We start from the raw sequence: 57,671 nt of genomic DNA on the forward strand, positions 1-57,671 counted from the left end.
CTCCTAACACTTAACAAGTGGGAGATCGTGTCCGGGGATTTAGGGGGCCACTACAAATTCGGAAGTGAAGAAGCTGGAGGATCGTGTCCGCGAGCTGGAGCGCATGCTCGGCCGCAAGACGATGGAGGTCGAAATACTCCGCGAAGCCTTATCCAAAGCAGACTCAAAAAAACGGACATCGCGGCCGATCTTGTTGCCGAAGGACGGTTCCCGATGAAGGCCGTCGCCGACACGCTGGGCGTATCCCGTTCCAACCTCGTCGAGCGGCTGAAAGGCAGATCAAAGCCGCGCGGAGCCTACCACAAGGCCGAGGATGCAGAACTTCTCCCCGCCATTCGCAGGCTGGTGGATCAAAGGCCAACCTATGGCTATCGGCGGATCGCCGCGCTCCTCAATCGCGAAAGGCGAGCCGCCGATCAGCCTGTCGTCAACGCCAAACGGGTCCATCGCATCATGGGTAACCACGCCATGCTACTGGAGAAGCACACAGCCGTTCGCAAGGGCCGCCTCCACGATGGCAAGGTCATGGTCATGCGCTCCAACCTGCGCTGGTGCTCGGACGGCCTGGAGTTCGCCTGCTGGAATGGCGAGGTCATTCGTCTCGCCTTCATCATCGACGCCTTCGACCGCGAGATCATCGCCTGGACGGCCGTTGCCAATGCAGGCATTTCCGGCTCAGACGTGCGCGACATGATGTTGGAGGCGGTCGAGAAACGCTTCCATGCAACCCGAGCCCCGCATGCTATCGAGCATCTCTCTGACAATGGCTCGGCTTATACCGCGCGGGACACGAGGCTGTTTGCGCAAGCACTCAATCTCACGCCCTGCTTCACGCCGGTCGCCAGCCCGCAGTCGAACGGCATGTCGGAAGCCTTCGTCAAAACGTTGAAGCGGGACTATATTCGGATATCAGCTCTACCGGACGCCCAAACAGCGCTCCGGCTCATCGACGGATGGATCGAGGACTACAACGAAATCCATCCCCATTCCGCGCTCAAGATGGCTTCCCCTCGGCAGTTCATCAGGGCTAAATCAAACTAGCCGACATGTCCGGTGAAACGGGGTGCACTCCACCCCGCAAACCGCTCCCGGTTGGCAACTCTAAATTTTCGAGATCAAAGTGAGTACTTTTCGCGAGTTGCCAGTGCGTTTACCAGGTGCCTCTTGTCAAGGATTGCATGTACGCCTTTGTTGATGTCAACAAGCTGAGTTACATGCAGATCAGCTACCAGTGAACATAGCATGTATGCTTGGTTCCGATCCAGATTCGTACGTTCGCATATCAGCCTTATCATCTCACGCACCGATTGCCGGGCTGCTTCATCAAGGTCGCTATTGAAACCCATCGAGATGAGTTTGTCTGGGGTCTCGGCGAATGGCTGAGCCAGTTTCATGTCCTTGCGCACGGTAAGGCGAAAGACTCCGTTGAGTGCTGTCTCCAGCGCTGTGATACAAACCTCACCGTGTCCCTGGCATCCATGTCCGTCACCGGCGCTGAACAATGCGCCTTCGTTGAAGACAGGGAAATAAACGGTGCTTCCTGGCCGGAGATCTTTATTGTCCATATTGCCGCCAAACGCCCGTGGTTCCGGGGTGCCGATTCGGCCCCATTCCTTTGGTGGCGCAACACCCATGATGCCGAAGAAGGGATCAAGGGCAATCTCCAGTCCCCACGGCAATTTCGCCATCTGCCGATCGCGATCGATCGAAACGTGCATGCGCTCGTAGTTGGTGAATTCCTCCGGCAATGTTCCCAGAAGGGGCAGGATGGCGCAGAAGCCCCAGTCTTGGCGGGGTGTGGCTTCCAGAATATCAACCTGTAAGACGTCCCCGGGCATTGCGCCTTCCACGAAAATCGGTCCTGTGAGCACGTGGGGACCGACAGGGCCAGCCACAACTTTTCCGTCGCCGCCGCCTGGTACCAGATTGTCCAGCGCAATCCGGTGATCCGGCGTAACCAGCGTGGAATTAGGGGGAACATCCTCTTCAAAGCAGGCAGGTAGCGTATGCAGCATCACTTCCGCTCCGGAAGGAACGGTCAACACTGGCTTGGTCTCCGCATCGAAATAGCCCCAGTAAAGGTTCTCAGGAGAGGCTTTTACTTCAAACATCATGTATCGCTTTCTATTTAGATTGAAAGATGTCGTTTCACAGCTTCATCGTTTATGTCCGATGCGGCGCCATGCAGCACAACTTCACCTCGGGAAAGGACCACGACTTGGTCCGAGATGGAGCGGGCGAAATCGAAATATTGTTCAACAAGCAAGATCGAGAGGCGACCGCGCAATTGCGCGATCACGTCTTCGATGCGGCTGACAATCGAGGGCTGAACACCCTCGGTTGGCTCATCGAGGATCAGCAGCTCGGGCCGCGTTACAAGCGCGCGTGCTATACTTAACTGCTGCTGTTGCCCCCCGGAGAGATCCCCGCCTCGGCGCTTCCACATCTCTCCGATGACAGGGAAGAGCGCGACGGCTTCCGCGATTACCCCCTCGGGTTCCTCGACCTTCGCCGCCGCCGCCGCGATTTCGAGATTTTGTCCCACGGTGAGATTTGCGAAAATCTCGCGCCCCTGGGGGACGTATCCGAATCCTTCTCTTACGCGACGAAATGGCGGCAAGATCGTAACATCTTGATCGTTCCAGGAAATTTTGCCCGAGGTCGCTGGGAGAACTCCCATCAGGCAACGCAGGAGCGTCGTTTTACCGGCGCCATTGCGTCCCATGACAGCGGTGCAGCCCTTCGTCGCAGTCTGAAATGAAATATTCTTCAGCGCATGGCTGCTGCCGTAGTGCAGATTTAGCTTCTCTATGGTCAGTCCCATGATCATCGCCCCAAGTAGACTTCAACGACACGTGGATCCGATTTGACCGCATCCATTCGCCCCTCGACCAGAAGCTGACCTCCATCCAGAACGATAACCCTGTCTGCAACTTTTTCGACGAACTCCATATCGTGCTCGATGACGACAATGGCGCGATCGGCGCTTTTCAGCTTTGCGATCAAGTCCGCCGTTCGCTCCGTTTCACTGTCGCTCATCCCCGCCACGGGTTCGTCCAGAAGAAGAACTCGCGGCTCCTGCATCAGCAGCATGCCGATCTCCAACCATTGTTTCTGGCCATGGCTGAGCGTGCCGGCGATTTGATCGTGCTGGTCCGCCATCCCGATCGTTTCAAACGTCTGTTCGATCAATGCTACTTGCTGCGCGGTTGGCAGAGAAAACAACTCCATAATCGATCTGCGCTTTGAGACGTTCAACGCCAGCATGAGGTTCTGCATCAAGGTCAACGCCTCGAAAATGCTCGGTTTCTGGAACTTCCGGCCAATGCCGGCAAGAACGATCTCGGGTTCTTGAAGTTTCGTCAGCTCAATCCGCCGATCCAGCGTGATGCAACCATTTGAAACGGAGCTTTTCCCCGTTATGGCATCGAGCAGTGTCGTTTTTCCTGCGCCGTTTGGGCCAATGATCGCGCAAACGGTTCCGTAATCGACATGAAATGTTAGATTGTTGATTGCCCGAAATGTCCCGAAGGTCACGGTAACGCCATCAACCTGAAGTGCCTCGGTCATCGCGCCATCTTTCTTACTTTCGTTGCAAACATCCCCGGCAGATCGCTCAGGCCATTCGAAAGCATCACCACAACAAAAAGCACGAGTGCGGAGAGAATGAACGGCCAGAGATCGGGTGCAACAGCCGTCAGAATGAACTTCAGAGTGCTGATGACGATCGCTCCCAACAGCGCGCCAGAAAGCGAACCACGCCCGCCGATCGCCACCCATACGGCGATTTCCAGCGAAAGATCGGGCGCCAAAACCCTCGGGTTAACGATCCCGACCTGAGGCACATAAAGAACTCCGGCAAGCGTTGCTACGATTGCCGACAGCGTCCAGATGCCGAGTTTGATCCAGAGCGTTTCGCGACCAAGAAATCGCAGGCGAGCCTCGTCGTCCCGGATGGCAACAAGCATTTGACCGAAACGGGACGTCACTAATCTTGCCATTGCGAATAGCAGCAAGGCCGTGCAAAGCACGGATATTGCAGCAAGAAATGCGACGGTACGGCGTTCAGCAAGAGGCCATGAAAGCAGAGTGCTAAATCCGGTCATGCCGTTGTTTCCACCGAAACCGGTATCGTTGCGAAACATCAGCAGCATGGCGATGTAAACGAAAGCCTGGGTGATGATGGAGAAATAGACCCCGACCACCCGCGCCCGAAAGGCACTGTAGCCAATTACAAAGGCCACGAGCGCACTGACGCAAATGGCGACAAGCAGCGCGTATGGCGCAAATTCGAAGCCTGCGTAATAGAATGGCAGGTCGCTCCATCCCATAAATACCATGAAGTCCGGCTGTGCGCCTGTTGAGAGATAACCGACTTTCACCATGTGCATGGCAACGACATAGCCGCCGATGGCAAAGAACAGTCCATGACCAAGACTGAGAATTCCCGCGTATCCCCAGATGATATCGAGCGATATGGCAAGCATGCCGAACGTCGCTATCTGGCCGACGAGATTGAGGACGTAGCTTGACGGTCCGGCGCCCGTGACGCCGCACGCCAATATAACCAGGCCGATACAAACCAGAAGCATTGCAATGACATCATTGGTTCGGCGTTCGGCTGCAATTTTTTGGCGATAGGAGAACAGGATGTCTCGCATATTAACGCCTCCCCTTCTGGGCAATCATGCCTTCTGGACGAAACTGAATAAAAACAACGATGATCAAAAGAGCGATGACCTTTGCTGCGACCGCTCCGTAAACGGGTTCTATGATTACGTTGATCATCCCTATGCTCAGGGCCGCAACCGCGGTGCCGACGAGACTGCCGACGCCGCCAAGGACCACGATCATGAAGGCATCCACGATAAACCCTGTGCCCATGCCGGGGTTAACGGTGTAGATTGGAGACAGCGCGAGACCCGCGAGACCGGCCAGCCCGGCACCCAGGCCAAAGGCGACCATATCCACGAACCGCACCGAAACGCCGATACAACTCGCCATGGTGCGATTTTCTGTAACCGCACGAATAAACATACCGAGCCGGGTAAAACGCAGGACGACGAGAGCGGCACACAATACGATGAACGCGAATGCTATTGCGAAAAGGCGGTTCCAGGTCACGAAAAAGTCAGCGAATATGTGAACGCCGCCGCTCAAAAAGACGGGGGTGACAAATTCCAGATTCTGCGTTCCAAACAGCACCCGCACAAGATTGATGAGCAGCAGGCTAATCGCCCAGGTGGCCAGCAACGTCGTCAACGGACGCTTATATAAATGGCGGATGACAGTTACTTCCATCGCGACGCCGACGCCGCCGGTAACCAGGAAAGCAAATGGTATTGCTATCAACAGATAATAGCCCACCAACCCCGGCGCCAGCAGCTTCAAGGCCTCCTGCACCAGAAATGTGACATAGGCCCCGATCATGATCAGTTCGCCTTGAGCGAGATTGATGACCCCCATCAACCCGAAAATGACAGCGAGACCCATCGCAGCCATGAAGAGGATGCTGGCATAGCTCAATCCGCTGAAAGCCAATTGGGAAATCTGGCCAATCTCGAGCCACAACCTTATCTGCGAGATTGCTGAAGCAAGGGCTTTTTGGATTTCGGCGTTTTCAGTCGTCAGATTTTTCTGCGCCTCTAAAAGCAAGCTCAAGTTGTGACTTGACGGAGAGGCCGCTAAAGTCGCTATGGCCGTCAGCTTTTTTGCCGGATCGCCGTCTTGCAGCGCTCCTGAAGCGACAAGATCTCTCAGCTTTTCCGCCAGCGCACTATTGGTCGCAAGATTTGCAGCGCGCTCAATGAGCGTGATTGGAACCATCTGGACCCGCTTGCCCAGTTCCTCGGCATCTCTCATCGCGCCAGGGCCGCCGGTATCGACAAGCAAGCGAAGCAGGGCTAAACCTGCGTCCACTTTTCCCCGCATTCTAAGGTTGACCAAGGCGCCCGTTTTTATTTCAGGCGCGTGCGATGCTGGCGCCAGTGAAATAGCCGAAAGCATCTCCTTCGACGTGATCACCACCGCTTCGGGCCCTTCGCAAATCAGGGCTCGTCGGCTGATCGCATCCAGAATTGTCAGACCCCAGGCGGGTTCGACATCGTTGGCCTCGACGGCGAGAAGGAGATCGGAAACACCATTTAGTTGTTCTGCTGCCGCTGATGAGCATAGCCGTGCGACTATATTCTGTTTCGTTGTTTCTTCTGCTTTGGCCGCCCCTAGGGCAATGACCAAAAACAGCATCGAGAGCAAGCCCCGCCACAAAGTGGCGGGACCGGTCGTCCAAAATGACATTTTAAGATTTCCCATGACGAGATCACATATACGGACTGAATGGCACGGGCTTCGGGGTGTCTTTTGACTGCCAAAGGATATCGAACCCTTGGGTTTCATTTACCGAACCGATGAACACGCCCCGCGAAACGTAGTTGTTTTCGGCGGTCATCTTGATGTCGTAACCCGAAGGGCAATTGAAGCTCAGCCCATCAAATGCGGCACGAACGGCATCAGGATCGGACTGGCCAGCCTTTTCCACGGCCTTTGCCCACAGGTGGACGCCGTCATAGGCGGAAACCATTGGATCGATAACCGTCGTTGGTGAATATGGAAGACTTCCGCTTTTAACGTAGTTCCCCCAGTTCGCCTTGAAAGCTGTATTGGCAGGCGCTTCGGCGTTTTGCAGATAGGCCCAGCAATTGAGGTGCCCGACAAGCGTCGTCGTATCAAGCCCCTCTAGATCCGCCTCAAGCATATCCAGGCCGAGAACGGGAATGTCCGTCGCCTTGATCCCCTGATTGATGATTTCCTTTAAAAAGTCAGGAATGGAAGAACCGACAACCGTCAGAATGATGATGGGCTGGCCGCCAGGCTGGTTGATAAATTGGCGGATGTCATTGACGATCGTCTGAAAATTCGAAAACCCGACAGGAACATAGGTTTCTTTCCACGAGCTTTCGTCGAAGCCCTTTGATGCCCAATAGCCCTTGCAAATCTTGTTGATCGTCCGCGGCCACACGTAGTCCGAACCGAGCATGAAGAACCGCTTTGCCTCGCCGCCCTCGGGACCCATGAGATATTCGAGTGCCGGCAAAACCGAACTCGCGGGAGGCGAGTTCAGGTAAACAACGTTCTTGGAATTTTCTTCACCCTCGAAATGCAATGGATAGAACAGCAAACCGTTGTTCTGCTCCACGACCGGGAGCACGGATTTGCGGGAAACGGAAGTCCAGCAACCGAACAACGCAGAGCATTGATCCTGTAGCAATAGTTGGCGACCCAGCTGCGCATAAAGTGGCCAGTCAGAAGCAGGATCGGTCGCCAGTACCTGTACCTGCTTGCCCAGAACGCCACCCTTCGCGTTCAATTCGTCCGCCGCCATTTTGACGACGGCATTCAGGCGACCTTCGATATTTGCCATCGTTCCAGACGAGGAAAACAAGCATCCGAGCTTTAGCGTTTCGGCGGCTCGAGCACGGTTGGCTATCAGGGCGGGGGTGGCAAGAGCGACGCCTGCAGCGGCAGTATTTATAAGGAAACTTCGACGATCCATCCTATTGCTCCGATTTTAACGGCGACCCACTCGCCCAACATCTCCATCGTTGCAAAGCCCATGCCAATTTATTTGCGCATCGCAAATAAATATCATGCGTATGAATTGATTGAATAATTTATTATCGACGTCGGTTTGGAAGGACCATCGGGCGAACGCCGAAAATCCCTCTGCCCACTAAACGAGCAGCGAGTGCACACATACGCAGCAGATAGAGATCTTGCTTATTTGTTGGTCCGTATTGAATTTTCGGCATGGATCAAGCAAACGTAGCCCGAATGTACTCTTAAAAGTCGCAACATGCTGGTCCCTGCCTCTCGACTTAAATTGTTAAAAAAGGCTGCTGTCCTGGCCGCAGTTCGCCATAAGCCGGGGGTGTCCCGGCGCGAACTTGCACGCCAGCTCGAAAGCACCGACTCCAACCTCTCGCGCATCACGCGTGAGTTGATCGCCGACGGCTTTCTTCTCGAACGTGCGACATCGCCGAAGGCAGTCCGCGGTCGGCCCAATGTCGGGCTGTATTTGAACGGCACCAACATTTTTCTTCTGTGCATCGTGCTTTCAAAATACGAACAAAAAATCTCGATCATTAATCTTTTGGGTCAACGCATCGTGGAGGACATCGTCTCCGGGGAATTGGATAACCTCGCCGTAAATCTCCTCAAGAAGTGCTCGGAGATTACAGATCGCCTAGCAAGCCAACCCAATCTTGGTTATCGGAAATTATGTGGCATTGAGCTCGTTTCATCCCCCGATCTGAACATCCCGGGAGAACTAGATATTGAAGCGTGGCTTAGTGTACTGGCGAGCGAGATCGAGACTCGTTTTTTCGCTCCCGTTAGCAGAGCAGCGATCGCGGACGCGCTGCATATTGCGGAAACCCGGCAAGAGGCGATCATCCCAAAATCGCCGAGCATCATGGTCCATGCTGGGTTTTCGATAGATGTCAGCTTGATTGTCGTTACCGAGAATTCATCACGCAGCACGTTCGAAGGACGGCTCGATAAGTTAAAAACGATCTACGATCCCGTTAGTAACTGCTGGCAACCATTGGATACGGTTGCTTCTGCTGGCGCTGTTCTAAAGCGGCTCGGGCACTTGGATCAAATGGACGGTAGCGGCCAGGATGGTCTGCGTCTTGGCGTTCCTCATGCAATCAGGCAGGCAAATGCCCGAGATCGGCGGGCAACTCTCATCTTCCGGGACGCAGGAGAAGCTGTTGGAGCGGCGATTGCAGGCCTACTGGCGATCCTTTCACCGGCGCATGTCATTCTGGCCGGCCCACTTTCTGCTGCGGCACCTTTCATTGAGGGGATAACCTCTGCCCTCTCGGAAAATGAAGGTGCCAGTCAGTGTTCTGTTACGATTGATATATCAAAGCTTAGCGATTTGCGTGCGGCTGAGCTGGCTGGCCTAGAAGCCTTGGTTTTTTCATCGCCTTGGCTTTGAGAAGCGGGCGCCCACCAGATCTTCTGTTAGTTTCCCGTATCGTACTGCGATGAGGCGAGAACTCTAGCTAAAATAAATTCCATTCTGTCGAATGGGTGCTGTTTCAGGACCGTGCGCCTCACGTAACCGCCCCAATCTGCCACGGGACAAATTCGTTGTCTCCGTAATCATAGTCCTCGCTCGCCGTATGTTCCCCAGAAGCGACGGCTATGATGCGTTCAAAAATCCGCTCGCCGGCTTCGTGAATGCTGTCTGTACCGTCGATGATGCCGCCGCAATTGATATCCATGTCTTCGCTCATGCGATGATACATTTCGCTGTTGGTCGCGACCTTGATGCAGGGAGCCGGTTTGAAGCCCGATACGGATCCCCGCCCGGTCGTAAAAACAATCAGGTTGCAGCCGCCGGCGACTTGTCCTGTTACGGCAACGGGATCGTAGCCGGGAGTATCCATGAACACGAAGCCCGGTTCGGTGATCAGTTCACCGTACTCGTAGACTTCCTGCAATGGCATGGAGCCTCCCTTAGCAACTGCACCGAGCGATTTTTCCAGAATGGTCGTCAGTCCGCCTTCTTTGTTGCCGTGAGAAGGGTTGTTATTGAGTTCCGCGCCGTTCTTTTCCGTATAGTCCCGCCACCAGTCAATACGCTTCATCAGCTTCTCCGCGACAGCTGGGGTTGCGGCGCGGCGCGTAAGGAGGTGTTCCGCGCCATAAATTTCGGGAGTCTCGCTAAGGACAGCCGTTCCTCCATGCTTCACAAGGAGGTCCGCTGCATATCCCAGAGCTGGGTTGGCGGTTATGCCGGAGTAGCCATCGGATCCGCCGCATTGGAGGGCGAGTTTTAGTCCCGAGAGAGGGACGGAGGTACGCTCGACATCGTTTATGTCAGGTGCCATTTCATCGATGATGCGGATGGCCTCCTCAATGGTTTTGCGCGTTCCGCCCATTTGCTGGATCGTCATGGTGCGGAGCCGGGTCCCCTCGTCCAGCTCGAAAGCCTCGACGAGATGACTGATCTGGTTCGTCTCGCATCCCAGCCCGATGATCAGTATCGCACCAAAATTGGGATTACGCGCATAGCCGTTCATGACGCGGCGCAGATAAACGAAACCTTCCGTATCCATGGGAATGGCGCAGCCCGTTCCGTGGGTCAGCGCTACGACACCGTCGATATTCGGATAACCGCCAAAACCCTTTGTTTTGTAGTGCTCCGCGATGGCCCTGGCGACCGTGGCCGAACAATTCACCGAGGTGATGATGCCGATGTAATTGCGTGTGCCGACGAGACCGTTGGGTCTGACATAGCCGCGAAACGTGCGCCGCTCTTCCGAAGGCAGAAGTGGTGTAGGGCCGCCGTCCCTGGCGAATTCGTGCGAAACGTGGCTCTCCAGCATGGCGAGATTCTTGAGATGAACGTGTTCGCCCGCCCGGATGTCGGTTTTCGCCGTGCCGATGACCTGACCGTATTTCAGGACCGGTTCGCCGTCGGGAATTTCACGTACCGCAATTTTGTGTCCGCTCGGGATGGCATCCAGCGTCGTCAGACCCGCCAACGTCTCTCCAGCCTCGATCAGCCTGGTCGCGACGATCACGTTGTCGGCTTCGTTGAGACGGATGGTCGACAGGCCTGAATTGTGATCACGCCTAAATTCCGATTTGGTTGTTACGGCCATTTGTATCTCCAGAGAGAGGCTGGTGTCAGCGTCAGCCTTCAGGCGTTAGCGTTCTTGGCCCCAGTGAGAAACCAGGCCGCGTCGTATTGGTGAGAAGACGCTCACAATCCCATGAAATCGGCCATGAGTTGAAGCTGGCAACTCAACATATGCTTTCCGAAATGGATGGTGCAGCCTGCGTTTCCCGCGGCTTTCAGGAGCGGCGTTATCTCGGGCTCCATAATCACCTCCGCGACTGTCATGCCGGATGTCAGTGTGCTCACATCCAGAGGAAGGGGATCGTCGGATTTCATGCCGAGCGTGGTTCCGTTTATCACGATATCGTGGCTGGAAGCGTCCGGCGTTCCCAGCGCGACCACGACATCGGGATACATGGACAGAAGCCTCTCACGCAGGTCGACGATCTTCTCGGTGCTGCGGTTCGACAGCGTAATACGTGACGCCCTCGCTTCCGCCATGGCAAAGGCAACGGCACTTGCAGCACCACCCGCGCCGACGAGATAGACCGACTTGCCCCGTATATCCTTTCCCTGGCTGCGAAGCCCTTCAACGAAACCGACCCCATCGAGCTGACCACCGACAAGCCGCCCGTCCGACTCCCGGCGCAGGATGTTGGCGGCGCCCACAGCCCGTGCGTGGGGTGTCAGCTCATCGCAAAGCGCCAGAATCGCCTGCTTATGAGGCACCGTCACGATCGCCCCATCAAAGCTGCGCAGTTTCCGCAGTGACCGAACCAGTTCCGGCAGATCGTCAGGAGTGACGTTCATGGGAACCATGACCGCATCCTTACGGCGTTCCCGCGCGATCCGGTTGATACCGGGCGGTGCTTTGACGTGCTCGATCGGGTGAGCCAAAATGCCCAGAACCCGCGTCCTTCCAGTTATTTCACTTGCATCCGCCGCCTCAAGCGACACAGCAACGACATTCGTTGACATATCGATACCTCTCAGCGTCCCCAGCGTAACGCGACGGGATTGACGGCACGCGCCAGCTCGAGAAGACCTTCACGGCTCGCCGGATGCAGCGGCTTCAGGGGGTGACGAACATGATCCGACGCGATCACGCCGCCCTCCATCATCACGGCTTTCGCCGCCCGCAGGCCGCACTGCCTGTTCTCGTAATTGATCAGGGGCAATATCTTCTCATAGCCGGCCATTGCCGCATACCGATTACCTTTCGCATGGCTTTCGATGATCGGCTTTATAAGGTCCGGAATCATCGCACTCGCCATGACGCCGGTTGCCCCGGCATCGAGGTCGGCCATCAGGGTGATGGCTTCCTCACCATCGAAAGGCCCCTCGATCGCATCACCGCCGACTTCGATGAGCTTGCGCAGCTTGGCTGCCGTGCCGGGCACCTCGATCTTGAAGTATCGCACAAGCGGATGAGCCCGGGCGATGCGGACCAGCAGATCGACCGAAAGATCAACGCCGCTCAACGGCGCGTCCTGGATCATGACGGGAATTCCGCCCGCATCTGCCACACGGGTGAAATGCTCGTAAATGGCGCTTTCATCTACCTTGATGGCACCCGCACCATGATAAGGCGGCATCATCATCAGAAGTTTCGCCCCATGGCTGGATGCATGGGCTGCCCGCCCGGCGGCGATGCGCGTGCTGAAATGGCTGCAGGTCACCATGACGGGAACCCTGTCGCCGACATGCTCCAGACACACTTCCGTCAGTTGCGTCCGCTCTTCGTCGGAAAGTAGGAACTGTTCAGAGTAATTTGCCAGGATGCATATTCCGTCGACCCCCTGATCGATCATGCAGTCCAGGACACGCCGCTGGCCATCTAGGTCCATATCCCCATTGGCATGGAAAGGCGTCGGCGCGACGGGAAACAAGCCTGAATAGGGCTGAACAGTTGTCATAAGAATACTCCCGGTATCGAGACGGGCAGAACCTACCCAGGTCTCGGTTCAGATGGCCCCACCGGTTCGGTGGGGCCGAATTTCGACTGATCCGGACACAGAGTTTCCAAAAGGAAATAGAACGGTTCCAGATAGAGATCGTGGCAAGGTACCGCCACATGGTTGACGGCACAGGCGGGCGCTTCGCCGGAACGCATGTTCCGGCGCTCAAAGTCAGCCAGTTTCGTTGTGTTTCCTAGCCAATCAAACCGATCGCGCGCCCCATGCCGCCCGTGGCGCCCTTGAACTTGTGGGGCAGAAAAATGAACACGGCGCCGCGGGTCGGCAGTTTACCCAGATTCGTCAGATTTTCCGTTGCGTACATGCCACGTCCGAGCGCGGCCCAATGCGGCGTGTTGTCGTCCTGCATCGCGCCAATGCCGCGCCCGTCGACGCCGATATGGCGAACGCCGCGATCAAAGAGAAACTCGATTGCTTCAGCCGAGGGTGCCGGATGAGAACGGTCATATTCGAAGCCTTCCGGCAGCGGCTTATAGTATTTGTCGGACCAGTCTGCGCGGAAAAGAACGATCTCGCCGGGCTGGAAACCACCGTGCCGCTCTTCCCATTCCTCCAAGAATTCACGGGAGATCCAGGGGCTCTCCGCCAGATGCGTATGGGTTCCCTTCGGGGCTGCCTCAACCAATGAGCGGACATCGACGACGACGGCGGGACCAATGAGCTGCTTGAGGTCGAGCTGCTCAATCGTGACCGTGCCGAATTCGGTGGCGTGTGGCAGGCCGCTTTCAAGAGACGGCGTAAAATGCGAGGGGGCGTCGATATGCGTTCCCGTATGGTCGTCATGAATCTGGACATATTCCAGAAAGACACCGCGCGGATCGGTATAGGTGTTGAAAAGATACTGATTCATCCGCTGCCCTTCGGGCGGGGAACAGGGCATGTCCGGACCCGTCGTAACCGACAGATCGACGATGGTGGCACCCTGGAGAAGCTGCCACAGCTTGTTTGTCGAATTCGTGCTCATCATTGTTTCCTAGATCGCCCGTTGTGCAGATGACGAAACAATGCGGCCGATAAAAAAAGTTGTCAACGGTTTCACAGAAGAAAATCTGAAAAACTTTCCACCATGAAACAAATCACGCGGACTTCGCCGTCAACCTCTGCTTCAGCAACTCGCGAAGCGTCTGAGCGAGGTTCGGCGTGGCACTTGAGCACATTACGAGCAACTGGGCGGGCTTCCCCTTCGCGGCGATATAGGCATGCCCCATGGTGCTGTCGAAATAGACGCTGTCACCGGCATCCAGCGATATTTCTTCGTAAAGCGACGTATAGAGCGTGATTGTCCCATCGAGAACATAGAGAAATTCTTCTCCCACATGGGTCCAGAGACCGTCCACGCGCTGGAGGGAATCGGCCTTCACGTCGATTACCATCGGCACGATGCGCTTGTGCGCTATGTCCGTGCAAAGATAGACATATTTGTAATTGTCGTCCTCCATCACCACACCGTCGTGCTGACGGCTTACGCTGCGGCGCCCCATCAGTTGCCGCGGCTCCTCGCCGGAAGAACCAGGTGCGAGAAGGTCGCCGATCTCGATATCCAGGCCGTCACAGAGTTGTATTATCGTCTGATAAGACGGAGAGATAAGGTCGTTTTCGATTTTCGAAAGCGTGGACTTGGAGAGCCCCGTCTTGTCCGCAACATCCGCAAGCGTCCAGCCGTGATGACCTCTCCTTTCGCGGAGAACCTGCCCGATCATCGCAGGCGGCTTGCGGGTGCTGCTGTTCATTTCCATCATCGATCGTCCGTGTTGGTTGCTTGCCCTGCGCTGAAGCGCGTCAATCTACAATTGCGATCCGTTACCATGACTCAAATATTTCATAAAGGAAATTGGAAAAACTCCACAAACCCGCGATGCCACGCGCATCAGGGCACAAAACGCTGTTCGCTGGCGTTTGTGACGCGTACCAAATGTGCGTCCTACCAAGTCACCGCGGAAAGTTCTTCCGCCATAAGCGGCTGGGAAAATTCAGCTTTTCAGATAAAGTCCGTCAAAAACCATCGTCGAGCAGTTTGCGCGGTTTTCTCGCCTTGACTAAATGTTTCCTTTATGAAACTGTATGAAAAAATGAAAGCCGCAGGGCAAGGGTGAACACAGGTAGCGACGCTTGCGCGGAAACGCGGGAAGTGGACGAAAGCCGAAGACAGCGCTGGGAGTTTTCCGAAAGGAAACCTGTACGACGACGGTCCTCTTTAAAAAGGGGAGCGACGCGCGGTCGTGCTCGCCTTCAGAAGGACGATCCGGATACAAGGGACTATACGGATGCCGCACGAATTAGAAAAACCGGAAAAGCCGATGGCAATCCCGCTGCTTCGGATGCGCGGCATAAAGAAGCAGTTCGGCCCTGCCTTCGCCCTGAACGGGGTCGATCTCGATATTTATCCGGGTGAGGTTCACGCTCTCATGGGCGAGAATGGTGCCGGCAAATCGACCTTGATGAAAATTCTTTCCGGTGCACATTCCTGCACGGCGGGGACAATCGAGGTCAACGGCGGCCCTGCCCTCATTTCCGGCCCCACCGACGCCAAGAGGCTCGGCATATCCATCATCTATCAGGAGCTGGCGCTAGCACCCAATCTGACGGTCGCGCAGAACATGGTGCTTGGGCAGGAAAAAGCCCGGTTCGGGTTTGTCGATCGCAATGCGACAATAACGGCCTGCCGTAAGGCTCTTGACGAGCTGGACGTAGACTTTTCACCAACCGACAAGGTCGCCTCCCTCTCGCTAGCCCAGCGTCAGCAGGTGGAAATCGCACGCGCGCTGCTGTCAGACTGTCGTATCCTTGTCATGGACGAGCCGACGACGTCCCTTTCCTCCCGAGAATGCGAGCGTCTTTTTGCCATCGTCCGGAAGCTGCGGGCGCAGGGTCTGGCGATCATCTACATCAGTCATCGAATGGACGAAGTCTACGACCTCGCCGACCGCGTGACGGTTTTGCGCGACGGACGATACGTCGGCTCCGTCACGCGCGCTGACCTGTCAGAGGAACGGCTGGTCCAGATGATGGTCGGCCGGGACCTCTCGAGTTTCTATCAGAAGGACAGGAATGCCGGCTATGCGCCCGGCGCCACGCTTCTGTCGGTGCGCAACCTGCGGGACGGCGCGAAGGTCAAGGACGTCAGCTTCGATCTACGGCGCGGCGAAGTTCTCGGTCTCGCCGGCATTGTCGGCGCGGGGAGAACGGAGTTCGCCCGCCTTGTCTACGGTGCATCACGTGTGACCGGTGGAACGATGTTGCTCGATGGGGAGCCAATCGAAATTCGAAGCCCGCTCGACGCGCTTCAGGCGGGCATCGCCTATCTCACGGAAGACCGAAAGCATGACGGCCTGTTTCTCGATATGAGCGTCTCCGCGAATGTCAATATCGCAGCCATCGGAGACGACAGCAAAGCCTGCGCGTTTCTGGACAGAACCAAGGAGAAAAGCCGCACCGCTGGCGCGATAAGGGAGATGAAAATTGCCCTGTCCGGCCCTCAGATCAATGTCGGCGCGCTGTCGGGAGGCAACCAGCAGAAAGTGCTTTTGGCGCGACTGCTGCAAACCCGGCCGAAACTGATCATTCTCGACGAGCCGACGCGAGGCGTCGATATCGGCGCCAAATCGGAAATCTACCGGATCATCGAGACACTCGCCCACAACGGAACCGGTGTGCTGGTCATTTCGAGCGACCTGCCGGAACTCGTCGGCATCACCGATCGCGTCGTCGTCATGCGTGACGGCCGCATCGAAGGCGAAGTCGGAGGCTCTACCGGCACGCCCATCACCTCGGAAAAAATCATCGCCATCGCAACCGGCACCGCGGGACGCGACGGCCATCCCCTTCGGGAGGCAAGACCATGACCACCACACTTTCCACCGAACAACCGCTGGTTCGGCGCAAACGTGCAATTCGCACGTCCTTCCATGCGCTTGGCATGTTCCCGATCCTCGTCCTGATCAGCCTGGCTTTCCAGTTCATGAGCGGTTACACCGAAACCGGAAGCCTGCTCGATGCCTGGACATCGGGGCGCTTTCTCACGATGCAGAACCTGTCCATCGTGATGCAGCAGGCCTCCATCAACACCGTCCTTGCAGCCGGCATGACATTCGTCATCCTGACCGGCGGCATCGATTTGTCGGTGGGCTCGATCCTCGCGGCATCCGCCATGGTTGCCGTCATGGTTTCGCTCGTGCCGGGATGGGGAATGTTCGGCATAGCGGCGGGCATTCTGCTCGGCTTGTTTTTGGGCGCCGTGAACGGCGGGCTGGTTGCTTTCGGAAAACTGCCGCCGTTCATCGTGACGCTCGGCTCCCTGACTGCCGTGCGCGGCCTTGCCCGCGTGCTCGGTGATGACAAGACGGTCTTCAATGCCGACCTTCCGTTCGCGGCCATCAGCGGCAACGCCTTCCTGGGCATTTCGTGGCTGACGGTGATGGCGTTCGCCGTAATCGTGATCTCCTGGATCATCCTCCGCTTCACCACGCTCGGCGTGCGGATCTATGCGGTGGGTGGCAACGAAGCCGCGGCGAAGCTTGCGGGAATCAAGGTCTGGCAAATCCTGATGTTCGTCTACTGCGCTTCCGGCCTTCTGGCGGGTCTAGGCGGGGTCATGTCGTCCACGCGCCTTCTCGCTGCAAACGGTCTGCAACTCGGACAATCCTACGAACTGGATGCGATCGCGGCCGTCATCCTGGGCGGAACCAGCTTCGTGGGCGGCGTCGGAACGATCTGGGGCACGCTGATCGGTGCGCTGATTATCGCCGTCCTTTCCAACGGGCTCATCCTGACCGGCGTCTCGGACGTCTGGCAGTTTATCATCAAAGGGCTCGTCATCATCTGCGCAGTTGCGCTCGACCGTTATCGCCTAATGAGTTCGGGAAGAACCTGACAGACGGAGGAAGCTTCCGGCTGGGGCTTACCAACAATCAATCCAATCGTAAAAACAGGAGACTAACGATGAAAAGTGCATGGTTTGCCGCTCTATCGATGCTCGCAGTCACGGCTTCCACGGCCTCCGCCAAGGACCTGAATGCTATCGGCATCTCGCTTGCCTCCCTTGGAAATCCCTTCTTCGTGGCCCTTGCAAAGGGCGCAGAAAGCGAAGCGAAGAAGATCAATCCCAATGTCAAAGTCACGACCCTCGGCTTTGAACAGGATCTCAACAAGCAGATCGACCAGATCGACAATTTCATTGCATCCGGCGTCGACATGATCCTCCTCAATCCGGGCGACCCCAAGGCTCTCGCGCCCGCCATCAAGAAGGCTCGTGACGCCGGCATCATCGTCGTTGCCGTCGATACCGCAGCTGACGGCGCCGATCTGACTGTCACGACGAACAACGTGCAGGCTGGCGAAATCGCATGTCAGTTCATCGTCGACAAGCTCAGCGGCAAGGGCGACGTCATCATCCAGAACGGCCCTCAGAACTCGGCCATCATGGACCGTGTCGTCGGCTGCAAGAAGGTGTTCGCGGCCAATCCCGATATCAAAATCCTCTCCGATGACCAGAACGGAAAGAGTTCCCGCGATGGTGGGCTGGAAGTCATGCAGTCGCAACTGACGCGTTTTCCCAAGATCGATGCTGTCTTTGCCGTGGCGGATCCGCAGGCGATCGGCAGCAACCTTGCTATGAAACAGCTTAACCGCTCCGGCATCATCATCACCTCCGTGGACGGTGCGCCGGATCTTGAAGCCGAACTCAAGAATGATGCAAGCCAGGGCATCCAGGCCACGTCCGCGCAGGACCCCTACAAGATGGCTGCTACTGCCGTCGAACTCGGGAACAAGGTGCTCAATGGCGAAACGCCGGAGAACGCGGTCGTCCTTCTCAATGCGGAACTTGTGACCCGTGACAATGTGGCCGAGCACAAGGGCTGGGAAGCCGTGCGCGATTAGTCGACCCATACCCAAGCCGGGCGTCATAACGGCGCCCGGCCGTATCTGCTGAGGCACGATCTGGAGACGCGCAGACAAGCACGAGTTCTCCAAGCAGGGCCGCCTTTATCATACCGAGCCGCATTTACAGTGGCTGGTGCATGGATCGGGCCTGGGCCCGACGACCTACCTAAAAGCCGTCAACATTAACATCAAGGGGAATGACTATGTCCAAATACCACGCGGCATTGTTTGCCATGACCGTATCTATGTTGGCGCTCAGCCCAGCGCATGCCGATACGTCATCCAAGAAAATCGCATTCTCGAACAATTACGCCGGCAACACCTGGCGTCAGGCCATGCTGGCCAGTTGGAACGACGTCACGCCCAAGGCCGTTGCCGACGGTATCGTTGCGGCCGCTGACGTCTTCACAACGGCTGAAAACCAGGCAACTGAACAAGCGGCACAGATCCAGAACCTCGTCCTACAAGGATATGACGCCATCGTCATCAATGCGGCCTCGCCGACAGCTCTTAACGGAGCGATAAAGGAAGCCTGCGACGCAGGCGTCGTCGTCGTGACATTCGATGGTATCGCCACGGAACCGTGCGCATGGCGTGTAACGGTCGATTTCAAGGAAATCGGCTACCGCCAGGTCAAGTTCCTGAACGACGTCCACCCGGAGGGCGGAAACCTGCTCGAAGTCCGCGGCCTTCCGGGCACCTCGATCGACAGCCAGTACCATGAGGGCATCCTTGCCGGCGTCAAGGATTTCCCCAAGTTCAAGGTCGTCAGAGAAGTTCAGGGCGATTGGTCTCCAACTGTCGCACAGAAGGCAGTGGCTAGCGTGCTGCCGAGCCTGCCTGAGATTGTAGGCGTCGTGACGCAGGGAGAGGTCGGCTTCGGGACAGCGGAAGCCTTCAAGGCGGCAGGCCGGCCAATTCCGACCGTATTCTTCGGCAACAGCCAGGCGGAACTGGCCTGGTGGAAGGAAAATATCGACAAGAATGGTTACAAATCCCTGTCGGGCTCCATTCCGCCGGGCATGAGCAGCATGGCTTTCTGGGTGGCCCAGCAGATTCTCGACGGCAAGAAAGATATTCCGAAGGACCTGACCGTACCCTTCCTTGGGATCGACGCTGCAGGGCTGGACACCGCCCTCGCATCCACGCCGGAAGGCGGCGTGGCGAACATCAACTACACGCAGGACATTGCGATCGAGGCAATCGCTGCAGCATCCAACCAGTAATGGCAGACGGCCGGCCCTTTCAACGGGGCCGGCTGTCCCGAACGCGGAGGATTCAAAGTTGACCTTAACGGCAGAAGCGCCCTTCGTTCGACTCGAAAACATCACCAAGAACTACGGCGCGGTCCGCGCCCTTGGCGGCGTGGATCTGACTTTCAATTCAGGCGAATGCGTCGGCCTGGTGGGCCATAACGGGGCCGGAAAATCGACGCTCATGCAGATCCTTGCCGGCAATGTTCGACCCGATGGCGGAGAGCTTTCGGTTCTGGGCCAGAACGAGATCATATCCTACGGGGTCCAGCGCGCGCTCGCGCTCGGCGTCCGTTGCGTTTTTCAGGAATTATCGCTCTGCCCGAACCTGACGGTAGTCGAAAATACCCGTATCCGTCACCCGTCGATCACCGGTTTCGGATGGCGCAAACGTGCGTCACGCCTGATTAGAACCTTTCTCGACGACATCTTTCCGGGCAATAGGATAGCCGTGGACGATCTTGTGGCCGACCTGACACTGGGACAGCGTCAGATGGTCGAAATCGCGACGGTCTTTGCGAAAACGCCGTCTCCTCTTCGTCTCGTTATTCTGGACGAGCCGACCTCTTCGCTCGACCAGGCCATTGCGGGCCAGCTCCTCGATTATGTGCGCCGTTTCGTCGCCGAGGGCGGGTGCGTCATCCTCATCTCACACATTCTCGGGGAAATTCTTACGACCTGCGACCGGATCGTGGTCATGGGCGATGGGCGCGTCATGGAGGAGCGGCCAGCCGCCCGATTCAGCAAGCATTCGCTGGTCGAGGCCATGGGGCATGTGAACCATGAACCACAGGCTCACGGACCGGAAACCGTTGTTAAAGCAAGAACGGCCCCGGTCGTCGCCGAGATACAGCCTTCCAGACGCGGTAGCATGAAGCTCGAGGCGCGCAAGGGCGAAATCATCGGGCTCGGCGGCCTCGCCGGTCAAGGTCAGACGACATTGCTCGTTCTGCTTCAACGATCTGCCGGAAGACATTTCGTTTTTGCCCGGTGCAGCGGGCCGGTCGCCTTCGTTGCCGGTGATCGGCAGACGGACGGCGTCTTTCCCCTGTGGTCGATCGGCCAGAACGTCACGATCCGCTCGCTTGGCACCATGCGACGCTTCGGCCTGATAGACCCGAAGAAGGAGCGGGAGATGGAACGGCGCTGGAAAGAAAGGATGGCGATCAGGACGCCGGACATGGCCAACAACATCTATACGCTTTCTGGCGGCAACCAGCAGAAAGCACTGTTTGCACGCGCACTGGCATCCGATGCCGAAATCATCTTGATGGATGACCCGATGCGGGGCGTCGATATCGGCACCAAACAGGAGGTGTACGACATCATGCGTAGCGAGGCAGCGAAGGGACGCACCTTTGTCTGGTACACGACGGAGTTCGAGGAACTGACCAGCTGCGACTACGTCTATGTTCTGCGTGACGGCGCGATCGTTTCCGAAATGCCTCGTTCGGAGATGACGGAGGCCAAGGTGCTTCAATCTTCATTCGCGGAGGTGGCGCAATGATGCCCAATCTAATGACGCCCCGTGCTCTGCGTTCGCTTCTGCCGGCGATATCATTCACTGTCCTTCTTATCGGGATCTTTTATGTTCAGCCCCGGACGATGAGCTTCCTCGGCCTGAACCTGATGCTCAATCTCGCTCTTCCCATCGCACTGGCGACAATCGCGCAGATGTTCATCATCACCGTGAACGACATCGATCTGTCTCTCGGTGGTTTCGTTTCTTTCACGGCCTCTATCGGGGCAACCCTTCTCGGTGAAAATCCCGTCTTGGGTGTGCTCGCCCTTCTGGCATGCATCGGCGTCTATGCTCTGCTCGGCGCTATTATCCACATCCGGAATCTGCCTTCTATCGTCGTGACGCTGGGAATGAGCTTCGTGTGGCTGGGGGCAGCCATTCTCGTACTGCCGACGCCGGGCGGCCAGGCACCGGGTTGGCTGCGTGCGATCGTCTCCGTCAAGACGACTTTCATCCCCTTCGTAATCGTCGCAAGCGCCGTCATTGCTGTAGGTGTCCATTTCTTCCTCATGCGCTCATCAACCGGCGTGATCCTGCGCGGCGCTGGAGGAAATCCACAGGCCGTGGCACGCGCCGGCTGGTCGCTTTTGCGTGCCAAGGTCACGCTCTACGCCCTGGCCGGCGTCTTTGGCGTTCTTTCCGGCCTGACACTCGTTGGGCTTACGACATCGGCCGACGCCAATATCGCTCTGCGCTACACGCTTCTCTCCATTGCCGGCGTGATCCTCGGCGGCGGCGAATTCGCCGGCGGGCGTGTTTCGCCCGTGGGCGCCGTTTTGGGCGCCCTCACGCTCACACTCGCCAGTTCGCTGCTGTCATTCCTCAGAATTTCCGGGGACTGGCAGATCGGCGCTCAGGGTGCAATCCTGATCCTCGTCCTTGCGCTGCGTGCCCTTGTCAACCGAATGGAGAGACGCGCATGATCTCGACCGTCTCAAGACTGGGAAAATTCGCCGGAAAAGCGCCGTGGGGATTCTCTTTTCTTGGAGCCGCCGCCGTTTTCCTGGCAACGATTATTTTCACCGAAGGAGCCGGGGCCGGACAGATCGTCACAACCGCCCTCACCTTCGGCACCATGTACGTCATCGTGGCGCTGGGGCAGATGTACGTCATCACCGCCGGACCTGGTAACGTGGACCTGTCGATACCATCGACCATCGCCTTGGCCGGGGCCGTTTCCATGAAGATCATGGACGGAAACGACGCTCTTATTCTGTGGGGCCTGATGGCCGCTGTCGGGGTCGGCATAGCGGTTGGATGTTTCAATTTCGCGCTGATAAGGCTGTTGTCGATCCCGCCCATCATCGCCACGTTGTCCGCGAGCTTTCTCGTGCAATCCGCGTCGATTGCCTACGGGCGAGGTCTTCGCATCCGGCCCCCTGGTGCATTTGCCGAATTCACCACAGGACGGATCTGGGGTATCCCGACGCTGGCGATCGTCGTTATTTTTTTAACCATCATTGGCGCCGCCGTCCTCCACAGAACGGTTTACGGCCGATCGGTCACTGCCATCGGCCAGAACCAGAGGGCTGCGGAATTGGCCGGCATCAGGGTGGATCGTGTTCGGTGGAGGACCTATGTCATCTGTGCGTCCCTTGCTGCGCTGTGCGGCGCTGTCCTTGCCGGCTTCTCCGGCGGCACTTCGCTCAACATGGGCGAGGAATACCTTCTCGCCTCCATAGCTGTCGTCGTTATCGGCGGATCGTCCGTTGCCGGCGGGCAGTCGAACGTCGCAGGATTGTGGGGTGCGTCTCTCTTCATGTATCTGCTTGTGACCATGCTCAACACGTTCGGCGCCGGAGCGGGGATACGCATGATCATGACCGGCCTCATAATTATCACTATCATCACCATCGCGGGCGGCTCCAAACCCTCCCGAACCTGAGTGTTGATCATGAGCGGCCTTGAGGGAATAATTCTATGAAACGAAAAGAATATCTGAACTTTGCTTAGATTCGCGGCGTAAACAAAACGAGCGGCAACTTCGAGTGAATAGCCCCTAGATTTGTAGACGCCTTCTTTCCTTATTTTGAGGTAGGAACAGTATCATGAGCAGATCGAATTTCAGCGAAGATTTTAAGCGCGACGCCGTGCGTCAGATCACGGAGCGAGGCTACCCGGTTGCGGAGTTTTTTCACCGAGAAGTGAGCCACCCCTAAGTATGGTTTCTGATCAGGCTTTGGTCAAGTGATTGGCCTTTTCTCCTCTCTTCTGTGCTGCTGCGGCCGAGCTTGCCTTGGGCGGAAGCTGTCGTTTCCCGTTTCCAGGATGTGGCAACGATGGGTCAGGCGGTCCTGCAAAGCGGTGGTCATCTTGGCATCGCCGAAGACGGTAGCCCATTCGCTGAAGCTGAGGTTGGTGGTGATGACGACGCTGGTGCGCTCGTAAAGCTTGCTCAGCAAGTGGAAGAGCAGCGCTCCACCCGAGGCACTGAACGGAAGGTATCCGAGTTCATCGAGGATCAGCAGATCGAGACGGACCAGCGCCTCGGCGATCTGGCCTGCCTTGCCTCTTGCTTTCTCCTGCTCGAGCGCATTGACCAATTTGATGGTCGAGAAGAAGCGGACCTTTCGGAGTGATGCTCGATAGCCTGGACGCCGAGGGCGGTCGCGACGCGTGTTTTGCCGGTGCCCGGCCCCCCGACGAGGACAATGTTCTGCGCTCCGTCGATGAACTCGCATCGATGCAGTTGGCGCACTGTTGCCTCGTTGATCTCGCTGGCAGCGAAGTCGTAGCCGGAGATGTCCTTGTGGGCAGGGAAGTGCGCAGCCTTCATATGATAGGCAATCGAGCGAACCTCGCGCTCGGCCATCTCGGCTTTCAGCAACTGGAACAGGATCGGCACGGCCGCATCGAAGGCTGGTGCTCCTTGCTCGATCAGGTCGGTGACCGCTTGGGCCATGCCATACATCTTCAGGCTACGCAGCATGATGACGACGGCGGCGCTGGCAGGATCATGACGCATGCCGACCTCCCACGATCCGGACACGCAGGCCATCGTAACGTTCGACGTTTGCCTTGGGTTCTCGAGCCAAGGTCAGCGCCTGCGGCGTGTCGATGTCGGGGCCGTCGGTCGTTTTGCCATCGATCAGACGATGCAGCAGGTTCAGCACATGCGTTTTGGTTGGCACGCCTTGATCCAAAGCCAGCTCCACAGCCCTGACGACAACCTGTTCGTCGTGATGAAGCACCAGAGCGAGGATATCGGCCATCTCACGATCGCCACCGGGACGGCGAAGCATCTGGTCCTGCAACTGTCGAAAGGCCAGCGGCAATTCCATGAAGGGAGCACCATTGCGCAGGGCACCAGGCTTGCGTTGGATAACGGCAAGGCAATGCCCGCCAGTCCCTACGTCAACTCGAAAGAGACGACCTGGTCACGCGCTACGATCTCGTGGAGATGCAACCGCGGCAGAATACGAGTTGACAGAATTGGGGATGGGTCTTCTCATTCGTATGATACCGCTGTGGACGGGAGTCGTCGAGAATTCGGAGCAGTTTCAATAATCCCGTGAGGACTTTGATTCCCATCCACCAGAGAAACCGTCCTGGGCAGACGGGTTGGTAGCCCTGACACAGACGCCCTCCGTCAGTAATGGCCATTGTCAAAGAGCAGCCTCTGCTGAAGTTGGCGATTGCGACGTAGCGTGACGGAGGAGAGCAAGCCATCGCACTCCCCGCCGCACCTTAACCTCTTTAATTAGACGTCAGGTTCGTGTTGATCCAATCGGAAACATCCGTGACCTTGATGCCTTCTCGTACGTTGAACGTGCCGGCCTTGTCCCATGCCATGCCTCGCCCGATACCGAAGGCAGCTCGGTATTTGCGCATCATGTTCTGCGGATCGTTTGCCAGTTCTGCCATAAGGACCGGAACCGTCCATTCGGACCGGCTGAAGGGCCTTTTCAAACCCGCTTCCAGCTTGTCAGCGAGCTGACCATAGGTGACCGTGTCCCCCGCTAGGAATACGATTTCGTTGGCGATAGTCGGCTCATAGAACACGATTTCAGCGGTGAGCACGCCGATATCGTCAGGCGTGGTTACCGTAACAGCGTTGTTGTAGCTGCCAAGAGCTCTGACCGTGCTCTTTTCGAGATCGACGACACCAAATTCTGGCTCGAACAGATAGCTCATGAACATGCCGGTGGAGATGATCACCCATTCGGTCTTGTTTTGCGAGCGCAGCAGTTCACGCACATCAAGCTGCGCATCGAAGATGTCCTGCGGACCACCTCGACCGATTGCTTCGAAATCAACACCGAACTGCCACGGGAAATAGCGCGGGATCCCTGACTGCAAAGCAGCCTTTGCCAGTTTCATCGGCGTGTCGATGCCAGCCGCATAGCCTGTGCAGCCAATGACGGTGTCATAAAGCGAGAACAGAGAAGCCAATTCGTCAATTGAACTTTTGACCAGATCCCCTACGACGATCTCGATCCCCAAGTCCCGGATTTCAGCAATATCGCGCTGCTTGGCGGGCGAAGCAGAATCTACGGCGCTAGCCCGCAACAGAACGCTGATCTTGGCGTCGTCGATGTCCTTTGCGCGACGCGCCAGATTGCGCAAGACCGGCATCCCGAGTTCTCCAGCACCCAGCACAAGGATATTCCGTGACTTCACGTTCGAAACTGTCTGATTCATCGTTTTTTCCTTCAAGAATTTAGTGTCGCCACTACTTGGCAAGAGCGGAGCATGAAGAAAAGAAGGTACACGGATGATACTGCGGTAAAACTGAGGGCGGGCAGAGAGGACCCTGATCCGCGGAGGGAATCAATTCCTCTCGCGGGATAACGCGCTCGCTGCGCTGGACTGTCGATGAGATAACTCGACAACCTCTGACGTGCCCATCGCGGATACGTGTCGCGCTGACAATTGCGCCCAGTTGTGGAATAATGTTCGCAGGCTGCATATTTTGGCGTATAGGCGGCGCCGGCTGTTGCGGTAGCGGAGGTCCCTTTTTGAATACTACACCCTTGATCAGTCAATTGGCGGCAAAAATCGTCGAATATGTGAGGACACAGGATGATCCTCACGGTATGCGCCTGATTGAGCGCAAGTTAGCGGAACACCTGAAGGTCTCCCGTTCGCCAGTCCGTAGCGCGCTAAAGGTCCTTGAGGATCAGGGGTTCGTACAGACCGCACCCACAGGCGGGTTTCTCGTATCATGGAAGGGCGGCGAAATTCGTCTACCTCAGCTTGATGATCCTGTGCAGGAAGATGGGGAGGTTTACTCTAAAATCGCAGTTGATCGTTTAGAGGGGAGACTTCCTGACAGAGTGACGGAGAAGGAACTGTGTCGTCTATACGACCTCACCAAGGGGCAACTCGCCAAGATCCTTCGGAAAATCCATAGCGAGGGTTGGATCGAACGCCTCCCCGGTCACGGCTGGGAGTTCCTCCCAATGCTGACATCGATGCAGGCATACAAGGATAGCTACCGCTTTCGTCTCACAATCGAGCCTGCAGCCATACTGGAGCCTACCTTCAAGTTGAACCGTGCCGCCCTTGAAGCGTGCCGAGCTCAGCAGCAGCAATTAATCGACGGCGACATCTGGAACGTATCTAATCCCGACCTTTTCGACCTAAACAGCCAGTTGCACGAAGCAATCATTGAGTGCAGTGGAAACCTTTTCTTTATCGAGTCCCTCCGCCGCATTGATCGAATTCGAAGGCTTATCGAATACAAGAGGTCACTAGATAGAAAATACGCGATCGTGCGCAGCCAAGAACATGTGCAGCTTGTCGATCTACTTCTGGAAGACAAGCGGCAGCTTGCCGCCGCCTACATGTCACAGCATCTCTCATCAGTGAGCATGATGAAGGTCGCAACACGACCGCACGATGAATTCTGACGACTTTACCGATGGCAGATCTGCGATCTGGCTATTACATTTATGTCCGATTGTAGGTCGCGGCCTACCGCTTTTGCTCTTACACCATTGAAAGAGCGACTTTGGTATGCCTTCCAGCGAAACAGGTCCGCCGGTAGCGGAAACCATTTGCCCACCAAAGCGCTGAAGTCTGTTGGATGCCTCAGATATCCGGTTTCAGACCCGTGCAGAGAGGATTGAGTTGTCGACCGCGCGGGAATCCGTATCCCGCGCGGTAGAAAGGCGCCTATCTGGGCTACCAAAGAGCGGTCATGAGTATGAGCGTCAAGGCAACCGTTATCCCTCCGCCAATGCGCGTTGCAATCTGTGCAAAGGGCATGAGCATCATGCGATTTGATGCCGACAGGATAGCAATGTCTCCTGCGCCGCCCATTCCGCTATGGGTACTGCTGACGATTGCCGACTCAATCGGGTATAGATTGACGAACCGGGCTGTGACAAATCCTGATGCCGTCATTGCGACAACTGTCGACACGATAGTTATCAGATTGGCCGGTGCAAAGCCTTCAACCAGCTTCTCCCACGGCGTTAAGACAATGCCGAACGCAAAGAGCATAGGATACGCGATGGCGGTCAGGCAGAACTTGTAGACAGTATACGAGCCGGTCTGCAGCCGCGGAGTGATGCCATGGAAAAGCTTGAGCGCAACGGCAAGGGCTAGCATCACGACTGGCGCGGGAAACGAGAAAAGCTGTTGGGCAAGTACGCCGGTAAGATACAGTGTTACTGCGATCATCCCGGCGGCGGCAATGTTCTGAACATTCCCATCAGGTTTAACGGTCTCTACAGCGAGTTCTTCGTCATCTGTGGGCTGAAGTTTGCCATTGCCGGTCAAAGCCGGAAATCTCCGGCCGAGCGAGCTCAAGGCCCCGGCGCAAATGATGGCTGTGAGATTGCCGACGAGGATTGCCGGCATTACACGCGCGAGAACTTCGCCCTGCTCCATACCGGTTATTCCGTGATAGCCGACGGCGAGAGGGATTGCTCCCTCGCCCACTCCGCCTGCCATAATCGGGGCAACGATAAAGAAGAAAGTGTCCCAAGTGCCAAGGCCCAAAAGCGTGCCGACGGTGACACCGACGAGCGCCGCCACATTCGACCCGACGAAAAGAGGGACGAAAATCTTCATGAAGCCCTTGATGAGTGTGGAGCGGTCCATACTTAGTATCGAGCCAACTATGACCGCCGCAATGAACACGTACAGGATCCCCGTCGACTTGAAGAAGCTCTCAACGACAGTGCTCATTTGTGGGGGAATCCAGCCGCGATAGGCGAGATACGATGGCACGAATGTGACGACAACCGCCGCGCCACCGATATTTTTGATAATCGGCAAGCGCTTGCCCAGTTCGCCAAGTGTGAATGCGAAGGCGGCCATGATGCCGATGACGGTAGCAATGTCGCTCTTGATCGTTCCTAGCCAAGTAAAGGCTGCAAGCAGCGCGATCAGCAAGACGTAGATCGGCAAAGGAATGATCCCTAGGTCGAAATCCATCCATTTCTGCCAGACGTTCGTTGAGGCTTTCGGTGCTCGTGTCACGCTGGATTGCGCGTCGGAATGCGATGCAATGTGGGTCATGGCTCTCCTCCCAGGAGGCTGGGTTATGGTCAGGGGTGATTGAAGAAGTCGAAGATCTCGGTAGGGTTCTCGGACAGAATGCGCGCAAGGCGCGTCTCGTCTCCGATCCAACTGCGCAATCGACGAAAGTCAGCATCGTCGTTGACTTGTCTAAACGGCTCGATTTCGGAAGCGCTGCGCTTGGCGCGGTCTGCTCCTCCACCAGTATGCGGCCAGTCCGAAGCCCAGAGCATACGCTCGGGCGCGGCGTTGATCATCGCTTGTGCTGCGGGCCTGAGGTCCTCGTAGTCGACCAATTGACTGCCGGTCCGGCAAGGCGCTGACAGTTTAATCCAGACCCGCCCTCTTCCAAGAGCACTCAGCAGCTTCTTGAAGGCCTCGTCATTGCGATCCATTCCGCATTTGAACCCTGCGAAGTGATCGAGGATAAGCGGTACGTTTTCCCCCTCAAGCCGCTCGATGGCAGCAACCGCGGTATGGGTATCCACATATAGCTGAACTGCCATTCCAACTTCCTTGGCCCGCTTCGCGGTTTCGGCTATGACGAGAAGCTTGTCGCGTGGAGCTGCTGTTTTTGCGGCTTCGAAATTAACTCTGATCGCTCGCACGCCGACATTCCAAAGATCAGCCAGTTGATCCAGGGTCACGGTTTCGTAGTCGACGACCGCCACCCCGCGGGCCCTGTCTGGTCCAAAGTGTCGAAGCGCCGAGACGAGGCAACGGTTGTCGCTGCCATAGACACTCGGCTGAACCAGAACACACCGGTCCATTCCCATCCGCCGCATCAACTGCTCGAGTTGTCCGCAATTCGCCTCACCAGGAGTGTAGGAACGTCCAGGATGGTAAGGGTGGTTTTTCGGATCGAAAACATGGACATGTGCGTCGCAGGCACCCGCAAAAAGACCTGTCCCGAGAGAGCGGGGCGAAGTTTGAGCATTCATGGCTATTCTCCTGTCTCAGTCCGCGCTTTTGCAAACCTGCGCGCGATAGTCGGCGCACCAAGGATGACGAAGACAATTCGGACGAGGTGATGGGCGACGACGAAACCGAGATCGGCGCCGGCGATAATTGTCAGCATTGACATTTCGGCCTGCCCTCCCGGCGCAAAGGCCAAAAACGCCTCAACCGGGGGCGCAAGCCCCATGAGCGTGACGAATTCGGTGACTATTGCTGCAAGCAGAGCAAGGATGAAGACGAAAACAACAGCACCTGAAACAGTGCTGCGGAGTTCTTGAAGGGTAATGCCGACGTAACTGACCCCGATGCCTGTACCGATCAAAAACTGGGCTGCCAGCAGAGCTTCTTTGGGCGGGCGAGCGTGCAACAAACCGGTCAGAGAAAGAAGTGCCGCGACAAGCAAAGGGCCGATAATAGCGGCGCCGAACAGCTTGATGGCTTCTCCGCCCTTCCAACCGACGACCGCTGCGATCGCCATCAGAACCATCTCGATGACAGGGAGTTCCCTCGCCGGCGCGCCGACGGGATTATCGAGGGACACTCCATAGGCCTGGACCAGGAGTATCGGCGCGATCACCATAATCACCAGCAACCGTGTAACGTGTACGAGAGACAACTGGCGGACGTTGGCGCCAGCTTCCATGCCGAATACGGTCATGTCGGCGGCACCACCGGGCATTGCCGAATAAAATGCAGTAATCGGATCGAACCTGCAGTACCGTTGGAAAAACGGCATGCCAACTGCTGCAATGGCGATCACATAAACAGGCACAATCGCAATCGACAGCGCCATGTCTGGCAGCCGACCGACCAAGGCCGGTGTAATTGACGCGCCGACCGCCAAGCCGATTACCGATCGAGCTCCGACGGAAACTTGCCCAAAGGAACGCAGCCTGGCTCCCGCCAGAGCCGCAATCAGGCACGCTGCCATGGGCCCGAACAAAAACGGCAGCGGAAGACCCACTGTGCAAAAGACGCAAACACCGCCGGCAGAAGCCAGCAACGTCAATGACTGATGTTCGAAGTTGGAGCCCATTGTCCCGCGATCGGTCAGCCGAGGTCAACTGCAGCAGAGTGCGTCACGACCGGAGGCGAGGCAAAGAACGGCGAAGCCAATTCTCGCCAGCGCTGGAAACCCTCCGACTTGCGGAAGGTCACCATGTGGTCGTCCACCGAGCGCCAGGACACCAGCAAGCGGTAAACGTCCGGCGTTTCAATAACGCGGTGAAGCTTCAGATCCAGGCAACCATCAGCAGCGAGGAAATGAGGTTTGGCTTGCGCCACGGCGGCTTCGAAGCCAGCCGGGTCGGTCACAGTGATCTCGGCGACCTCTATAACGTGTGGTGATGTCATTGTATTCTCCCTGGGCGTTTGGCCGGGCTCGCTGCCCGGCCAGCCTCGACTACTGCTTCGCGTGGCCGTGTTCGGCGTCGATGGTTTTCGTTTCGCCGCTGGCGATCATCGTGCGGGTGGCGTCAACCGTTGCGTAGGTCCAGAAAATCCGCATGGGTTTGTCCGACGCATTGATGAAGCGATGCGGGACGTTGGCCGGGATCCAGGTCGTATCATTGGTGTTGAGGTGGTGCTGGACGCCATCGATCTCGGCGATTGCTTCACCCTCGATTACCATGACGCTCTCCTCGCAATTGTGCATGTGGAGGCCAATCGCAGCACCCGGATCAAAGGCGGTGATGCCGTTGATCATGCTGGTCGATCCGCATCGCCGCGTCACGAGGGGAGTGGTGCGAGCACCACCGCCACGATCATTGGTTTTTAGTTCTGTAGGACGAAGAATTGCTGGTTCTGACATGACAGACCTCACTTTGCGGGACCGATCCAGACGGTCTTGATGTTGACGAATTCGCGGATGCCGTAGACACCAAGCTCGCGTCCGTACCCGGACCGCTTGATCCCGCCGAATGGGTAGCGGGGATCGGATGCCGTCATGCCGTTGATGAAGACTGCACCTGCTTCGATTTGCCGCGACATTTCTTTTGCCTTGGCGATGTCAGAGGTCCACAGCGCTGCACCGAGACCGAATTCGGTGTCATTTGCGACGGCGACGGCTTCCTCAGCGTCTTTAACGCGGATGATTGCAGCGACAGGACCGAAGGTTTCCTCGCAGAACGCCACCATTCCCGGTTTCACGTGGTCGAGAACGGTCGGCGGGTAATAGAAGCCGTCACCTTCGACAGGCTCGCCACCAAGCTTCAGGACAGCACCTTCTGCCAGCGACCGCTTGACCTGAGAGTGGAGCGTGTCGCGGAGGTTCGCTCGTGCCATGGGGCCGATCTTTGTATCGCGCTCCATTGGATCGCCAATCTTGAGCGCCGTGGCCTTTTCAACGAAAAGCTCCACGAAGCGGTCGGCAATCGATGCTTCCACGATGAAACGCTTTGCGTTGACGCAGGACTGACCAACATTGATGTAACGCGCCTTCACGGCCGTCTCTGCAGCGGCATCGATGTCGGCGTCGGCAAGAACGATGAAAGGGTCGGAACCGCCCAATTCAAGAACCTGCTTTTTCAGAGCCTTGCCGGCCTGAGACGCGACAATCGCCCCGACTTCGGTCGATCCGGTCAGCGTGACGGCCGCAATACGATCATCGGCGATGAGACCGGCGACTTTGGAAACGTCGATCAACAGGCTGGCCGTAAGGCCGGCCGGTACACCGGCCTTCTCCATGACCTCCTGGACTGCCATCGCTGACTCGGGAACATTGTTGGCATGCTTGAGGATAGCGCCATTGCCGGCTGCCAGTGCTGGTGCCGCGAAACGGAAATACTGCCAGAACGGATAGTTCCACGGCATGATCGCGAGGACGACACCGAGGGGATCGAAAGCGACGACACTTTCGGTCGCATTCGATGGGACCAGCTCGTCGCTCAAATACGATGCAGCATGTTCAGCATAGAAGTCGCAGTTGTAAGCGCACTTTTCGACTTCGCCTTCCGCCTCGACGAGCGGCTTGCCCATCTCCCGGACAATCATCTCGGCGTATCTGCTTTTGCCTTCGCGCAATACCGCGGCGACCTTTGTCAGAACTTTCGCGCGTTCAGCGACCGGCTTGCGGGCCCACTCTTTCTGTGCCTTGACGGCGGCCGTCAGTGCCGCATCGACACTCGCGTCATCCTGTAGCGAGAAGCTTTTGATTTCCTTGCCGTCAGCAGGGTTGATGGATGTGATTGTCGTCATGAATTCGCTCCTGAGTGATGAGTGGCAAAGTGATTTGATGCGACGAGGTGCTTCCACGACGACAAGAAACGCAGGCTTTGCTCGGTAGATTCGGTAGGCACATATTCGAAGCCGACAGCACCGCCGTATCCAGCGCCCTCGAGGGCGCGAAGAACGGCCACGAAGTCGATCGTCCCGGATCCCGGCTGGTTTCTCCCGGGATAGTCGGCGATGTGGACATGGCCGACGCGGGTTGCATTTTCCTCGACCCAACGCGCCGGATCTTCGCCCAATTTCATTGCGTGATACGTGTCGAACAAAAGCGCTGGGCGTCCCTGGAAGCAGTCTTGCAAGGCGATCGCTTCGTTCAACGTCGCGACGTAGTAGCCGGGTGCAGTAATCGCTTCGATCAGCACCCTCGCAGCGGTCCCGCCACAAGCTTCAAGCGCCCAACCCAGGTTCGCTTGGTACGTTTCTCCAGCGTCGAGCCCGCCGCCTGTTGGAACACCAGCCATTGGATGCACGAACCGGGCTTTGATCGCCTCTGCATAGTCCAAAGCTCTGAGGAAGCCCTGCCTGAACTCTGCCTCGCGCCCGCGAAGAGCCGCCAAGCCTTTTTCGCTTCGCGAAGGGTCACCCAACCCGCTGGATAACTGGCAGAATTCAAGGCCGAGATCATCGAGGCGTTCCCGCATTTCCTTCGCAGGAATTGCAAACGGCTCGGGATGCTCGATCGCCGTGAATCCGTCTCGTGCTGCGGCGGCGATGCGGTCAACCAGCGGCAGTTCGGTATAAAGATACCCGATATGTGCAGAGAAACGGTTCACGTGCTTGTCCTCCAAGCCTCTCCCGGGGGGAGGCAAGCCGGCCAACGAGCTGACCGGATTGCCGCCTTGGAGGGACTTTAAATGCTAGGCTGCGGGCTTGCGAACCAGCTGTTGCAGAACCTCGCATACGCGGCTTGTGAACGCGTTGGTTCCGAGTGGACCGCCGAGGTCTCGCGTGCGGCTGCCCGGATCGTCCAACGTCTTTTCGATTGCGTCCTCGATCGAACGTGCAGCGGCAGCGAACTCCGGCCGATCGTGCCTGGTTGCGAGCCAGTCGAGGAGCATTGCTGCTGAAAGGATCAGCGAGGTCGGGTTAGCCTTGTCCTGACCTTGGATATCGGGTGCGGAGCCGTGCTGTGCCTGGGCAACACAGATGCCTTCGCCCTGGTTGATGGAGCCACCAAGACCGAGGCTACCGCAAAGCTCGGAGGCTTCGTCGGAGAGAATGTCGCCGAACATGTTGGTGGTGACGATGACATCGAAACGGTCGGGCTGACGTATTAGCAGCGCTGCGGTCGCGTCGACGATCAGCTCTTCGAGTTCCACATCGGGAAACTCTTGGGCGACCTTGCGCACTTCACGAAGGAACAGGCCATCTGACAGCTTGACGACATTTGCCTTGTGCACGGCCGTCACCTTCTTGCGGCGCCCTTTGGCGAGCTCAAAGGCGGCGCGAGCGACCCGGTTGGACGCGCGTGCCGTGATCTTGCGCACCGACAGGGCCATGTCCGGGTCTGGCATGAATTCGCCGGAGCCTGCAAACATGTTTCGGTCGCTGTAGAAACCTTCCGTATTTTCGCGCACGATGATCAGGTCCATCGGCTTGCGCAGAACGGTCAGTTCTGGACGAGAACGGCAAGGGCGGACATTGGCGAAAAGCTCGAACTTGACGCGCAGCTCGCCCGACGGATTGATGCCACCCTTGTCGCGCGTGGGATAGTCATAGTGGGAAACCGGGCCAAGTATGACGCCGTCGACTTCAGGGATTCGCTGCATCACCGCTTCCGGCAATGTCGTGCCCTGCTCTTTAAGAGACTTGAGGCCGATATCTGCCTCCTCAATTGCGAGCCCGAGACCAAACCGTTCGTCCGCTTCGCGCAAAACGCGCAGCGTCGCATCAGTGATTTCGGGGCCGATACCGTCACCGGGAAGTACAAGAAGGCGCACGTGGATTCCTCGCTATTCGAGGAGGCTGTTGGGTGCAAGGTGATGAAGCCTTGGATCCCAAACCAAACCTCCTCCGTTTGGTATTTTGGATGCCTGAAATGCCAATAACGGAAACACAGGTATTATGCAAACCCAAAATACCACAATCTCAGAAATTGGGCCTCAAGCGGTGAAGTTGATTTTCCTTGCGAATGATCTCGACTGGCGAGTTCTTTGAGCCAAATCTCAAGCAGCGGTGGTCGAACCGGACGGAAACTTGGTCCCTGATCGATCGCCTTCAGCGGTCAAATCTGAGATCACGTTGTCGGTGATCGGGATGCCGTTCCGCAGACGTTCTGCTTCTCTTCGAGCCTCGGGTTCTCCCGGCATCAGTACCTCATCGACACCGACTGCTCGGGGCATCGTTTTCACGCGGTCATAGTATCGGTCCATGCGTGCATCATAGTCGCTGAGGCTCATGAAGAGGTCTGGTTTGATCGCAAAGAAAAGGTGACCGACATTCTGCGGCTCAGAATGATCGAAGTATAGGCTCTTGACGTCGCCAGCGAAGTTGGCGCCGGTTAGCACGCCCGACATCAGATCCATGAGTGTCGCAAGTACCGAACCCTTGACGCCGCCGAACGGCAGGCAGACGCCCTCAAAGGCCTTGGCTGCGTCCGTAGTTGGATTGCCGTCAACGTCGAGTGCCAAGCCTTCCGCGATCGGTTCCCCACGCATCGCTGCAAGTCGGATCTTTCCGCGCGCTATGACCGTCATGGCCATATCCATGACATAGGGCGGATGCTTCCCGGCAGGCACGCCAGCTGCAACCGGGCTTGCGCCTAAAAACGCGCTGCGACCGCCCCACATGGCGATTGCCGGAGAAGAGTTCGTAAAAATCATCGAGATGTAGCCGGCCTCGATGGCCTGCAGCGCATAAAGTGCGCCCATACCGAAGTGGGTGCTGCGATGGACGCCGACGAGACCTATCCCCGAATTCTTCGCCAGCCGGATCGCTTCTGTCATGGCAATATGTGACGGGATAAAACCCATGGCGTTGTCGCCATCGACGTGCGAGACGGCGCCGGCGACCTCATCAATCTTGATGTTCGGGCGCGCATTGACGAGGCCTGCCCTCAGACGTTCCATATACATCGGGATTCGCGACACCCCGTGGGAGTCGATGCCCCGAAGGTTCGCATGCACGAGGTCGGTGGCAATCGTTTTTGCATGGGCGTCAGACATGCCGGTGCTTCTGAAAACATCCGCCGCGAAGGTCGTTAGTTCGTCTACACGATAGTATTTCAATTCAGACATGCGATCGCTCCATGACGCGTCAGACGTTCTCTGCTGCGGCCTGATTGCGGTTGGCCTTCAAGCGCATAAGTGCCGGTACGACGACGAGAACAAGGGCAATGACGAGAAGTGCCAGTGAAATGGGTTGGGTAAAGAAGACGCTGACGTCGCCCTGGCTGATCGTGAGAGCTCGTCGGAATTGCTGCTCGGCCAAGGGACCAAGGATCAGGCCGACGACACAGGGTGCAACGGGTACATCGTAAACGCGCATACCGAATCCGATGATGCCAATTACCCACAGGATCCCGACATCGACGATGTTGTTATTCAAGGTATATGCGCCCATCGTCGCAAACAGCAGGATGCCCGAATAAAGCCAGGGCTTGGGAATGCGTAGGAGTTTCACCCACACACCGACAAGCGGTAGATTGAGAAGCAACAGCATGACGTTGCCGATATAGAGACTTGCGATCAGTCCCCACACCAGTTCTGGATTGTTGTCGAACAGCAGCGGACCGGGTTGAATGCCATACTGCTGGAATGCGGCAAGCATGATTGCGGCGGTTGCCGATGTCGGCAATCCGAGAGCGAGAAGTGGAGCAAGCACCCCGGCTGCAGAAGCGTTGTTTGCAGCTTCGGGTCCAGCGACGGCTTCAATTGCGCCATGGCCGAACTCCTCAGGGTTTTTCGACAGACGCTTTTCCGTCAAATAGGATAGGAACGTCGGAATTTCACTGCCGCCAGCAGGAAGTGCGCCTATCGGAAAGCCGAGCGCTGTACCACGAAGCCATGGCTTCCAGGACCGGCGCCAATCTTCCTTGCTATAGATTTCCTCGGTCTCGAAACGATGCCTCGCAACGGTGAACAAGGTCTCGCCCACAGCAAAAAGTCCGACGGCTACAACGACAACATCGATGCCGTCGAGGAGCTCGGGAATTCCGAGCGTGAAGCGTGCCTGGCCGGTCTGCAAGTCAATCCCGACGAGGCCCAGCGCCAGTCCGAACAACAAGCTTGCAAGCCCTCGCGAAAGAGACGAGCCAAGAACTGCGGTTACGGTCGTCAGGGCGAGCACCATCAACGCAAAATACTCGGCTGGCCCGAACAGCAGCGCAATCTTTACCATCAAGGGAGCGACGAACGTGAGCGCAATCGTCGCGATCGTACCTGCCACGAATGAGCCGATCGCAGCGGTCGCGAGAGCCTGGGCTCCCCTACCCTTCCTAGCCATCGCGTGACCATCAAGCGCGGTAACGATCGACGCTGACTCACCAGGTGTATTCAGAAGGATAGACGTCGTCGACCCACCGTACATTGCACCGTAGTAGATCCCGGCGAACATGATAAAAGCGCTAGTCGGTTCGAGACTGTAGGTAACAGGTAGGAGCAAAGCGACTGTGAGCGCTGGCCCGATGCCAGGCAACACGCCAATCGCAGTGCCAAGGGTCACACCGATAAGGGACCACATAAGATTGTAGGGTGTCAGTGCTACGGAAAAACCGTGCATCAGCGCAGCAATGGTGTCCATGTCGATTCGCCTTGAAAACTGATTGGCCCGAACAGGCGGGTTTGGCGACTACAGGTCGTCGCCCTCTGAAGCGATCAGCTCGTTGGCGTGATCAGGTCCTCGATCACTGACCCGGTCGGTAGATCGAGATCCAATGCATAGTCGAAGACAAGGTAGGTTACGGTTGTGAGAGCGAACCCGAAGAGAATGTTCCGAATGTGCGCGCGGCTTCCGAAGGACATGGCGCAAACCGTAAACATCAACGTCCCGGAAACGATCCAGCCAAGTCGCTCAAGAGTTAGACATTGGGCCGCAAAAGCCGCAGCAACAACGGCGCAGGGTTTCCAATCTAACTGTATTACCTCATCCTCTATTAGCCGACGAATGTAGGCTTCGTAGAGAAGACGCAGCCCGACCAGCATCAATCCCGCCGCTATAAGGGCGGGAAAGAGGGCCGGACCGACGACCGACTGTGCAGCGATGGGAGGCGTCATCCACGTTTGGACGCTTATAAACAAACCCAACGCGAGCGTAAAAGCGCCGATGACAGCTTCGCCCACGCGTAAACGACCAGAAATCAGCATGGTGCTGCCTCCCCTTTACCAGCTATTCAGAGGAGACCGACTTCCTTTAGAGCGGTCTCGACGCGCTTCTGTTCTTCGCCAAGAAACTCGCCGAAATCCTTTGCTGGAAGATAAGCATCTGTCCAGCCGCGCTTAGCCAGAGCATCCTTCCATTCAGGGGTCTTGGAGAGTTCGGCGACGGCAGCTTCCAAGGCCTTGCGGTCGTCGTCCTTCATCTTGGGATGTGCCATCAGGCCACGCCAGTTTGTTACCGCAAGATCAATACCCGATTCCTTCAGCGTCGGAACGTTAACGCCTGCGATGCGCTCTTCACCTGTGACGGCGAGGGCGCGAAGCGCCCCAGCATCCACCTGGGCGCGGAATTCCTCGTATCCACTGATACCGACCGTGGCGTGCCCGCCTAGAGTGGACGCAAGAACTTCACCCCCGCCCGCATGGACGACGAAGTTCATTTTCTTGGGATCAGCACCAACGGCCTTGACGATCAGGCCTGCCGCAACGTGATCGATGCCGCCGATGGAGCCGCCGGCCCATGCAACCTTGCTGGGATCCGCCTTGAGGCGCTCAACTAGATCTGCCATGGTCTTGATTTCGGAATTGGTCGGCACAACAATCGCGTCAACGTCTCCCATCAAACGCGCGACGGGAACAGCCTGATCGAGAGTGACAGCGGACTTGGTTGTAAGGACGCCCCCCACAAGTGCGAAGCCAACAACCAGCGCGCTGGGGTGTCTGGGCCGTGTAGTGACGAATTGCGAAAGTCCGACGGTTCCGCCGCCGCCTGCAACGTTCTGAACCTCAACCGGCCCAGAAAGCTTCTTCTCCTGAAGAACCTGCTGAATTGTCCGAGCCAGCTGGTCATAACCGCTACCGGGACTGCTTGGGGCGAGAATGTGCAGAGATTTCAGCTCTTGCGCCCGGGCGCCAGGCGCCACAGCCGCCAGCGCGAGCGAGCTTATCGCGGTCGCCGCCATAAAATTAAAACTACGTCTGGAAAATTCGTTCACGTAAACTCCTCCGCTACGTCTGTCGTTATCGTTCGAAAATCCGCCTCCCTCCTCAGGAATGCGCACCTTCGCTAACCGCTATCCGGTCGGCGCAAGAGCCGTCCCAAGAGGCACTGGTTAAAAGTGAAGATCACGGTCGGATGTTGGTGTGCTCTGGCTCATGGGTTGAATTCGGCAGCCCATGTCCAGCGCCCCGATAAATCAGGACACATCTCGCGAAAAACTTGACTCCTCCAAATGCCGTAAGTTGGTCTTTTGGCCTCCGAAATACCAAATACCTTGCAGGATGGTTTTTTGCAATAGTTAAAAACCACGCGTCTCGATTTTATGGATAAACAGGGTATGAGTTCACCTGCCAGCGGTCGGAGGGTTCGCCTTGAGGCGCCGATGGAAGACTTCGACCAAGAGAGGATAAATGGATATGAAAAACAGACTCCCCGCCGTCTTCATGAGGGGTGGCACCAGCAAGGCGCTGATGTTCCATTTGAGAGACCTTCCTGCCGATCGTAATGAGTGGAAAGACCTTTTCCTTAGAGCGATGGGCAGCCCGGACCCCTACGGCCGACAACTGAACGGCATGGGAGGAGGCATTTCTTCCCTATCCAAAGTCTGCGTGATTGCGCCCTCAGCGAGAGCCGATGCCGACATTGATTACACCTTCGTGCAAGTGGCGGTACGCGACGCTCAGATCGACATGTCCGGGAACTGTGGAAACATGCTGTCTGCGATCGGCCCGTTCGCTGTCGACGAGTATCTGGTAGTGCCCGAGATGGGCCACACAACGGTCCGAATTTTCAATACCAATACCTCCAAGCTCGTCCACGCACGCTTTCCCACCGATGCCGAAGGTACGGTCTATGGCGGCAACTGCATAATCCCAGGTGTCGCCGGAAGCGGAGCGCCGATTCGGCTCGATTTTCTGGACCCCGGCGGTGCGACAACTGGCAAACTGTTACCCACAGGAATTCCGAGCGAACAACTCAAGGTCGATGGCGTCGAGCTTGAAGTTTCGATGATCGATGCCGGAAATGCCTGCGTGTTCGTGCGCGCAGAAGATCTTGGAGTGCTGGGGACAGCACTGCCCGCGCAAATATCGGAGCAGCCCGATCTCCTCCGCTTGCTCGAGAGTATTCGCATAGCTGCATCTATGCGAATGAGGATTTCTAAGGATCGCGATAACGCGATGCTCATCCGCCACGTCCCTTTCATCGTCATTGTTTCCGGTCCGCAGGACGCTCTGACGACATCTGGAGAATGGATAAGGGCGGCTGATATGAACCTGACTGCAAGGGTGATTTCGAATGGGCAACCACATCAGGCGTTGCCGTTGACTGCGACACTATGCACAACGATAGCTGCACGTATCCATGGTTCCATTGTCAATAGAGTTGCGAGCACAACCGACCATGGGCCGTTTAATGTTGGCATGCCATCCGGTATTCTTTCGGCTGATGCTGAAATTACTTTGGATGATAGAGGCCCTGTCGCAAAGCGTGGATCTTTTTTCCGCACTGCTCGCCGACTATTCAAAGGCGGGCTCTACATCGAAGACTGACTTGCTGCAAAAAATCGATCGCAGCGATACGTCAAAGTCGAAGAAGATTTTTAGGAGCTGCGGCCAGCTTGCGAAAATGAGGCGGACCTAAAGCTCAAATGATGACATAAGCAATCGAAGTGGGAGCGCAAAGCCACGTCTAGGATAATTGCATCTAACTTTGACCACATGATCCCCTCACATTCATCACCTTGAAAGGACGTGAACGGCCGACTGCGTCGATCGGACAATACGTTCGCGCCGAGTCTCCTCATATAGGCGACAACCTGCCGTGTGCGGCCGATAAGAGGCCGATTGCGGATGGTCGGCTGGTTCATAGCTGCCTTTTGACGTCATGGAGGAGCCTAATTCGTATCCCTCCGGCGTGCACCGCCTTGCGAGTTTTTGGCGATACCGTGATTTTGCGCTCTTGAGAGTGGACTTAAGAGCGCGATGAGGAACTATGGCACAGGCCATTTTGCTGACGGGTCAAGAACGGCGTCGTCGTTGGTCACCGGACCAACGGCTGGAAATTCTGGAGGCAGCATTTGCTCCTGGGGCAAATGTCTCGGAGGTAGCGCGTCGTTTTGATGTTTCGACGGGGCTGCTCTACACGTGGCGGCGCCAAGCGCTGACTGTGAAAGATGGGCCTGCTTTTGTGCCGGCAACAGTTCTGGATGTTTCTGGCGGCGGCGATGGTGGTGCGGCAACCATCGTTGTGGACTTTGCGAACGGTATCAAGGTGAGGATTGCCTCCGGGGTGCCTTGTGATCTTGCCGCTGCAGTGATGCGAGCGCTGAAATGATCCCGATCAGTTCGAGCGTGCGGGTTTGGATTGCGAGCGGCCATTGCGATATGCGCAAGGGAATGCAGAGCCTTGCTCTGATCGTGCAGGAAGGTCTTGGTCGTGATCCGTTCAAGGGGGACGTTTTTGTTTTCCGCGGGAAAAGCGGCCGGCTGATCAAGGCTCTTTGGCATGACGGAATTGGGCTTTCGCTATACGCAAAGCGGCTCGAGCGTGGCCGTTTTATTTGGCCGGTGACTGAGGGCGGAGCGATTGCGCTGACGGCTGGCCAGATGTCCTACTTGCTTGAGGGAATTGACTGGCGAAACCCGCAGCAGACATGGCGTCCGACGAGCGCTGGATAGCGAATTTTGGCGAGGATTTGCCGCCATTGCCATCAAGAAAAGCTATGCAAATCAGGGGTTTTGTGATTCACTTCGAGCATGGAACCGGGCTTCGAAAATCACCGCGATCATGCTGCTGCTCTTGAAGCAGAATTGGCGGTGGCGCGGGCCGATCGGGCCGCCGCTTTGGCTGAATTGGCTGTTGCCAAGGCCAGGGAGGCCGACGATCAGGCCCTCATTCTTCGCCAGAAAGTCTATATCGAAAAGCTGCAACGGGAACTGCGCGGTCAGAAGTCGGAACGGACGGCACGGCTGGTTGCGCAGATGGAACTGATGCTTGAGGACGCCGAAGCGACGGCGACCGAAGATGAGCTTGCCGCTGAAATGGCCGTTGCTGCAGCATCTGCGATTGCGGTCACCGGCTTTACGCGCAAGCGGCCGGTCAAGAAGCCCTTTCCGGAGCATCTGCCGCGTGAGCGTGTCGTGGTGCCAGGCCCTCTTGCCTGCAGTTGCTGTGGCGGTGAACGGCTTCGCAAGCTCGGCGAAGACATCACCGAAACGATGGAGAGCGTACCGCGGAGCTGGAAGGTCATTCAGACGGTGCGGGAAAAGTTCACCTGCCGTGACTGCGAGAAGATCAGCCAGGCACCTGCACCCTTCCATGTCATACCGAGAGGGTGGGCTGGTCCGGGGCTTTTGGCGATGATGCTCTGCGACAAGTTCGGCCAGCACATTCCCCTCAATCGCCAGGTCGAACGTTTTGCCCTGGAAGGTGTGCCGATCAGTCTGTCGACTGCAGCAGACGCGATTGGCGCGTGCTGCCAGATCCTTGACCCGCTGGTGCGGCGGATTGAAAGCCATACGTTCGCGTCTGAACGGATCCACGGTGATGGCACGACCGTGCCGGTTCTAGCTCTCGGCAAGACCGCAACCGGCCGGATATGGAGCTATGTCAGGGACGATGCTCCGTTCGGCGGAACGGCCCCACCGTCGGTGATGTTCTATTATTCCCGGGACCGGGCCGGCGAACATCCACAGGCACATCTGGCCAATTATAGCGGTATCCTTCAGGCGGATGCCTATACCGGCTATGGCCAGCTCTATCTTCCTGATCGAAGTCCGGCCCCGATTTACGAAGCGGCGTGCTGGGCGCATGCCAGGCGGCCATTCTTTGCGCAAGCCGATCTGGAGGCCAATGCGCGCCGAAAAGCGCAGGGTAAAAGTGCCGCCGTTATCTCACCAATCGCCTTGAACATGGTGCAGCGGATCGACGCGCTGTTCGAGATCGAACGCCAGATCAATGGCCGCACTGCCGATGAGAGAAAAGCAATCCGCCAGCAATTATCAAAGCCGTTGATCGACGACATGGAAATATGGATACGCGACCACCGCGCCAGGTTGCCGCGCGACAACGACCTGGCAAAGGCATTTGACTATATGCTGAACCGCTGGGAATCCTTCACCCGCTTCCTCGACGACGGCCGGATTTGCCTGTCGAACAATTGCGCGGAGCGATCTCTGCGTGGTGTGGCCCTTGGACGAAAAGCCTGGCTATTTGCCGGTTCCGATCGAGGGGGACAGCGGGCGGCAGCCATGTACAGCCTGATCGTCACCGCGAAAATGAGCCGCATTGACCCACAGGCCTGGCTTGCTGATGTTCTCGCCCGCATCGCCGACCATCCTGTCAGCCGGCTCGATGAGCTTCTCCCCTGGAATTGGCGGAACCCCGCAACAAAATCTCTGCAGCAGGCGGCCTGATGGCTGGTCCTCTCGTTCGCCTGAAGATCACGCTCGATGACGTTGATCCCTTGGTGATGCGGCGCGTTGTCGTGCCGTTCCGCATTCGGCTCGACCGGCTTCATGATGTTCTCCAGGAGGCTTTCGGCTGGACCAACAGTCATCTCTATGAGTTCAGGATCCGTGACATCGGATTCGGCGTGCCTGATGGCGGCTTTGATGACCCCATCGATGCTCGCAAGGAAACGCTTCTTGCCGCCATCGAAGATATCGGCGCGAAGTCATTCAAGTATCTCTATGACTTCGGCGACGGCTGGACGCACACAGTGAAAATCGAAAAGACCTTTCCGGCTACCCCCGGCTTTGATGATCCTTTCCTTCTCGAGGCTGTCGGAAGGTGCCCGCCAGAGGATGTTGGCGGCCCTTGGGGCTATGAAGAGTTCCGTGAGGCTATTGCCGACGTCAACCATGAGCGACATCAAGAACTGCTCGAATGGTGGGGAAGTTCAGACTACGACCCCAGCCAAGTCGATGCAAGAAATCTCGGCAAAAACGTCGAGGCTCTGGCTGCGAAATGGAAGCGCAGATCGCGCAAAAAAACCTGACACTGCGGGTCCTCGGCGAATGCTTACCTGCATTCCACGTTCCGTCAAGGAATAAGGCGAGCTTCTTGCTCGATGCTAAGGGCAGACCCGATAGTGCCACTACTTCCACCTTTCCAAAAAATACGCACGTCAACTTCGGGGGTCGCTTGCTTCACTACCGGTCAAACGCGGACCCGTCTCTTGTGGGTGTACGCCCAGTTTTTCATTACAAAAGCTGTGCGGCCAGAGCAGCTTCGAACACTTTTTTGTAAGCAGTTTGAGTGCGTTTCCACACTCTCGACTAACGTTTCATTTGCCGTTGCGAACGCGATCTGAATTGGTCAGTGCTTCGCCTAAGCGGCCTAACGTTTCCTTCATCGCTTGCTCAGCAGATTGAGTGAGCGATTTTGCACCACCTTCACAAGCAAAGCCGGCATCGCCTTGCGCGTTGCCGTCACCAGAGACAGTAGTGCCAAGCAGACGCCCCGATTGCCCGTCAACAGTAATGGATGCCGCGACCTCAACTTCCGTTTCCATGCCGGCAACCCAGAAGCCTGGCACAACGCGCAGGCGAGCGTTCACGTCTTCGCCCTTAACGATAATCATACCACGGGCACCACGCGCCTTGAGCTCATCGCGGCCGACAGGCGCTTGAACAGGCTCCAATTCGGTCACCAGGTTTGCAAAGGTCTGTCTTACCGAGCCAGAAAAGCTGGATGAGAGATTAAGCGGGAATGTGTGCGCTGCGCAGTTCATGTCCGATGGCTTGATTGGCTTATCCAACTTCGACCCATCAACGAAGAGCAGGTACTTGCCGGGAAGCTTGCCTTCATAAGACGAATAGACATTGTAGGTTGCGACTGTGAGCGGCTCCGCCTTATATTGGCAAGCCGTCAGCATAGCGCAAGACAGTAGCGCTGCAGCGAATTTGGTGTTCATGATGCCCCCGAAAAAATCCCCGAAAGGAAATAAGCACGGCGACAATCTAGAGTCGAGTGAGAATAGATTAGAATAGACTTTTATGACCCTGCACCAGCTAGGTGGAGTACCGTTCGGCCAGACACGGCGGCCTTTTTGGACTAGCGCACAAAAATCGCGCTTTTCGCGAAAACCTTTCCACGGCGTTCAATTAGTGGTTTCGTAGTTTGCCGAACCTGATAACGTGAGATCGTCCTAATGGAACGCGGGCGGGGGCCGGCACGAAATGTTATCACTAAAGCTGCGATCTCTTGTCCGATGGTTCGGCTTGTCCGCTGCCCTTGGCGTGGTCGTCTTGCACCCTCCTTCTGAGGCGGTAGCTCAAGTCGTTGCTGGGCACTCGATCGGAGAGGATCGTAATAAGCTGGATGGCATTGCCTGGCAGAACAGTTTTGGCGGTTATGTCGACGGGAAATTCAAGGCTGCAAATGGGATCGAAGTCTCAGCGACCTCCGAGCAATCGACCGGGAAATTAGTTCGCTTGGAGGCCAAATGGGATGGAAAAGGCTTGCGCCAGCTCGCTTACTTTTCCGACTTCAGGTTCGGCCAAACAACTCTCGCAGATATCAAGAAGCGCTTTGGCAATCTTGGTCTGTTGCCTGCAGGCGGCTCATCTGTCTTGAGTACTCCGGATGGTGGCGTCACAATCTCGAACTTTTATGAAATCTCCGGTTCGACGACGATAGCTACTTTCGTGACAAAGATAGGGCGAGCTGCGCTCCTTGACCTGAAACGCCGCCATGGCGCGGATACATATGCTCATATGGAGACGGTTGCCACGCTTAATTCGATGGCGATATCCGATGCAGTTTATTTCAAGAATCTTCGCGGGACGACATCAATCGCCGATGTTGGATATAGTCCCATCGCATGGACACCGATGAGCAGTTCCGCTGACAAATCCAAAAGACAAATATTGCTGTCGAGAATAAAATCCACGCAATTACCTGTGGCCCGTGTCTATTCAGGACCGAGAAATCTCCCCGATTTGAGCGGCCAAAATTCTACGGTACGCGCTTATCAAGATCGGATCGCACAGCGGATGGCTGAAGGCCCTGCTTTCGCCGGTGAATACGCGGTCATCCAAATTGATTGCGGCACTCGCTGTTCAAACGCCTATGTCGGAAATGTGCGCACTGGTGAGGTTTTCAAGTTGCCTGTAGGGGGCCGAACGAACCTCGATCTCGCCCTGAAGTACGAACTATCCAGCCGCCTGATGACCGCGCAATGGTCAGGCGCTGGCTCGGGAGAATGCGCAATCCAGTTTTTCAGCTTCGACGACGGAGAATGGATCGAGCTTCTGAAACACGAAATTGGCGACAGTCGAGGCTGTTCAATGTCCCTCTCATATAACCTGCGGTAGTCTTTTCTCTATTGCAGCTCTCAACGTGTGATAGGCTGCTTTTCCTGAACGATAGGCGTTTAATGAATGGTTTTGAAATGGAAAATCTACCCAGTAGTTCGCAACTGGTCATCGACGAGCTGCTTATAAGATGGCTCCCGGACGCCTCGGTGCGGTTTCAGTATCTATATCCGGAGCTCGAGCTTTGCGTCGATGGAAACATTGTTCGCTTCACCGGCACAAATGCAGGTGATCCACGCGTGAAGCAGGAATTTCAGTTTTGTCTCTATCGTCAGAAGATTTTCGAACAGACGTTGCCAATGCGCAAGATGCTGATTGAGGGAGTGACAGGCATTGCTGGTCGCACCTCTTAAGTTTCGCGCAGCCGACGACGGTAATGTCTTTTTTGCAGATGACGCCGGTGGCTTTTTCAAAGCAGGCGAAGCATTTCTGCACCGCTATGCCCGCGACGAGCTGCTGGCGTCAGATCTCGCCTTCTTAAATGCGATTGGTAGTGCCTTCAGCGAGGTGGGCGACCTTACTTATCTTGGCTTTGAGCAGCGTTTCGCCAGCCGTCTCTACCTTCCGGCTGAGATCGACTACGTTATTCTGGTGCCGACGCTGAGATGCAACCTGGCCTGTGGTTATTGTCAGGTATCGCGCGTCAACGAGGGTACACGAGGTTTCGACTGGGATGCTGAAACTTTGGCCGGTGTCGTCAGCTTCCTTGACGGCCTGTCGACCACCACCATCAAGATCGAGTTTCAGGGGGGCGAGCCGCTCCTGCGCCTCGACGTCATCAAGGATGTGATGGAATTCTGTCGAGGCAAATTCGATCACTGTGAGTTTGTCATCTGTACAAACCTGCAAGAAGTTTCAGAGGAAGCTTGGGCGGTCTTGGAAGAGCCCGACGTGTTTACCAGCACGTCACTCGATGCGACGAGAGCAATCCATCAGGCACAGAGAACTGTGAGTGACGAGAAAACGACCGCGTTTTTCACTAATCTCGACACCGCAATCGAAAGGTTGGGCGCCGATAAAGTCTCCGCTCTCCCCACCATTGACCCACGCAAAGCGCCGCCATCGAGCGCCTTAATCGAGTCTTTCGTTCACTACGGTTTCCGCTCCATTTATTTGCGGCCTGTGAACCACCAGGGCTTTGCCCGCAAAAAGTTCGACGCTCGCGAGAGCGCAGCGGTGTGGAATCAATACCACTCGGAGTTCATCGACGAATTGGTTGCGTTCAACTGGGATGCTGACCAACCCGTTGAAGAGTATTATTTCACGCACTGCCTTAGACGGGTTCTGCGGTCCGGCCATAACCACCACGCAGATCTTCGTAACCCAAACATCATCGGTGAAAGCTACGTCGTCATCGACTATGACGGGAAATTTTATCCCACTGATGAAGCGCGCATGGTGACCCGCGTGGGGCAGTTGGACCTATCCATGGGCGATGTCTTCAGCGGCATGAACCGAGATAAGATTGAGGTTTTAAACAGCGAAGCGATCAACAACTTCCACCCGGATTGCGTCCATTGTCCCTATCAGGCCTTTTGTGGTGTTGATCTGGTGGACGACCTATCGAGATACGGTCGAATAGACCATCCGAAACATCTCACCGACTTTTGCCAGCGCCATACCTACCTGTTCGATAAGATTTTTTCCCTGATCTATTCAGACGATCCGAGGGTTCAAAAATCCCTTGCCATATGGTCAGGATCGGCTCGTTTCGATCGATCGCTTGCGAAGTCTCACCGATGATAGAGTTGCGCCTCAAGGTCGATCCTCTACCAATCGTCGTTCCCATGGTCATCAGGCTCAACGACGGTCCTTCCGACGCCAACGGCCAGCACGATGCTTTTTTAGTCGAGGTTACGGGAGAGCGACGGGAGTACGATTTTAACGGGTTCTCTTTGGGCGTCTACGCAGGCATCGACGAGGACATGGATGGAGATGTGCTTCTCCTCCTGCCGGGACAAGGAAGCGCTCATCGTCTGATACGAGCTCAGTCAGAGCACAACACGTTTCTCGTCACTGAGCAATGCGACCAGCTTTGCGTCATGTGTTCGCAGCCGCCCAAGAAGTATCATCATGACATGTTCGAGCATTTTGCCCTCGCGGCTTTGCTCGCCCCGATCGGCGTTACGATTGGGATTTCCGGTGGTGAGCCTCTTTTACATAAGCATCGACTGTTTGAAATGCTTTCGCACGTCACGAAAGCGCGGCCGGATATTCGCTTCCACGTCCTGACCAACGCCCAACACTTCGATGCCGGAGATATCGAAACGCTTTCCGACCTCGGATGGGATCGCGTTCTATGGGGTGTCCCAATCTACTCAGCCGCAGCCGACGTCCATGATCGAATAGTTGGGAAAGAGGGTGCTTTCAAATCTCTTGAACGTGGCCTCGCTACCCTGCTTCGCGCAGGTGCTTCAGTAGAACTTCGCACAGTCGTTCTTAAGCAAAATTGGGATGACCTGCCTGCTCTCGCCTATTTCGTTTCGACGAGATTGAGTGCTGTGTCCTTCTGGGCTGTGATGCAACTTGAACGGATCGGTTACGGCCGGATGAATTGGATGACGTCATTCAAAGACACCTCGACTGATTTCGACGCTCTTGCCAGAGCACTTGATATTGCCGGAGCACGGGGAATACAGACTTGGCTCTATAATTTCCCCGCCTGTTCTGTTCCAAACGACTATCGCCTTCACGCGCCATCAACGATTTCCGATTGGAAGCGGAAATATCTCGATTTCTGCGACAGTTGTAATGCTCGCGGAACTTGTGGTGGGTTTTTTCAGTGGTATGATCATCGGCAGGGGTTTGCTGCACTGGGGCCATTATGAAATCGCGGATATTCTTGATCCCGTCGCTTTTAGCGGCCGGATTTCTTCCGTCCAAAACTACAGCGATGCCAATTGGTGAATTTGTCGAGAAGAAGAACTCCGTTCCAACCATTCTCGAACGGCTGAAACTTAAGCATGTCTTCACGCTTGCGGGCCACCGGTCGCATCGATCTCATTCCAGTCATCGCTCCCACTCCAGTCACAGATCAAGTAGCGGCGGTGGATATAGCTATGGTGGTTCATCGACATACTCGTCGCCATCCCCTTCCTACAGCCCACCCGCCCGCTCGATTTATCCGGCTGCGCCTAGCGCGCCTGTAGCACCCCCGGTACCAGCTACGCCTGCGCCGCTTTACAGTGCACCTGTCACCCCGAGCCCTGCGCCGCTGAAGCCTCTTGCCGGCAACACAGATAAGTTCAAAAGGATCGTGATGCAGGTTCAGACAGCGTTGACTGCCTATGGCTACTATTCGGGTCTGATAGACGGTCAGGTCGGACCGGGATGCAAAACAGCGCTGATCGCGATGCAGACTGATTACAATCTTAAAGTCACCGGAACCATTACGCCCGATGTGCTCGATGCCTTCGGGATCGCTGCAAACTGATCGTCATGGATATCAGCCATATAATAGAAACGATAAAGTCGGTCCCTGCACCGCCCTCACCTCCAGAGCTGGAAGCCGCGTTACCGCCGCCTCCAGCCCTCCAGTTATCCGAGGTGGGGCGTGCTGCCAGATCTGAGAGGAAATTGACAGTTTTTGCAGGAGCCGCTGCACTGACGGTCGGTGGCTACCTTGCACTATTCGTACACGGTTTCTGGGGGACAGCGCTGTGCGTCGGAGCACTCGTGATGACTGCCCTCTCGGTAAGCCTGAAGCGGAAATTTGAGGTCGAATACCGGTGTGCCAAGGCTAACTGGGATGAGCAACGACAGACTTGGCTTGCCCAAGCGGGTCCGGCGACATTTGAGGATAAGCGAAAACTCTTTTTGTCACTTGCCGACACATATTCAGGCTTGCCAGCGAAAGAGCGCGAGTTGCTTGTCGAGCTCGAAAAGACCAAGCGCGAACGACAGTTCACCAACTACATGAAATCGCAATTAATCGAGCGGGCTAAAATACCAGGGGTTGGTCAAAGTCGCAAAGCAACGCTCGCCTCTTATGGTTTTGCCAATGCCCTTGATGTGAAAAATCGGCGTGTCCCGAAGCTTCCAGGATTTGGACCGTCTCTCGTCGGGGAAGTGGAAGCATGGGCGAGCTCGGTAAGCCAAAAATTTACCTTCAATCCGACAGCTCCAACAGAGCCTCATCTGGTTCAACAGGTCAAAAGCACGATCACCATGGAACGCGTTGGGCTCGAACAAAAACTCGCAAATGCTCATGATGAGTTGAAAAGCGTTTGCGAATCTGCAGAACGCCTTCGAAACGCACCGCCACAGGCCATGTACGATGCACTTGTCCGACTGAAGCAAATCGAAGTAGACAGGGGATAATTGCCAATGTCTGCACCGTACCGGAATTTCTGGATCATCGTCGCTATGACGGTCGGCGCGACGGTGTTGGCAAATATATCATCCAAGCCAGAGGTTGCTTCTGGTAAAATTCCACCAGGCTCATCTCATGCAGGTGGTAGTGGATCATCTGGTCAAAACCAGACTCCAACCCCGCAGACGTCTCCAGGCATTCGGACGCCATCTACAACGACCGATCAGAAGTCCCCGGCGCTTCCACCAGGGACGAAGGTGGCAGAACAAGATCAGCCTGTGAGGCAATATCGAAGTATTGATAACGACATCAAACAGGCATTTGATACCGCGATCGAGGCTGCGTTGGCGCAGAAAATTGGTGGCTCTGGCTCCGCGGTTGAGGCTGGCAATGCAGCTTTGCCTCTCCCGTCATTGACCACGACGGAAGTGAAATCGACCCCTAAGGTAGCGGACGCTCTATCAGATGCGAAAACAAGCGCGAGGGTATCGCGAACTACAACCAACCTCAATATGCGGACACGACCAGATCCCAGTTCGCCCTTGATCGAGGTACTGACTACCGGGCTCGTTGTCACCATTGTCGATGAGCAGGCTGGTTGGGTCCAGGTCCTGGTCAAAGAAACCGGCCAAAATGGATGGGTGAATGCAAAATTCCTAAAGAGCGAGTAGCATGAACAACATCTAGTTGCGCTAACATGATCTTCGATTAATATCATCTCCAGTAGGGGATCGGGGATATTTTCGTGCGTAGAGTTGCAATACTAAGTTGCTGTGTTTTCGTTTTGCATGGCTTGATCGGAGGAACCGCAAGTGCCGCACCTGAGGCCAGAGCCGGCATCAAGGTCACCGCGGGTCTGACGAGCGTCCAGACGGCAGCCTTGCCCACTCCCAACCCAACGATGATCTGGCTGGTAGTTTCTAGTCGGCCGACGTTTGACCAAGCCGCTGCCGTAGCCCAGACTTTTGCCGCAACTCTTGGCCCGGCGCTTATAACGCGTTCGCGTAACGGCTCATTTGCCATCGTAACGGGGACCCTGTTCAAGGACAAAGCCAAGCCCAATCTTCAGACATTGAAAGATCTTAGACTTGTTCCGCAGGATGCGTTTTTAAGTGCTGGCGAGGGCTTTGGATCGATCTTGTTTCACAGCTATACAGCGGGAACGTCTACTGACGTGATGACGCAGACCACTCTGGTTTCTTCCGTGAGACGTCTGCAAATCGCCTTGACGCGATTGAAGTTCTATACTGGTTCGACCGATGGTCTGGTCGGACCTGGGACGGTCAAGGCATTTGCAGCTTATACCGCTGCATTCGGAGCGCCCACTGGGGACTATCTCGATGACTACGCACTTAACCTGATCGAACAAAGTGCGCAGGACGGGTTTCGCTCAGTGACAGAACGTCAAGTGGCCCAGAGTATGGGTTTTGAAGACGGCGAAACATATGCTCAAGCGGTTAAGGGAGGGTTCAAATCTCCACAGGTTATGCTCGTTGCGAAGCAGCGCGGGTTCCAGACGAACGTCGATTTCGAGGCGGCGTCACGATCTGGATTTGAAACTGCCGAGGAGTACGGGAAAGCGAGAGCCGGTGGGTTCGAGACCGCAGACGAGTATCGAGCAGCTTCGCGATTTAGTTTCGAGACGCGCACCGAATACGTAGCCTTTCGATCATCAGGATTTGCTGACAAGACCACCTTTAAGAGCGCGCAGGAAAAGGGTTTCGCAGATAAGACTTCCTATGAGCGAGCCGTTGCAGCAGACTTGAAAGCTGCTCGCTTGAAAGCCGGCATTCTGCTTGATGATGCCCAAGTTTTCATCAGGCTCAACCCACAAATCCCGAACCTTATACAAGTCGCCGACAAGGCCTCTATCCTTGGTGTTACGCTGCCGACTGGAAGCACGTCAAATCTTGAACAGGCATCGTCTGAGCTCGAGGCCATTTTGATCACGTTAGTCGGCTACAGCAACTTTGTTGTGGCTAGAGATAAGGAGCGCGCTGACGACCGTCAGAAGCAGGTTCTCGCGCATCAAAAGGCGCTTGAGGCGACGCGTGCATCGCTGACAAAATGGGTCGCAGGAAATATTTCCTCGCCAAAACTCCCGCAAGTCGTTCAAGAATTAAAAATTTCTGCCGATGCCGTCATCTCGGATGACCTTGAGGCCCTCGAAAACGCAAGACAGTCACTTGGAACTTTGATTTCCAGAACTGGGTTAGCGACCGAACTTGCCGGATACCAGGCCGCGGGTGCGGGAAGTCCTGAAGTCATTCAGAAAAACTCGAACGCACCTTTTGCAGTCACGCCATTAAACGCGGTGCTCTTGAGTGGCGCGTGGGGTGACGTGGTTTCGTTTTTCAATGCGTCCGCCGATGCACCATCACTCGTTCGCACTTTAAACGGAGGCGTTTCATTCTCGAAAGATTACGCGGCTGTGTGCTTGATCGGACTTGACGAAACACCCTCGCTTAGACGTGGGCTACGAGACATCCTAGCGCCAATGGGTGCGACAGTTGTAAAGATAAGCTCGTGCGACAGCCGGAGTCCAGAACGGGTGGACCTGATTATTGCAAAAAGAAAGGCATTCCTCGAGGCACAACCAAGTTTCGCCGTCGCATTTCTGGATGCACTTGAGGCTAAGAAACTTCGCGTGTTCGACGCGATTGATTACAAAAAGCTAGCAGAAAGAGAAGAGAAGGAAATCTCTCTCATTACCGCAGTGACATCTGGCGTCGAAGCCGGATCTCGAAGTGGATTTGGCGCTTTTGAAACTGCTTCTGAGAAGGGCGACCTATGCGTCGTAGTCGCCGAGGCAGTTGATGTTCATGAAGAAATGCTGAAAGAGGTCACTACGCTCGTCGAGACGACGAAGCCTCTGAGGGTAATAAGTGACAAAACTTTGGAGCAAATTTACCCTATGATACTGCGTGATGAATGCCGTGCGGTGTATGGAGCCTCCAGCTCGCTGCGGCAGCTGACGCAAGCTATGAAGCGTGATGAAAAGGCTGGCATTTTCCTCCCCATTTGGATTGAAAGCGATAAGGTCGCACAGTCTGCCGCCAGACTAGCAGCCAGCAAACTCGAAACAGTGAAGCAACAGGAAGCTGAAAGACTTGCGGCTCAGGAAGCGGAGCGCTTGTCTGATATTCGTAGACAAGAGGAGCAGTCACGCCGAGGCGTCGTTGAAGCTGAGCTCCAAAAAGTCAACGGCCCAGCGGCAAATGCGCGGCTTACGAAGTTTACTAGCTTCCTCAAGGCGTCGCTTACACCCGATGGCGGGTTAGCTGCAACACAGACGAACTCGCCGGCTTATCGGGAATTTACTGACTGGCTCAATGCGCAGAAGAGAGATGGCTGGGAACTCGGGAACGTCGACACGTCCATTGACGATTTTGGAAGCGTAAATTGGAAAGATCGAAAACTTGATGCGTTGGTGACTCGAGTTGCATTGGAATTTAAGAGCCGGGAACGTGGAGAATACCGAACGGAGTGCGTTTTGTTCGGTGTCGTGCTAGATGATGAATTCGAAATGGAGCGGGATCCATTGCACGCGCTATGCGCGGACGAGGTCGCCAAAATCAATACTTGGAAGTCTGGGCACAGTTTTGAAAGTCGCTGGAGAGCGGCGAATCGTGATTCCGCAACGCCATAGGGTGCTCGTGTGAACTATGCCCACCTAGAAATCTGAACGAAATATGGCTGGGCATATTTTTACACAACGCGCTTTTAGTCATTCACGGGTCGTAGTGCTTCTGAGCTAGGGAATTCGTGTCAATTCGGTCCCTTTTGCGCTTTTTCTTAAAGTGGAACGCGCGACCTAGTCTCCGAAGCGTTGTCGCGGTACGGAGTGATCAAGAAAATCAGCGTTTTGGTGGGGACGGCTGAGCTGGAGCAGGCCGCATCGGAGCGGGCGGTGCGGGCCGTGAGACGATCTGCGACGTTGGCGGATTCAGCCCACCCTTTTTAACATAGCCTTCACTAACCGGCCGAATGCTCCAGCTGCCGTTATTTGGCGTCTTCGGGTTGCCGCTCATTGAAGCTCCTTGGTATTCGCTTGTGTCGCTGGGAATTCGATATGCATCCCTTCAGGCTTCCTAGATATATAAATTCTTGGGCTTGCAAACAATTGGGAGCCATCAAAATCGTAAACAATCGCGTCTCTAAGAACTACCTCACGCATTTTGCCGGTTTCGGAAAACACAGCCACCCAACCCGCATACACAATCTTGTTCTCAAAATCGCGAACGTGAACGTACTCGGAAGTTGCATCGGAAGAGTTAAACGTGAAGTCCCAAACGTCTTCGTCACCATAAGTTTTCGTCGCCCCTATAGTCTGCAGAAATCGGGTCATCCATTTGTAATTCACGGCATAGAGCCAGATGACGCCGAGAATGAAGCCGACAACAGTGGCAATCGCGATCTGTAGGACAATCGTATGTTGGTTTCCGCGCAGAACTGAGCCGGTGGGGATGCGGATAAAAACTTGGACTGATTTAGACGCTAAGGCCAAGACTTCTGCGATACTCGATGGGACTGAGTGATCCCAATGATAATTTGATGCGCTTTTCATTGTACCATCGGATGTAGGCATCAACCTCGCGGACAAACTGCTCGATCGTGATGGTTCTCCAGTCGCCAGGATAAAACAGTTCCGTTTTCAACCGACCGAAGAAGCCTTCGCACGCGGCGTTATCCTGTGAACAGCCCTTGCGAGACATCGAACGTAGCAGCTTCGCATCGCTAATCCGCGTGAGCCAGCCGGGCCAGCGATAATGCGCTCCACGATCAGAGTGGACGATCGTCCTGCCTTCGCCGTCGGTAACGGTCTCGATGGCGGCGTCCAGCATCGTGTTGACCAGCCCCGCATCCGGTTGCGTTCCAATTGACCAACTGATCACCATGCCATCGAAGCAATCTATGATGGGCGACAGGTACACCTTTCCAGCTGGAATTTGGAACTCGGTTATGTCTGTGAGCCATTTCTCGTTCGGTGTTTTCGCTCTGAAGTCCCGGTTGATCAGGTTCTCCGGCGCAGGGCTGACTTCTCCCATATACGAGCCAAAACGCCGTCGCCGCGGTCTGGCGACCACCAAACTCTCCTGCTTCATCAATCGCTGCACAACCTTTTCCGAGATTGTTACGCTCTGCCTGGCCAGTGACGCCTGCAGTCTGCGGTAGCCGTAGCAGCGATGGTTGCTTTCGAAGATTTCCGTCAGGCTGCGGCGGATGGCGACATACTTGTCTTCCAGATTCACTCGGGTGCGGTGGTAGAAGTACGAGCTCCGCGCAATCCCCACCTGCAAAAGCAGTTCTGGCAATCGATAGGTGTCTTTGAGGGCGTCAATCAGCTGTGTCTTTTCCCGATTACTCAGGAGTTGCAGATCGACGCCCAGGCCTTTTTTTAGCAATTCATTGGCCTTCTTCAGCAGATCATGTTCAAGCTGCAATTGTCGGACATCGCGCTGGAGGGCTTCAAGCTGTCGCTCGAGTTCTTCGCGCTCCGGCGCTGGCGCAGAAGTGTTGCGGCGTTTCATGGATGAGGCAGCCTCTTGACCGAGTAACTCATTTCTCCAAGCGTACAACGTCGGCCGGCATACACCTAGCCGCTCGGCTATTTGCTGGGCACTTTCCTCTCCACTGCAAAGATCAAGAACCGCGACTTGTTTCAAAGCGTCGGGATAGGCCGGACGCCAGGATCGACCAACCATCGAAGTTCTCGCCTCCGGAAATGCCTCTCGAACCCATGCGGTCAAAGTTCCACGACCCGGATAGCCCAACGCTCTCATCGTCGCAGAGATACAGCGATCGTGAGTGCGGTAGTGCTCAAGCGCCGTCTGCTTCTGGGCCTCAGTAAACTTCGGCGCGCGAGCCACACAACGAACGCGTAGGTCTTGATGCTGCTGGTACTCGCGATACCAGTTCCGCAGCGCATTCTTGGTCGGATAACCCAACTGGCGGATCGTCGCCTTAACCCGCTTGCCGAGCTTGATATACAGCTCGACCGCGCGAATTCTGTCAGCATGGGAATACATGAACTACCTCCTGGTGGTCCAAGTTTTAGTCCGCATCCCCCAAGAGCAGTCCGAAATCGTACGCTAAGAGCGAACGGAAGGGGAACTTATGCGACCCGCCGTAGCCCGGCTGGCAGACGAAGCGATCGAAATCCGTCGGGCATCTGGTGTTCGGTATCCCAGGTGTAGATGCCGGTAAGGTTGATGTGCTCCCAACTGAGCGGCGAAATATGCTTCAACAAAGTATCGGGAATATTTCGACCCTCTCGCTTCAACTGCGTGATTGCGCGGTCGAGATAGACTGTATTCCAGTGGACGATTGCACTGACAACGAGGTTGAGACCAGAGGCGCGGAATGCTTGGCTCTCGAACGACCGGTCGCGGATTTCGCCCCGCTCGTGGAAGAACACAGCGCGTTTCAGCTTATGAGCGGCCTCGCCCTTGTTGAGACCAGCTTGGCATCTCCGCCGTAGTGCCCGACTTGAGTACCATTCGATCATGAAGAGCGACCTTTCGATACGGCCGAATTCGCGGAGCGCCCTCGCGAGATGGCTTTGCTTTGGCGTTGCGGACAATTTCTTGAGGATGGTAGATGGCACCACGGACCGCGTCGTGATCGACGCCGCAAGATGGAGCAGATCGTCCCAATGGTCGAGGATCAGATTGGCATTGATCGGCGCCCCGATGTGGTTCGACAGCGCCGGATATGCATCACCCTTCTCGAACGTATGGAACTTCCGATCTTTGAGATTACGCAGTCTTGGTGAGAACCGCTTTCCGATCAAGGCGAACAGCCCG

The 57,671-nt window shown here is 56.1% G+C and carries 50 protein-coding genes and 3 pseudogenes (1 of these 53 running past the window's edge); 23 read left to right on the top strand and 30 right to left on the bottom strand.

Going from position 1 to position 57,671, the window contains the following annotated elements; genetic code table 11:
• Positions 1-49: 49 nt before the first annotated feature.
• Positions 50-1,041 (top strand): annotated as a pseudogene (locus AC5SEO_RS23560) (IS3 family transposase); the annotation flags it as partial.
• A 74-nt stretch (positions 1,042-1,115) separates the two neighbouring features.
• On the opposite strand, the gene AC5SEO_RS23565 reads toward AC5SEO_RS23560, so the two are convergent.
• The 6 genes from AC5SEO_RS23565 to AC5SEO_RS23590 are packed head-to-tail and all read right to left on the bottom strand — an operon-like array spanning position 1,116 to position 7,552.
• On the bottom strand, positions 1,116-2,114 hold the full coding sequence (locus AC5SEO_RS23565) for an acetamidase/formamidase family protein (protein ID WP_112155508.1): 999 nt from the start codon (positions 2,112-2,114) through the stop codon (positions 1,116-1,118).
• 14 nt (positions 2,115-2,128) lie between these two features.
• Positions 2,129-2,824: an urea ABC transporter ATP-binding subunit UrtE gene (urtE, locus tag AC5SEO_RS23570; RefSeq protein WP_112155523.1), complete on the bottom strand. Its 696-nt coding sequence runs from the start codon at positions 2,822-2,824 to the stop codon at positions 2,129-2,131.
• Positions 2,825-2,826: 2 nt separating this feature from the next.
• Entirely contained in the window at positions 2,827-3,570 is a 744-nt protein-coding gene (urtD, locus tag AC5SEO_RS23575) for an urea ABC transporter ATP-binding protein UrtD (RefSeq protein ID WP_112155507.1), read from the bottom strand.
• Entirely contained in the window at positions 3,567-4,661 is a 1,095-nt protein-coding gene (gene urtC, locus AC5SEO_RS23580; RefSeq protein WP_323687031.1) for an urea ABC transporter permease subunit UrtC, read from the bottom strand. The genes urtD and urtC overlap by 4 nt, the downstream gene beginning before the upstream one ends.
• A 1-nt stretch (position 4,662) precedes the next feature.
• Positions 4,663-6,297 carry an urea ABC transporter permease subunit UrtB gene (urtB, locus tag AC5SEO_RS23585; RefSeq protein ID WP_112155506.1) on the bottom strand — a complete coding sequence of 545 codons (1,635 nt, stop codon included), beginning with the start codon at positions 6,295-6,297 and terminating at the stop codon, positions 4,663-4,665.
• Between the two features lie 22 nt (positions 6,298-6,319).
• Positions 6,320-7,552, bottom strand: a complete 1,233-nt coding sequence (locus AC5SEO_RS23590; protein ID WP_025590972.1) for an urea ABC transporter substrate-binding protein — start codon at positions 7,550-7,552, stop codon at positions 6,320-6,322.
• 300 nt (positions 7,553-7,852) lie between these two features.
• Here AC5SEO_RS23590 and AC5SEO_RS23595 point away from each other — a divergent pair, with 300 nt between their 5' ends.
• Positions 7,853-9,001, top strand: coding sequence for an ROK family transcriptional regulator (locus AC5SEO_RS23595; RefSeq protein WP_112155505.1), 1,149 nt, complete (start codon positions 7,853-7,855; stop codon positions 8,999-9,001).
• Between the two features lie 118 nt (positions 9,002-9,119).
• Here AC5SEO_RS23595 and AC5SEO_RS23600 read toward each other — a convergent pair whose 3' ends face one another.
• From AC5SEO_RS23600 to AC5SEO_RS23620, 5 genes are all read right to left on the bottom strand, one after another.
• Positions 9,120-10,676 (bottom strand): UxaA family hydrolase, encoded by a 1,557-nt coding sequence (locus AC5SEO_RS23600; protein WP_112155504.1) that lies wholly within the window; start codon positions 10,674-10,676, stop codon positions 9,120-9,122.
• Positions 10,677-10,777: 101 nt separating this feature from the next.
• Complete coding sequence (locus tag AC5SEO_RS23605; protein ID WP_112155503.1) at positions 10,778-11,611, bottom strand: shikimate dehydrogenase family protein; 834 nt, start codon at positions 11,609-11,611, stop codon at positions 10,778-10,780.
• Between the two features lie 11 nt (positions 11,612-11,622).
• The gene (locus tag AC5SEO_RS23610) at positions 11,623-12,549 is read right to left on the bottom strand and encodes a dihydrodipicolinate synthase family protein (RefSeq protein WP_112155502.1); all 927 of its coding nucleotides are present in this window, start codon (positions 12,547-12,549) and stop codon (positions 11,623-11,625) included.
• 235 nt (positions 12,550-12,784) lie between these two features.
• Complete coding sequence (locus tag AC5SEO_RS23615; protein ID WP_115064435.1) at positions 12,785-13,573, bottom strand: cyclase family protein; 789 nt, start codon at positions 13,571-13,573, stop codon at positions 12,785-12,787.
• 112 nt (positions 13,574-13,685) lie between these two features.
• Complete coding sequence (locus AC5SEO_RS23620; RefSeq protein ID WP_162632979.1) at positions 13,686-14,339, bottom strand: helix-turn-helix domain-containing protein; 654 nt, start codon at positions 14,337-14,339, stop codon at positions 13,686-13,688.
• A 534-nt stretch (positions 14,340-14,873) separates the two neighbouring features.
• Here AC5SEO_RS23620 and AC5SEO_RS23625 point away from each other — a divergent pair.
• From AC5SEO_RS23625 to AC5SEO_RS23655, 7 genes are all read left to right on the top strand, one after another.
• Positions 14,874-16,451 (top strand): sugar ABC transporter ATP-binding protein, encoded by a 1,578-nt coding sequence (locus AC5SEO_RS23625; RefSeq protein WP_112155499.1) that lies wholly within the window; start codon positions 14,874-14,876, stop codon positions 16,449-16,451.
• A complete protein-coding gene (locus AC5SEO_RS23630; protein WP_112155498.1) occupies positions 16,448-17,479 on the top strand; it encodes an ABC transporter permease subunit in 1,032 nt (343 codons plus the stop codon). Before AC5SEO_RS23625 ends, AC5SEO_RS23630 begins: the two co-directional genes overlap by 4 nt.
• A 68-nt stretch (positions 17,480-17,547) precedes the next feature.
• The gene (locus tag AC5SEO_RS23635; RefSeq protein WP_112155497.1) at positions 17,548-18,486 is read left to right on the top strand and encodes an ABC transporter substrate-binding protein; all 939 of its coding nucleotides are present in this window, start codon (positions 17,548-17,550) and stop codon (positions 18,484-18,486) included.
• A gap of 200 nt (positions 18,487-18,686) precedes the next feature.
• On the top strand, positions 18,687-19,715 hold the full coding sequence (locus AC5SEO_RS23640; RefSeq protein WP_413373831.1) for an ABC transporter substrate-binding protein: 1,029 nt from the start codon (positions 18,687-18,689) through the stop codon (positions 19,713-19,715).
• Between the two features lie 58 nt (positions 19,716-19,773).
• Entirely contained in the window at positions 19,774-21,249 is a 1,476-nt protein-coding gene (locus tag AC5SEO_RS23645) for an ATP-binding cassette domain-containing protein (RefSeq protein ID WP_112155495.1), read from the top strand.
• Entirely contained in the window at positions 21,249-22,187 is a 939-nt protein-coding gene (locus AC5SEO_RS23650) for an ABC transporter permease (protein ID WP_112155521.1), read from the top strand. Before AC5SEO_RS23645 ends, AC5SEO_RS23650 begins: the two co-directional genes overlap by 1 nt.
• Positions 22,184-23,149 (top strand): ABC transporter permease, encoded by a 966-nt coding sequence (locus AC5SEO_RS23655; RefSeq protein WP_112155494.1) that lies wholly within the window; start codon positions 22,184-22,186, stop codon positions 23,147-23,149. Before AC5SEO_RS23650 ends, AC5SEO_RS23655 begins: the two co-directional genes overlap by 4 nt.
• A 287-nt stretch (positions 23,150-23,436) precedes the next feature.
• On the opposite strand, the pseudogene istB reads toward AC5SEO_RS23655, so the two are convergent.
• From istB to AC5SEO_RS23670, 3 genes and pseudogenes are all read right to left on the bottom strand, one after another.
• Positions 23,437-24,229 (bottom strand): annotated as a pseudogene (istB, locus tag AC5SEO_RS23660) (IS21-like element helper ATPase IstB).
• Positions 24,219-24,602, bottom strand: a pseudogene (locus AC5SEO_RS23665) (IS21 family transposase); the annotation flags it as partial. The pseudogenes AC5SEO_RS23665 and istB, both read right to left, overlap by 11 nt.
• A gap of 358 nt (positions 24,603-24,960) precedes the next feature.
• The gene (locus AC5SEO_RS23670; RefSeq protein WP_112155492.1) at positions 24,961-25,905 is read right to left on the bottom strand and encodes an aromatic alcohol reductase; all 945 of its coding nucleotides are present in this window, start codon (positions 25,903-25,905) and stop codon (positions 24,961-24,963) included.
• A 317-nt stretch (positions 25,906-26,222) separates the two neighbouring features.
• Between AC5SEO_RS23670 and AC5SEO_RS23675 the strand changes: the two genes are divergently transcribed.
• Positions 26,223-27,116: a GntR family transcriptional regulator gene (locus tag AC5SEO_RS23675; protein WP_323687030.1), complete on the top strand. Its 894-nt coding sequence runs from the start codon at positions 26,223-26,225 to the stop codon at positions 27,114-27,116.
• 274 nt (positions 27,117-27,390) lie between these two features.
• Here AC5SEO_RS23675 and AC5SEO_RS23680 read toward each other — a convergent pair whose 3' ends face one another.
• From AC5SEO_RS23680 to AC5SEO_RS23735, 12 genes are all read right to left on the bottom strand, one after another.
• The gene (locus AC5SEO_RS23680) at positions 27,391-28,734 is read right to left on the bottom strand and encodes a 2-hydroxycarboxylate transporter family protein (RefSeq protein WP_323687029.1); all 1,344 of its coding nucleotides are present in this window, start codon (positions 28,732-28,734) and stop codon (positions 27,391-27,393) included.
• A 29-nt stretch (positions 28,735-28,763) separates the two neighbouring features.
• A complete protein-coding gene (locus AC5SEO_RS23685) occupies positions 28,764-29,675 on the bottom strand; it encodes an amidohydrolase family protein (protein WP_112155490.1) in 912 nt (303 codons plus the stop codon).
• 2 nt (positions 29,676-29,677) lie between these two features.
• The gene (locus AC5SEO_RS23690; protein WP_112155489.1) at positions 29,678-30,727 is read right to left on the bottom strand and encodes an AbrB family transcriptional regulator; all 1,050 of its coding nucleotides are present in this window, start codon (positions 30,725-30,727) and stop codon (positions 29,678-29,680) included.
• 14 nt (positions 30,728-30,741) lie between these two features.
• Entirely contained in the window at positions 30,742-31,044 is a 303-nt protein-coding gene (locus tag AC5SEO_RS23695; protein ID WP_112155488.1) for an antibiotic biosynthesis monooxygenase family protein, read from the bottom strand.
• Between the two features lie 49 nt (positions 31,045-31,093).
• Positions 31,094-31,501 carry a cupin domain-containing protein gene (locus AC5SEO_RS23700; protein WP_112155487.1) on the bottom strand — a complete coding sequence of 136 codons (408 nt, stop codon included), beginning with the start codon at positions 31,499-31,501 and terminating at the stop codon, positions 31,094-31,096.
• 8 nt (positions 31,502-31,509) lie between these two features.
• The gene (locus tag AC5SEO_RS23705) at positions 31,510-32,886 is read right to left on the bottom strand and encodes an NAD-dependent succinate-semialdehyde dehydrogenase (RefSeq protein ID WP_112155486.1); all 1,377 of its coding nucleotides are present in this window, start codon (positions 32,884-32,886) and stop codon (positions 31,510-31,512) included.
• Complete coding sequence (locus tag AC5SEO_RS23710) at positions 32,883-33,692, bottom strand: hydroxypyruvate isomerase family protein (RefSeq protein ID WP_112155519.1); 810 nt, start codon at positions 33,690-33,692, stop codon at positions 32,883-32,885. The genes AC5SEO_RS23705 and AC5SEO_RS23710 overlap by 4 nt, the downstream gene beginning before the upstream one ends.
• Before the next feature lie 84 nt (positions 33,693-33,776).
• Positions 33,777-34,859 carry an isocitrate/isopropylmalate dehydrogenase family protein gene (locus AC5SEO_RS23715; RefSeq protein ID WP_112155485.1) on the bottom strand — a complete coding sequence of 361 codons (1,083 nt, stop codon included), beginning with the start codon at positions 34,857-34,859 and terminating at the stop codon, positions 33,777-33,779.
• A gap of 225 nt (positions 34,860-35,084) precedes the next feature.
• The gene (locus AC5SEO_RS23720; protein WP_112155484.1) at positions 35,085-36,155 is read right to left on the bottom strand and encodes an Ldh family oxidoreductase; all 1,071 of its coding nucleotides are present in this window, start codon (positions 36,153-36,155) and stop codon (positions 35,085-35,087) included.
• Between the two features lie 19 nt (positions 36,156-36,174).
• Positions 36,175-37,659 (bottom strand): tripartite tricarboxylate transporter permease, encoded by a 1,485-nt coding sequence (locus AC5SEO_RS23725; protein ID WP_112155483.1) that lies wholly within the window; start codon positions 37,657-37,659, stop codon positions 36,175-36,177.
• Positions 37,660-37,733: 74 nt separating this feature from the next.
• Positions 37,734-38,222, bottom strand: coding sequence for a tripartite tricarboxylate transporter TctB family protein (locus AC5SEO_RS23730; RefSeq protein WP_112155482.1), 489 nt, complete (start codon positions 38,220-38,222; stop codon positions 37,734-37,736).
• Between the two features lie 26 nt (positions 38,223-38,248).
• Complete coding sequence (locus tag AC5SEO_RS23735) at positions 38,249-39,229, bottom strand: Bug family tripartite tricarboxylate transporter substrate binding protein (protein WP_112157471.1); 981 nt, start codon at positions 39,227-39,229, stop codon at positions 38,249-38,251.
• Between the two features lie 415 nt (positions 39,230-39,644).
• Between AC5SEO_RS23735 and AC5SEO_RS23740 the strand changes: the two genes are divergently transcribed.
• From AC5SEO_RS23740 to AC5SEO_RS23760, 5 genes are all read left to right on the top strand, one after another.
• The gene (locus AC5SEO_RS23740; RefSeq protein ID WP_323687025.1) at positions 39,645-40,784 is read left to right on the top strand and encodes a 2-methylaconitate cis-trans isomerase PrpF family protein; all 1,140 of its coding nucleotides are present in this window, start codon (positions 39,645-39,647) and stop codon (positions 40,782-40,784) included.
• 442 nt (positions 40,785-41,226) lie between these two features.
• Positions 41,227-41,568, top strand: a complete 342-nt coding sequence (gene tnpA, locus AC5SEO_RS23745) for an IS66-like element accessory protein TnpA (protein ID WP_112155480.1) — start codon at positions 41,227-41,229, stop codon at positions 41,566-41,568.
• Complete coding sequence (tnpB, locus tag AC5SEO_RS23750) at positions 41,565-41,912, top strand: IS66 family insertion sequence element accessory protein TnpB (protein ID WP_112155479.1); 348 nt, start codon at positions 41,565-41,567, stop codon at positions 41,910-41,912. Before tnpA ends, tnpB begins: the two co-directional genes overlap by 4 nt.
• Before the next feature lie 78 nt (positions 41,913-41,990).
• Positions 41,991-43,649, top strand: coding sequence for an IS66 family transposase (tnpC, locus tag AC5SEO_RS23755; protein WP_112155478.1), 1,659 nt, complete (start codon positions 41,991-41,993; stop codon positions 43,647-43,649).
• The gene (locus AC5SEO_RS23760) at positions 43,649-44,233 is read left to right on the top strand and encodes a plasmid pRiA4b ORF-3 family protein (RefSeq protein ID WP_112155477.1); all 585 of its coding nucleotides are present in this window, start codon (positions 43,649-43,651) and stop codon (positions 44,231-44,233) included. Before tnpC ends, AC5SEO_RS23760 begins: the two co-directional genes overlap by 1 nt.
• Positions 44,234-44,521: 288 nt before the next feature.
• Here AC5SEO_RS23760 and AC5SEO_RS23765 read toward each other — a convergent pair whose 3' ends face one another.
• On the bottom strand, positions 44,522-45,151 hold the full coding sequence (locus AC5SEO_RS23765) for a hypothetical protein (RefSeq protein WP_244656417.1): 630 nt from the start codon (positions 45,149-45,151) through the stop codon (positions 44,522-44,524).
• A 265-nt stretch (positions 45,152-45,416) separates the two neighbouring features.
• Here AC5SEO_RS23765 and AC5SEO_RS23770 point away from each other — a divergent pair, with 265 nt between their 5' ends.
• The 8 genes from AC5SEO_RS23770 to AC5SEO_RS23805 all read left to right on the top strand — a co-directional run bounded on the left by AC5SEO_RS23770 (position 45,417) and on the right by AC5SEO_RS23805 (position 54,514).
• Positions 45,417-46,553, top strand: a complete 1,137-nt coding sequence (locus AC5SEO_RS23770) for a hypothetical protein (protein ID WP_112155475.1) — start codon at positions 45,417-45,419, stop codon at positions 46,551-46,553.
• 62 nt (positions 46,554-46,615) lie between these two features.
• Positions 46,616-46,906 (top strand): hypothetical protein, encoded by a 291-nt coding sequence (locus tag AC5SEO_RS23775; protein ID WP_323687022.1) that lies wholly within the window; start codon positions 46,616-46,618, stop codon positions 46,904-46,906.
• Positions 46,887-48,296 (top strand): His-Xaa-Ser system radical SAM maturase HxsB, encoded by a 1,410-nt coding sequence (gene hxsB / locus AC5SEO_RS23780; protein WP_112401953.1) that lies wholly within the window; start codon positions 46,887-46,889, stop codon positions 48,294-48,296. Before AC5SEO_RS23775 ends, hxsB begins: the two co-directional genes overlap by 20 nt.
• Entirely contained in the window at positions 48,293-49,381 is a 1,089-nt protein-coding gene (hxsC, locus tag AC5SEO_RS23785; RefSeq protein ID WP_112155473.1) for a His-Xaa-Ser system radical SAM maturase HxsC, read from the top strand. The genes hxsB and hxsC overlap by 4 nt, the downstream gene beginning before the upstream one ends.
• Entirely contained in the window at positions 49,378-49,986 is a 609-nt protein-coding gene (gene hxsA, locus AC5SEO_RS23790; protein WP_112157469.1) for a His-Xaa-Ser repeat protein HxsA, read from the top strand. Before hxsC ends, hxsA begins: the two co-directional genes overlap by 4 nt.
• 143 nt (positions 49,987-50,129) lie before the next feature.
• The gene (locus AC5SEO_RS23795) at positions 50,130-50,873 is read left to right on the top strand and encodes a hypothetical protein (RefSeq protein ID WP_323687585.1); all 744 of its coding nucleotides are present in this window, start codon (positions 50,130-50,132) and stop codon (positions 50,871-50,873) included.
• A gap of 6 nt (positions 50,874-50,879) precedes the next feature.
• On the top strand, positions 50,880-51,536 hold the full coding sequence (locus AC5SEO_RS23800; protein WP_323687019.1) for an SH3 domain-containing protein: 657 nt from the start codon (positions 50,880-50,882) through the stop codon (positions 51,534-51,536).
• Positions 51,537-51,610: 74 nt separating this feature from the next.
• On the top strand, positions 51,611-54,514 hold the full coding sequence (locus AC5SEO_RS23805; protein WP_162632827.1) for a hypothetical protein: 2,904 nt from the start codon (positions 51,611-51,613) through the stop codon (positions 54,512-54,514).
• Between the two features lie 378 nt (positions 54,515-54,892).
• Here AC5SEO_RS23805 and AC5SEO_RS23810 read toward each other — a convergent pair whose 3' ends face one another.
• The 3 genes from AC5SEO_RS23810 to AC5SEO_RS23820 all read right to left on the bottom strand — a co-directional run.
• Complete coding sequence (locus tag AC5SEO_RS23810) at positions 54,893-55,372, bottom strand: DUF6338 family protein (RefSeq protein WP_112155468.1); 480 nt, start codon at positions 55,370-55,372, stop codon at positions 54,893-54,895.
• A complete protein-coding gene (locus AC5SEO_RS23815) occupies positions 55,356-56,894 on the bottom strand; it encodes an IS3 family transposase (RefSeq protein WP_112155467.1) in 1,539 nt (512 codons plus the stop codon). The genes AC5SEO_RS23810 and AC5SEO_RS23815 overlap by 17 nt, the downstream gene beginning before the upstream one ends.
• A gap of 86 nt (positions 56,895-56,980) precedes the next feature.
• A protein-coding gene (locus AC5SEO_RS23820; protein WP_112402041.1) for a Tn3 family transposase crosses the window boundary here: on the bottom strand, positions 56,981-57,671 show its end. Its footprint extends 2,285 nt past the window's final position; 691 of the gene's 2,976 nt are visible here — the last part of the coding sequence; the start codon falls outside the window, past its right edge — the gene reads right to left on this strand; its stop codon occupies positions 56,981-56,983.

Source organism: Agrobacterium sp. K11 (assembly GCF_059429395.1).

Excerpts from the sequence above, each read along its gene's own strand:
- AC5SEO_RS23565 (WP_112155508.1), bottom strand. The coding sequence starts at position 2,114 with ATGATGTTTGAAGTAAAAGCCTCTCCTGAGAACCTTTACTGGGGCTAT.
- urtE (WP_112155523.1), bottom strand. The coding sequence starts at position 2,824 with ATGGGACTGACCATAGAGAAGCTAAATCTGCACTACGGCAGCAGCCAT.
- urtD (WP_112155507.1), bottom strand. The coding sequence starts at position 3,570 with ATGACCGAGGCACTTCAGGTTGATGGCGTTACCGTGACCTTCGGGACA.
- urtC (WP_323687031.1), bottom strand. The coding sequence starts at position 4,661 with ATGCGAGACATCCTGTTCTCCTATCGCCAAAAAATTGCAGCCGAACGC.
- urtB (WP_112155506.1), bottom strand. The coding sequence starts at position 6,297 with ATGTCATTTTGGACGACCGGTCCCGCCACTTTGTGGCGGGGCTTGCTC.
- AC5SEO_RS23590 (WP_025590972.1), bottom strand. The coding sequence starts at position 7,552 with ATGGATCGTCGAAGTTTCCTTATAAATACTGCCGCTGCAGGCGTCGCT.
- AC5SEO_RS23595 (WP_112155505.1), top strand. The coding sequence starts at position 7,853 with ATGCTGGTCCCTGCCTCTCGACTTAAATTGTTAAAAAAGGCTGCTGTC.
- AC5SEO_RS23600 (WP_112155504.1), bottom strand. The coding sequence starts at position 10,676 with ATGGCCGTAACAACCAAATCGGAATTTAGGCGTGATCACAATTCAGGC.
- AC5SEO_RS23605 (WP_112155503.1), bottom strand. The coding sequence starts at position 11,611 with ATGTCAACGAATGTCGTTGCTGTGTCGCTTGAGGCGGCGGATGCAAGT.
- AC5SEO_RS23610 (WP_112155502.1), bottom strand. The coding sequence starts at position 12,549 with ATGACAACTGTTCAGCCCTATTCAGGCTTGTTTCCCGTCGCGCCGACG.
- AC5SEO_RS23615 (WP_115064435.1), bottom strand. The coding sequence starts at position 13,573 with ATGAGCACGAATTCGACAAACAAGCTGTGGCAGCTTCTCCAGGGTGCC.
- AC5SEO_RS23620 (WP_162632979.1), bottom strand. The coding sequence starts at position 14,339 with ATGAACAGCAGCACCCGCAAGCCGCCTGCGATGATCGGGCAGGTTCTC.
- AC5SEO_RS23625 (WP_112155499.1), top strand. The coding sequence starts at position 14,874 with ATGCCGCACGAATTAGAAAAACCGGAAAAGCCGATGGCAATCCCGCTG.
- AC5SEO_RS23630 (WP_112155498.1), top strand. The coding sequence starts at position 16,448 with ATGACCACCACACTTTCCACCGAACAACCGCTGGTTCGGCGCAAACGT.
- AC5SEO_RS23635 (WP_112155497.1), top strand. The coding sequence starts at position 17,548 with ATGAAAAGTGCATGGTTTGCCGCTCTATCGATGCTCGCAGTCACGGCT.
- AC5SEO_RS23640 (WP_413373831.1), top strand. The coding sequence starts at position 18,687 with ATGACTATGTCCAAATACCACGCGGCATTGTTTGCCATGACCGTATCT.
- AC5SEO_RS23650 (WP_112155521.1), top strand. The coding sequence starts at position 21,249 with ATGCCCAATCTAATGACGCCCCGTGCTCTGCGTTCGCTTCTGCCGGCG.
- AC5SEO_RS23655 (WP_112155494.1), top strand. The coding sequence starts at position 22,184 with ATGATCTCGACCGTCTCAAGACTGGGAAAATTCGCCGGAAAAGCGCCG.
- AC5SEO_RS23670 (WP_112155492.1), bottom strand. The coding sequence starts at position 25,905 with ATGAATCAGACAGTTTCGAACGTGAAGTCACGGAATATCCTTGTGCTG.
- AC5SEO_RS23680 (WP_323687029.1), bottom strand. The coding sequence starts at position 28,734 with ATGACCCACATTGCATCGCATTCCGACGCGCAATCCAGCGTGACACGA.
- AC5SEO_RS23685 (WP_112155490.1), bottom strand. The coding sequence starts at position 29,675 with ATGAATGCTCAAACTTCGCCCCGCTCTCTCGGGACAGGTCTTTTTGCG.
- AC5SEO_RS23690 (WP_112155489.1), bottom strand. The coding sequence starts at position 30,727 with ATGGGCTCCAACTTCGAACATCAGTCATTGACGTTGCTGGCTTCTGCC.
- AC5SEO_RS23695 (WP_112155488.1), bottom strand. The coding sequence starts at position 31,044 with ATGACATCACCACACGTTATAGAGGTCGCCGAGATCACTGTGACCGAC.
- AC5SEO_RS23700 (WP_112155487.1), bottom strand. The coding sequence starts at position 31,501 with ATGTCAGAACCAGCAATTCTTCGTCCTACAGAACTAAAAACCAATGAT.
- AC5SEO_RS23705 (WP_112155486.1), bottom strand. The coding sequence starts at position 32,886 with ATGACGACAATCACATCCATCAACCCTGCTGACGGCAAGGAAATCAAA.
- AC5SEO_RS23720 (WP_112155484.1), bottom strand. The coding sequence starts at position 36,155 with ATGTCTGAATTGAAATACTATCGTGTAGACGAACTAACGACCTTCGCG.
- AC5SEO_RS23725 (WP_112155483.1), bottom strand. The coding sequence starts at position 37,659 with ATGGACACCATTGCTGCGCTGATGCACGGTTTTTCCGTAGCACTGACA.
- AC5SEO_RS23730 (WP_112155482.1), bottom strand. The coding sequence starts at position 38,222 with ATGCTGATTTCTGGTCGTTTACGCGTGGGCGAAGCTGTCATCGGCGCT.
- AC5SEO_RS23740 (WP_323687025.1), top strand. The coding sequence starts at position 39,645 with ATGGATATGAAAAACAGACTCCCCGCCGTCTTCATGAGGGGTGGCACC.
- tnpA (WP_112155480.1), top strand. The coding sequence starts at position 41,227 with ATGGCACAGGCCATTTTGCTGACGGGTCAAGAACGGCGTCGTCGTTGG.
- tnpB (WP_112155479.1), top strand. The coding sequence starts at position 41,565 with ATGATCCCGATCAGTTCGAGCGTGCGGGTTTGGATTGCGAGCGGCCAT.
- tnpC (WP_112155478.1), top strand. The coding sequence starts at position 41,991 with ATGGAACCGGGCTTCGAAAATCACCGCGATCATGCTGCTGCTCTTGAA.
- AC5SEO_RS23760 (WP_112155477.1), top strand. The coding sequence starts at position 43,649 with ATGGCTGGTCCTCTCGTTCGCCTGAAGATCACGCTCGATGACGTTGAT.
- AC5SEO_RS23765 (WP_244656417.1), bottom strand. The coding sequence starts at position 45,151 with ATGAACACCAAATTCGCTGCAGCGCTACTGTCTTGCGCTATGCTGACG.
- AC5SEO_RS23770 (WP_112155475.1), top strand. The coding sequence starts at position 45,417 with ATGTTATCACTAAAGCTGCGATCTCTTGTCCGATGGTTCGGCTTGTCC.
- AC5SEO_RS23775 (WP_323687022.1), top strand. The coding sequence starts at position 46,616 with ATGAATGGTTTTGAAATGGAAAATCTACCCAGTAGTTCGCAACTGGTC.
- hxsC (WP_112155473.1), top strand. The coding sequence starts at position 48,293 with ATGATAGAGTTGCGCCTCAAGGTCGATCCTCTACCAATCGTCGTTCCC.
- hxsA (WP_112157469.1), top strand. The coding sequence starts at position 49,378 with ATGAAATCGCGGATATTCTTGATCCCGTCGCTTTTAGCGGCCGGATTT.
- AC5SEO_RS23800 (WP_323687019.1), top strand. The coding sequence starts at position 50,880 with ATGTCTGCACCGTACCGGAATTTCTGGATCATCGTCGCTATGACGGTC.
- AC5SEO_RS23815 (WP_112155467.1), bottom strand. The coding sequence starts at position 56,894 with ATGTATTCCCATGCTGACAGAATTCGCGCGGTCGAGCTGTATATCAAG.